48 protein-coding genes, 1 tRNA gene and 1 pseudogene (1 of these 50 only partly in view) are annotated in these 57,671 nt (G+C 43.5%); 14 read left to right on the top strand and 36 right to left on the bottom strand.

All coding sequences use genetic code 11. The features are described 5' to 3' along the window. A protein-coding gene (locus tag G400_RS0113925) for a flippase (protein WP_017262747.1) crosses the window boundary here: on the bottom strand, positions 1-1,041 show its 5' portion. Its footprint begins 396 nt before the window's first position; the window shows 1,041 of its 1,437 coding nt (coding positions 1-1,041); its start codon is at positions 1,039-1,041; its stop codon lies off the left edge, out of view. Positions 1,042-1,416: 375 nt separating this feature from the next. Between G400_RS0113925 and G400_RS0113920 the strand changes: the two genes are divergently transcribed. Together G400_RS0113920 and G400_RS0113915 are read left to right on the top strand one after the other, a co-directional pair. Beyond that, positions 1,417-1,863 (top strand): flavodoxin, encoded by a 447-nt coding sequence (locus G400_RS0113920; RefSeq protein WP_017262746.1) that lies wholly within the window; start codon positions 1,417-1,419, stop codon positions 1,861-1,863. Between the two features lie 62 nt (positions 1,864-1,925). Further along, positions 1,926-2,333 (top strand): GtrA family protein, encoded by a 408-nt coding sequence (locus tag G400_RS0113915; protein ID WP_017262745.1) that lies wholly within the window; start codon positions 1,926-1,928, stop codon positions 2,331-2,333. 73 nt (positions 2,334-2,406) lie between these two features. Here the strand turns inward: G400_RS0113915 and G400_RS0113910 are convergent, their stop codons facing one another. From G400_RS0113910 to G400_RS0113900, 3 genes are all read right to left on the bottom strand, one after another. After that, positions 2,407-3,273 (bottom strand): YihY/virulence factor BrkB family protein, encoded by an 867-nt coding sequence (locus G400_RS0113910; RefSeq protein WP_017262744.1) that lies wholly within the window; start codon positions 3,271-3,273, stop codon positions 2,407-2,409. 117 nt (positions 3,274-3,390) lie between these two features. Further along, the gene (locus G400_RS0113905) at positions 3,391-3,810 is read right to left on the bottom strand and encodes a GtrA family protein (RefSeq protein WP_017262743.1); all 420 of its coding nucleotides are present in this window, start codon (positions 3,808-3,810) and stop codon (positions 3,391-3,393) included. A 126-nt stretch (positions 3,811-3,936) separates the two neighbouring features. Further along, entirely contained in the window at positions 3,937-4,569 is a 633-nt protein-coding gene (locus tag G400_RS0113900) for a DNA-3-methyladenine glycosylase (RefSeq protein ID WP_017262742.1), read from the bottom strand. 151 nt (positions 4,570-4,720) lie between these two features. Between G400_RS0113900 and G400_RS0113895 the strand changes: the two genes are divergently transcribed. Next, complete coding sequence (locus tag G400_RS0113895) at positions 4,721-4,921, top strand: hypothetical protein (RefSeq protein ID WP_017262741.1); 201 nt, start codon at positions 4,721-4,723, stop codon at positions 4,919-4,921. Between the two features lie 75 nt (positions 4,922-4,996). On the opposite strand, the gene G400_RS15530 is transcribed toward G400_RS0113895, so the two are convergent. Next, positions 4,997-5,611, bottom strand: coding sequence for a MarR family winged helix-turn-helix transcriptional regulator (locus G400_RS15530; protein WP_017262740.1), 615 nt, complete (start codon positions 5,609-5,611; stop codon positions 4,997-4,999). A 213-nt stretch (positions 5,612-5,824) separates the two neighbouring features. Between G400_RS15530 and thiD the strand changes: the two genes are divergently transcribed. Continuing rightward, on the top strand, positions 5,825-6,631 hold the full coding sequence (thiD, locus tag G400_RS0113885; RefSeq protein WP_017262739.1) for a bifunctional hydroxymethylpyrimidine kinase/phosphomethylpyrimidine kinase: 807 nt from the start codon (positions 5,825-5,827) through the stop codon (positions 6,629-6,631). Positions 6,632-6,703: 72 nt separating this feature from the next. Here the strand turns inward: thiD and G400_RS0113880 are convergent, their stop codons facing one another. The 5 genes from G400_RS0113880 to G400_RS0113860 form a co-directional block, all read right to left on the bottom strand. Then, positions 6,704-6,994, bottom strand: a complete 291-nt coding sequence (locus tag G400_RS0113880; RefSeq protein ID WP_017262738.1) for a hypothetical protein — start codon at positions 6,992-6,994, stop codon at positions 6,704-6,706. A 30-nt stretch (positions 6,995-7,024) separates the two neighbouring features. After that, positions 7,025-7,097, bottom strand: a tRNA-Arg gene (locus G400_RS0113875). Positions 7,098-7,143: 46 nt separating this feature from the next. After that, the gene (locus tag G400_RS0113870; RefSeq protein ID WP_017262737.1) at positions 7,144-7,527 is read right to left on the bottom strand and encodes a tautomerase family protein; all 384 of its coding nucleotides are present in this window, start codon (positions 7,525-7,527) and stop codon (positions 7,144-7,146) included. A 4-nt stretch (positions 7,528-7,531) separates the two neighbouring features. After that, positions 7,532-8,923, bottom strand: coding sequence for a DEAD/DEAH box helicase (locus tag G400_RS0113865; protein ID WP_017262736.1), 1,392 nt, complete (start codon positions 8,921-8,923; stop codon positions 7,532-7,534). Between the two features lie 15 nt (positions 8,924-8,938). Further along, positions 8,939-9,937, bottom strand: a complete 999-nt coding sequence (locus G400_RS0113860) for a Gfo/Idh/MocA family protein (protein ID WP_017262735.1) — start codon at positions 9,935-9,937, stop codon at positions 8,939-8,941. 246 nt (positions 9,938-10,183) lie between these two features. Between G400_RS0113860 and G400_RS0113855 the strand changes: the two genes are divergently transcribed. Further along, positions 10,184-10,588 (top strand): DUF4828 domain-containing protein, encoded by a 405-nt coding sequence (locus tag G400_RS0113855; protein WP_017262734.1) that lies wholly within the window; start codon positions 10,184-10,186, stop codon positions 10,586-10,588. Positions 10,589-10,807: 219 nt separating this feature from the next. On the opposite strand, the gene G400_RS0113850 is transcribed toward G400_RS0113855, so the two are convergent. From G400_RS0113850 to G400_RS0113840, 3 genes are all read right to left on the bottom strand, one after another. Further along, the gene (locus G400_RS0113850) at positions 10,808-12,328 is read right to left on the bottom strand and encodes an SIR2 family NAD-dependent protein deacylase (RefSeq protein ID WP_017262733.1); all 1,521 of its coding nucleotides are present in this window, start codon (positions 12,326-12,328) and stop codon (positions 10,808-10,810) included. A gap of 150 nt (positions 12,329-12,478) precedes the next feature. Continuing rightward, positions 12,479-14,206, bottom strand: coding sequence for a CotH kinase family protein (locus tag G400_RS0113845; RefSeq protein WP_017262732.1), 1,728 nt, complete (start codon positions 14,204-14,206; stop codon positions 12,479-12,481). Positions 14,207-14,347: 141 nt separating this feature from the next. Then, positions 14,348-14,719 (bottom strand): hypothetical protein, encoded by a 372-nt coding sequence (locus G400_RS0113840; protein ID WP_017262731.1) that lies wholly within the window; start codon positions 14,717-14,719, stop codon positions 14,348-14,350. Positions 14,720-14,873: 154 nt separating this feature from the next. On the opposite strand from G400_RS0113840, the gene G400_RS0113835 reads away from it, so the two are divergent. Further along, on the top strand, positions 14,874-15,212 hold the full coding sequence (locus tag G400_RS0113835; RefSeq protein WP_017262730.1) for a helix-turn-helix domain-containing protein: 339 nt from the start codon (positions 14,874-14,876) through the stop codon (positions 15,210-15,212). Beyond that, entirely contained in the window at positions 15,196-15,624 is a 429-nt protein-coding gene (locus G400_RS15525) for a M48 family metalloprotease (RefSeq protein ID WP_017262729.1), read from the top strand. The genes G400_RS0113835 and G400_RS15525 overlap by 17 nt, the downstream gene beginning before the upstream one ends. Before the next feature lie 121 nt (positions 15,625-15,745). Here G400_RS15525 and G400_RS0113825 read toward each other — a convergent pair whose 3' ends face one another. The 3 genes from G400_RS0113825 to G400_RS0113815 all read right to left on the bottom strand — a co-directional run bounded on the left by G400_RS0113825 (position 15,746) and on the right by G400_RS0113815 (position 17,945). Continuing rightward, a complete protein-coding gene (locus G400_RS0113825; protein WP_017262728.1) occupies positions 15,746-16,192 on the bottom strand; it encodes a hypothetical protein in 447 nt (148 codons plus the stop codon). Between the two features lie 2 nt (positions 16,193-16,194). Then, complete coding sequence (locus G400_RS15950; protein WP_017262727.1) at positions 16,195-16,974, bottom strand: GH25 family lysozyme; 780 nt, start codon at positions 16,972-16,974, stop codon at positions 16,195-16,197. Positions 16,975-17,087: 113 nt separating this feature from the next. Next, complete coding sequence (locus tag G400_RS0113815; protein WP_017262726.1) at positions 17,088-17,945, bottom strand: MurR/RpiR family transcriptional regulator; 858 nt, start codon at positions 17,943-17,945, stop codon at positions 17,088-17,090. A 187-nt stretch (positions 17,946-18,132) separates the two neighbouring features. On the opposite strand from G400_RS0113815, the gene gntK reads away from it, so the two are divergent. The 3 genes from gntK to G400_RS0113795 all read left to right on the top strand — a co-directional run bounded on the left by gntK (position 18,133) and on the right by G400_RS0113795 (position 23,431). Next, entirely contained in the window at positions 18,133-19,686 is a 1,554-nt protein-coding gene (gntK, locus tag G400_RS0113810) for a gluconokinase (RefSeq protein ID WP_017262725.1), read from the top strand. A 271-nt stretch (positions 19,687-19,957) separates the two neighbouring features. Further along, positions 19,958-21,325, top strand: coding sequence for a gluconate:H+ symporter (locus tag G400_RS0113800; RefSeq protein ID WP_017262723.1), 1,368 nt, complete (start codon positions 19,958-19,960; stop codon positions 21,323-21,325). A gap of 747 nt (positions 21,326-22,072) precedes the next feature. Next, on the top strand, positions 22,073-23,431 hold the full coding sequence (locus G400_RS0113795; protein ID WP_017262722.1) for a gluconate:H+ symporter: 1,359 nt from the start codon (positions 22,073-22,075) through the stop codon (positions 23,429-23,431). Positions 23,432-23,560: 129 nt separating this feature from the next. Here G400_RS0113795 and G400_RS16510 read toward each other — a convergent pair. Next, positions 23,561-25,294 (bottom strand): annotated as a pseudogene (locus G400_RS16510) (DUF2207 domain-containing protein). Positions 25,295-25,718: 424 nt separating this feature from the next. Between G400_RS16510 and G400_RS0113785 the strand changes: the two are divergent. Next, positions 25,719-25,946 carry a helix-turn-helix transcriptional regulator gene (locus G400_RS0113785; RefSeq protein WP_225351503.1) on the top strand — a complete coding sequence of 76 codons (228 nt, stop codon included), beginning with the start codon at positions 25,719-25,721 and terminating at the stop codon, positions 25,944-25,946. Position 25,947: 1 nt separating this feature from the next. Further along, positions 25,948-26,301, top strand: a complete 354-nt coding sequence (locus tag G400_RS0113780) for a hypothetical protein (RefSeq protein ID WP_017262718.1) — start codon at positions 25,948-25,950, stop codon at positions 26,299-26,301. A 102-nt stretch (positions 26,302-26,403) separates the two neighbouring features. On the opposite strand, the gene G400_RS15510 is transcribed toward G400_RS0113780, so the two are convergent. The 14 genes from G400_RS15510 to G400_RS0113710 all read right to left on the bottom strand — a co-directional run bounded on the left by G400_RS15510 (position 26,404) and on the right by G400_RS0113710 (position 47,457). Next, the gene (locus G400_RS15510) at positions 26,404-27,393 is read right to left on the bottom strand and encodes a methylenetetrahydrofolate reductase (RefSeq protein WP_017262717.1); all 990 of its coding nucleotides are present in this window, start codon (positions 27,391-27,393) and stop codon (positions 26,404-26,406) included. A 15-nt stretch (positions 27,394-27,408) separates the two neighbouring features. Next, positions 27,409-29,715 (bottom strand): 5-methyltetrahydropteroyltriglutamate--homocysteine S-methyltransferase, encoded by a 2,307-nt coding sequence (gene metE / locus G400_RS0113770; protein ID WP_017262716.1) that lies wholly within the window; start codon positions 29,713-29,715, stop codon positions 27,409-27,411. A 525-nt stretch (positions 29,716-30,240) separates the two neighbouring features. Then, a complete protein-coding gene (rlmD, locus tag G400_RS0113765; RefSeq protein WP_017262715.1) occupies positions 30,241-31,608 on the bottom strand; it encodes a 23S rRNA (uracil(1939)-C(5))-methyltransferase RlmD in 1,368 nt (455 codons plus the stop codon). Positions 31,609-31,779: 171 nt separating this feature from the next. Further along, positions 31,780-32,799 (bottom strand): diacylglycerol kinase, encoded by a 1,020-nt coding sequence (locus G400_RS0113760; protein ID WP_017262714.1) that lies wholly within the window; start codon positions 32,797-32,799, stop codon positions 31,780-31,782. A 128-nt stretch (positions 32,800-32,927) separates the two neighbouring features. Next, complete coding sequence (gatB, locus tag G400_RS0113755; protein ID WP_017262713.1) at positions 32,928-34,355, bottom strand: Asp-tRNA(Asn)/Glu-tRNA(Gln) amidotransferase subunit GatB; 1,428 nt, start codon at positions 34,353-34,355, stop codon at positions 32,928-32,930. Beyond that, positions 34,355-35,824 (bottom strand): Asp-tRNA(Asn)/Glu-tRNA(Gln) amidotransferase subunit GatA, encoded by a 1,470-nt coding sequence (gene gatA / locus G400_RS0113750; RefSeq protein ID WP_017262712.1) that lies wholly within the window; start codon positions 35,822-35,824, stop codon positions 34,355-34,357. The genes gatB and gatA overlap by 1 nt, the downstream gene beginning before the upstream one ends. Next, the gene (gatC, locus tag G400_RS0113745; protein ID WP_017262711.1) at positions 35,824-36,135 is read right to left on the bottom strand and encodes an Asp-tRNA(Asn)/Glu-tRNA(Gln) amidotransferase subunit GatC; all 312 of its coding nucleotides are present in this window, start codon (positions 36,133-36,135) and stop codon (positions 35,824-35,826) included. The genes gatA and gatC overlap by 1 nt, the downstream gene beginning before the upstream one ends. A 160-nt stretch (positions 36,136-36,295) precedes the next feature. Then, on the bottom strand, positions 36,296-38,323 hold the full coding sequence (locus G400_RS0113740; RefSeq protein ID WP_017262710.1) for a KUP/HAK/KT family potassium transporter: 2,028 nt from the start codon (positions 38,321-38,323) through the stop codon (positions 36,296-36,298). 174 nt (positions 38,324-38,497) lie between these two features. Continuing rightward, positions 38,498-39,640 (bottom strand): CamS family sex pheromone protein, encoded by a 1,143-nt coding sequence (locus tag G400_RS0113735; RefSeq protein ID WP_017262709.1) that lies wholly within the window; start codon positions 39,638-39,640, stop codon positions 38,498-38,500. Between the two features lie 58 nt (positions 39,641-39,698). Beyond that, positions 39,699-41,735 (bottom strand): NAD-dependent DNA ligase LigA, encoded by a 2,037-nt coding sequence (gene ligA, locus G400_RS0113730; protein ID WP_017262708.1) that lies wholly within the window; start codon positions 41,733-41,735, stop codon positions 39,699-39,701. A 92-nt stretch (positions 41,736-41,827) separates the two neighbouring features. Next, positions 41,828-44,131, bottom strand: a complete 2,304-nt coding sequence (gene pcrA, locus G400_RS0113725) for a DNA helicase PcrA (RefSeq protein ID WP_017262707.1) — start codon at positions 44,129-44,131, stop codon at positions 41,828-41,830. 150 nt (positions 44,132-44,281) lie between these two features. Then, positions 44,282-45,472: an ATP-grasp domain-containing protein gene (locus G400_RS15505; protein WP_017262706.1), complete on the bottom strand. Its 1,191-nt coding sequence runs from the start codon at positions 45,470-45,472 to the stop codon at positions 44,282-44,284. A 103-nt stretch (positions 45,473-45,575) separates the two neighbouring features. Beyond that, the gene (locus G400_RS0113715; protein WP_017262705.1) at positions 45,576-46,259 is read right to left on the bottom strand and encodes a glycoside hydrolase family 73 protein; all 684 of its coding nucleotides are present in this window, start codon (positions 46,257-46,259) and stop codon (positions 45,576-45,578) included. A 277-nt stretch (positions 46,260-46,536) separates the two neighbouring features. Beyond that, entirely contained in the window at positions 46,537-47,457 is a 921-nt protein-coding gene (locus G400_RS0113710; protein ID WP_017262704.1) for a prenyltransferase, read from the bottom strand. Positions 47,458-47,663: 206 nt separating this feature from the next. On the opposite strand from G400_RS0113710, the gene G400_RS0113705 reads away from it, so the two are divergent. Together G400_RS0113705 and G400_RS0113700 are read left to right on the top strand one after the other, a co-directional pair. Further along, positions 47,664-48,638 (top strand): polyprenyl synthetase family protein, encoded by a 975-nt coding sequence (locus tag G400_RS0113705; protein WP_017262703.1) that lies wholly within the window; start codon positions 47,664-47,666, stop codon positions 48,636-48,638. Between the two features lie 185 nt (positions 48,639-48,823). Then, on the top strand, positions 48,824-50,914 hold the full coding sequence (locus G400_RS0113700; RefSeq protein ID WP_017262702.1) for a glycosyltransferase family 39 protein: 2,091 nt from the start codon (positions 48,824-48,826) through the stop codon (positions 50,912-50,914). Positions 50,915-51,000: 86 nt separating this feature from the next. On the opposite strand, the gene G400_RS0113695 is transcribed toward G400_RS0113700, so the two are convergent. The 5 genes from G400_RS0113695 to cydD all read right to left on the bottom strand — a co-directional run bounded on the left by G400_RS0113695 (position 51,001) and on the right by cydD (position 57,645). Continuing rightward, on the bottom strand, positions 51,001-51,300 hold the full coding sequence (locus G400_RS0113695) for a hypothetical protein (RefSeq protein ID WP_017262701.1): 300 nt from the start codon (positions 51,298-51,300) through the stop codon (positions 51,001-51,003). A gap of 13 nt (positions 51,301-51,313) precedes the next feature. Beyond that, positions 51,314-52,711 (bottom strand): vWA domain-containing protein, encoded by a 1,398-nt coding sequence (locus G400_RS0113690; RefSeq protein ID WP_017262700.1) that lies wholly within the window; start codon positions 52,709-52,711, stop codon positions 51,314-51,316. Further along, positions 52,708-53,880, bottom strand: a complete 1,173-nt coding sequence (locus G400_RS0113685) for an AAA family ATPase (RefSeq protein ID WP_017262699.1) — start codon at positions 53,878-53,880, stop codon at positions 52,708-52,710. Before G400_RS0113685 ends, G400_RS0113690 begins: the two co-directional genes overlap by 4 nt. Positions 53,881-54,163: 283 nt before the next feature. Then, positions 54,164-55,906 carry a thiol reductant ABC exporter subunit CydC gene (gene cydC / locus G400_RS0113680; protein WP_017262698.1) on the bottom strand — a complete coding sequence of 581 codons (1,743 nt, stop codon included), beginning with the start codon at positions 55,904-55,906 and terminating at the stop codon, positions 54,164-54,166. Then, a complete protein-coding gene (gene cydD / locus G400_RS0113675) occupies positions 55,903-57,645 on the bottom strand; it encodes a thiol reductant ABC exporter subunit CydD (RefSeq protein WP_017262697.1) in 1,743 nt (580 codons plus the stop codon). Before cydD ends, cydC begins: the two co-directional genes overlap by 4 nt. Between the last annotated feature and the right edge of the window lie 26 nt (positions 57,646-57,671).

Raw genomic sequence — 57,671 nt, 5'->3', positions numbered from 1 at the left:
CTGAACTGGCATTAAATATTGCTTGCCTGTAACGGTACTCCAAGCAATCAAAAGTATTATTGGAGCTTCCGTGACGATAACTGGACCACTTGCAACATAACGACTCCCAAAGAACCAAGGCGCAAACTTGCCACCCACTGCCATTAATCCAAACATTAATGGAACGGAAATAGAAGTCACAAAGTTCATATTGCGATACAAACTGTTATGAACTCCTTTAATATCCCCCTTAGCAAACTTCGCAGCAACGTGGGGCAACATAACTGTCCCAGTAGCTGTTACCACCGCAAGAACGGTATGCACGATGTTATCGGCAAATGTAAAGTACGACGTGGCCTTCACAGAATCAAACTGAGTCAGCATCGTTCGGTTAACTACCGCATATATTTGAACTGCAATGTTGGGTAAAAACAAAACAAGCGACGGTTTAAAATGCTTCCATACCTGCAATGATTTTAGAGATACCCGTTCCACTGAATGTCTCAAATATGGCCACAGTGTTAACCCTCCTAATAATTGAGAAGCGCCTTGAATAATAGTGTAAATTGCTAAATCGCTAGGTTTTTTAACAAAAATAAAAATCAAAATAATACAAACAACTTTAACCAAGGTGTTCCTAAAAACAGTTTTTCCGAAATCTTCCAGGCCCATAAAATACCAAGAAATATCAATGCCACTAGCAATCAGCCATAAGATTTGCAACAACTGGATAGTTAAATACTGTCGGTCAAAAGCAGTAAACGCAAAAAAAACTATTAGAGCCGAAGTAGTAGTAATTAATTGGAGAATTTCGATTTCCCAAAAAATTCGTGAACGAGCTTGTTTGTCGTCCTTGTGATACGCTATTTCTCGATTTCCATACAATGTAATGCCAAGGTCACCGATTAAGACAAAATATTGAATAATGGAATAAGTGTAGTTATAAACACCGTTTCCATACGGCTGTAACACACGTGATACATATGGTTGAGTAATAAGTGGGATAAGCAACAAGAGCACTTGATATGAGGCGTTATACAATAAATTTCTAATAGTTCTCAATTGTTCTTGCCTCCCTTTTTACGTTTAACCCGTTAATGCTATCATGAAATGACAGAAAAAAAAACAACTCTCTTAATTTCACACCATCAAGCTAAGGACTTATTAAACATTCCATCCTAATTTGTTATAAATAAATGTGCCAAGTGCTTAATCACTTTCATGTTTTTCAGTGCTCAACACAATTTTATTAATTTAAAGTTATATCGAATCTCCTATTGTCTTATTTCAATTCCAGAAAAATTCGATCATTTGTGACATCATTTCTTAAAGATGATCAAACAAGCATAAATCACAATCTTTGCAAAAGTTTTTCTCTATGTTAGTTCATGTTATAATCCCATAAAAGCAATTTTTACTTCGGAGGAAATTTTCAAAATGAATGCACATGTTGTATACGCAACCATTACAGGCAATAACGAAGATGTAGCCGACATCATAACCGAGGCATTTGAAGAATTAAATATCCCAGCTAAAGAATCAGAAATTTCGCAAACAGATGTCGATGACTTCGCCAAAGCTGATATCTTGGTCATCGTTCCTTATACCTACGATGAGGGTGCACTTCCAGAAGAAGGACTTGACTTTTTTGATGATCTTTCAGACACAAACCTTCGGGGAAAGGTTTTCGGAGTTGCTGGGTCTGGGGACGTTTTTTATGGCGATGATTATGGTGTCGCCGTTGATCGATTTAATGACCAAATGTTAAAAGCTGGGGCAAAGATGGGAGCAAATCCGTTAAAAATAAACCTAAGTCCAGATGCTGATGATATCAAGAAACTTGATCAGTTTGTAAAAGAAATAGTTACCACAGCCAAGGTTTAGTGCAAAAAGTAAAACTCTATTGACCACCTCAACAAAGTCTATAAAGGGATTGAATTATTTATATGGTTAGATGGATTAATAATCACCATGCATTAATTGAATACGCCGTGTGGGGGACCTGCGCTTTTTTAATTAATTTATCTGTCTTTACTGTGTTCGATGTCTGGACTCCTATGAATTATCAATTGGCAAATGCAATTGGCTGGTTTTTAGCAACTACTTTTGCTTTTTTTACAAACAAAATGTGGGTGTTCGCCACTCATGCAAATGGCTTTAAAGCATTGTTTCATGAGATGTGGTCGTTTTATTTTTTTAGGGCTGTCACATTATTAATGGATATAGTCATTCTTTTTGTTGGGATTACTCTGTTTAAAGGCAACGACATTCTCGTTAAGCTCGTTGACCAATGTATCACCAATGTGGCAAACTATTTTTTCTCTCGTTGGTATATTTTTAAAACTGTTAAATAATATTACTTCCATACTAATTAAGCCTCTGAAATCGGACAACGTCCAAGTTCAGAGGCTTATTTTGCAACGAAGCTCATTTCTTTTGCCACACTTTTGCAATCCAGTGCAATGATTGACGACTTTCAACTATGGATCCACTAAAATACTCCTGAAGAGTTGCATTAAGAACCGACCCTGTTAAAATGACAATTCCTGAAAAATCAAGCCACATCATAATTACGATAACTGACCCAACTGTTTTATAAGTGGTAACGGACTTGGCAAAATAATCAACATACAATGAAAAAAGTTGTGACAATAACAACCACACAATGGTTGATATCAAGGCCCCCACCCATACGTACCGCCACTTTAAATGTGCGTTAGGCAAAAAATAGTACAGCAGCAAAAGTAAAACAAACAACAATCCCAACGTGACTGGCCACTTTAAGGAGCCAACTACACCGGTAATATTACGACTTAGATGAAGTAAAGGTGTCAGTTGTTTAATCACAACCTGTCCCAAAGTAAAGAAAAGAATAATGATTGCCATAATGATGATAACCAATATCATCCACATAAACGAAAACAGACGATTAGCAATTGCATTTTGGTTTTCACCAACGCCGTAAGCCTGATTGACCGTTCGCTGAAAAGCGGCTACCACTTGACTTGTAGACCACAAAGCAACAACCGCCCCAATTGACAGTAAACTGCCACTGCCACGTTGAAGAAAAGATAAAATTGCTGGGGCCAAAGTCCTATATACATCTGCTGGGACAGCAGTCTGTAAATAATCCAAAACTGTTCGCGCATTGATACCAAAAATAGGCAATAAATTCCCAATTACAATCACTGCAGGAAAGATTGACAACAGTGAATACCACGCCAATATTACCGCTGAGTTGCTAACTTCAGCATTGCTAAATCGGCGTATAAAAATTTCAAAAAAACGTTTCATTGTTAACCCCTGTTCACACTTTAAGTCAATTTATTCTTGTCTAATTAAACCATATTGGCGTTCAAAACAAAAAAAGCATGTCCGAAAAAGACGGATATGCTTTGTAATGAACTCAAACTAGATATCATTTGTTTTAAAAATATACCATTTACTGAAAAAGTAATTTGAAACAACCACAATAATTTGATCAATAACTTTTACGAGCATTGCATTTCCGTGAAGAACAGTAATTCCGACGAACATAATTATCATTTCAAAAAACAAAGTCAGAATTCGAAAACCAAAGAAAGAGATCATTTCTTTAATGATTGCAACTGCACCCGTTGCTTTAGAAGAAAATACCCACAACTTGTTTGTTATGTAAGCAACTAAAACAGCAATTATCCAAGCTAAAACTGTCGCAACCTGGTAGTTCCAGTGCCACCAATAATTTGCAACCGCAAAAGTCGCTAAATTAATTATTGTTGTAACGCCACCAAAAAAAAGATAGGCAATCTGAGACTGATACTTTTTAAATAACTTTACTAAAGTTGCCATTTAGAGAATTCCAACTTCCTTATTTAATCAACTAACATAACAATTTACGACTTTGACAGCAACGTGTCGACCCTTCATAAGTAAAACTTAGGTATTTATTATTTTAGATGTCGTTATCGCAACCAACTAGTCCTTCGTCCAACCGTGATTATCCCAATTCATTTCTCTCTTCTTCATCCCCGAGACAAAAGGATTTTCCTCGACATAAAACCGAAGCTGTCGGTCGTGCCATTCCCCTTCACTGACACCAACCCGAGCAGCACTCACAATTTGCTGTGGTTGATACTGGCCACTAATGCTCAAGCTAAAGGGAGACTGACTCAGTAACATGTCATTGTACTGCAACGTGTCTATCCCCATCGCCGCTGTTAACTTAGCAGGACCGTTGGCAACATCAATGCCCGTTCTATGACGATTTTGTTCCATCAATCTTGTACCAACGGTTGGTTCGAGCGCCCGCAGTAAAACTCCTTGTGGTGTACCCGACGGCTGACAGATAAGATTCATAAGGATTAGCCCACGCATTGTATAAAAATACAGCGCACCAGGCTCTGAAAACAAGGCTGCGTTGGCCTTGCTCTTTCGATGGCCGAAAGCATGCGCAGCTGTATCTTGATCGCCCAAATAAGCCTCGGTCTCGACGATAACACCACCAACTACACCATCGTCCATTTTTCGCGTCAATGTGACACCCAGTAAATCCTTGGCAATTTGTTCTGTTGGCCGTCCTGAAAAGAAATCCGCTGTTAATTCTTTCATTAAATTGTTTGCTCCATTATAAAATCATTTATTCTCTAAGAAATGAAACCGTTTTTTCTTAGAATTCCGTTTTCTATTCATTAATATGATACAACATAGGTGGGTTCAGTGTATGTCACACTATGTCATCATTATACAAGGGGGATTTATCATGCAACGCGATGATTCACTTATTGTTTGGATTTCTGGCAGTGTTTTACCACTTATCATTTTGATTGGCCTACTGTATGGACTGATTGCTGGGCAAGTCGTCACGGGGTTGGTTGTTGGCATTATTGCCGGTCTTCTCTTGGCGGGCGTCTCATTCATTTCATTTGCAATGCTGGAGGACGTTTTTGTGCCGAAAGCATAGGATCTGCAATTATATATGTAAAAAGAGTGGTTACTGAAAAATAATATCAGTAACCACTCTTTTGCGTTTATTAAACTAACGCCAGAAACCGTTCATCATGCCCATGTCTGAGTTATCGTGATGTTGACGATTGAACCCCTGACCACGAGGATCAAAACCATTGCGGCCATTAAATGAACGACGGCCAAAGTGGCCTGCAGGACCAGCGAATGAGCCAAATTCAGGCTCTGGTGCGTCATCCATATCTGCCAGCTTATCTTTTAGCGAACCGTCAAGTTTGGCCAACAACTGTTGTAACTGTTGTGTCTCCTCATCAGTCAAACCATCGAACAAGCCTGTCAGATACTCATCCGTTGTTTGCTTGCGTTCCGCTAAGCGTTTACGTCCTGCCTCAGTGAGAACGACGTGCGTAATTCGTTTGTCGTTTTCGTCAGCATGCCGTTCAATCAATCCCCCATCAGAAAGCTTACTCAACATTTCTGATAAAGAAGATGGACGAATGTCCAGCAACTCAGCTAGTTCACTCTGTGTGACATTATCATGATCTGCAATCAATTGTAACAACCGGCCACGACCAAATCCATGGTGACGGCCGTGCAGTTGGCCACGAGTCGCAAACCCATACCGCTGCATCTGTTTTGTTAAATCCATAAATGTTCTAAACAATTCATCGTTTTTTTCAGTATTCATAATTTTCCTCCAAAAATTGTTAGTTAGGTGCCTAACATCGACTATTATATAGGCACCTAAATGTTTGTCAACACTTTCGATCTAATTAGGCAAACATAGACAAAAATGAAAATTTGTCCACCTCACACAAAAACTGATTAAAAAGACTGTCGCAGTTGATTTGGATTGTGCTACGCTATCACCAACACCAATTGAAAAGCGAGGTTTTATGAAATGGCAAATGAATTTCCACAAGTTGTCACCATTGCCGGTTCTGATTCCGATGGCAGTGCTGGTTTACAGGCAGACTTAAACACATTCTTCACCCGCAACGTTTACGGCATGTCCATCGTCACAGCATGTGTCGCTGGCAACTCGTATGGCATTCAGGCATCCACATCAATGCCGACCGACTTCATTAACCAACAATTTACATCCTTAGCAGATGACTTTGATTTAAAGGCCGCCAAAACAGGCATGTTGGCCGATGCCGAATTGATTAATAACGTTGTGACCAATTACAAACGTGTCGATTTTGGACCGCTAGTCGTGGATCCCGTTATCGTCACTAAACACGGCGCAATGTTGCTAGAAACGGCTGCGTTTGAAACGTTACGCGAACAGCTAGTTCCCTTAGCAACAGTGATTACACCAAACTTTTTTGAGGCGCAAAAGTTGGTTGATATGGTCATTGAAACAGATGAGGACATGTTAACCGCGGCTAAAAAATTGCACACGATGGGTGCTAACAACGTCATGATCAAGGGACAACATAGTGATGCTGATCAAACAGAAGTCCGTGATCTAGTCCTTCTGGAGAATGGCGAACACTTCTGGCTCAGCGCACCTTACATTCATACAGACCGTGTTAACGGCACGGGTGACTCGTTATCCGCATGCATTACTGCCGAATTGGCTAAGGGTAAATCCGTTAAGGAAGCCATTACGATTGCCAAACAATATGTTAATGTCTCGATTGCTAACCAAATTGAAGTTGGTCACAAATATGGCCCAATCAACCACTGGGCTTACACGAATTAATGTTTGAGTCCTAGTAGTCAAAAGACGAGCATCCTGAAATCTTCAATGATTTCAGGATGCTCGTCTTTTATGTCATAAAAGCTTGGTGAACGCGTCTTTGGCCTTTGAACTAGCCATTAATAATACAGGGAAATCCGTCTCATTCCACTCGAAGCGGGGCTCTGACCGGACAAATTCGATGATGCCAGCCTGCATCCCCTTCAGCATTAAGCTTACTAACTCTTTGCTGCTGAAGTTCGGCTCGCCCATTTTTGCCACATAGGCGATGGATCGTGCTTTATCGTTCTTAAGCACCTTTTTGGCCTTACCGTTGCGCTCAATTGCATCAACTAAATAGTCCACGATCGTGTCGTTATCTGCCATTTCTGCATTACTCCAATAAGATAAGATGAATGTCCCCACCCAGACTCGAACTGGGAGCAGCCGCTTAGGAGGCGGCGGTTTTATCCAGTTAAACTATAGGGACAGATGAAACGATTCACCTTAGTGGATGAACCGTTTTTTAGTATACACTAATTTAAAAACTGTGCGGCACCATTTCCGAATGACCAGTCAGGACTGCCATTTTCTGAGATGACCACCATTACATCGTTCGGCTCGATACCAGCACTGGTTTGAAGCTCTTTAACGAGGTCTTCATAGAATGTTCGTTTCTGTGTTTCAGTCCGACCACCACGCATGGTGATTTGAATCATCACGAACTTGTCTGTTCTGTCGATGCCAAACCCGGTATCCTCAATTTCCATTTCTTCTGGATCATGTTGCGTCACAATTTGGTAACGATCCCTCGCAGGCACACCAAAATCTTGGACTAAGATTTTATGTTCTGCATCTAAAATGGCCTTCAATTCTGATTTACTACGGCCTCGTTGGAGGTCAACTCGTACTAATGGCATAACGTTATTTTCCTTCCTGATTCTTCAGTTGATGTTTGTGCCGCATTCCCTTGTTCTTCGAATGCTTTTTATGCGTATGTGGTTTCTTCGAAGCTGCCTGTACTTTAGCAGAATCATTCTTCTTAGATGAATGGCTCGTAGCCGCCTTGGCGCGTTGAGGCTTTGGCTTTGCCGTAGCACTACCAGTACCGCTAGTGTTACCAGGCTTTTCACCACTACGCACTTTAGCTTTACTGCCTTGCTCAGGACGGGCTGTCTTTTTTGCAACACTACCAACAGATTCTACACGTTGTGGTCGTTCATCGACAAACGCATTATGAGCAAAGTACAGTGGCTGAAGTTGGTAATCACTCCCCCGCAACACTTGCTTTAGGCTACGAATATCATGATCATTCCCAAAGTTAATGACAAGGCCACTAGCACCCATTCGCCCAGTCCGGCCAACACGGTGCGTATACGTTACCAATGAGCCGGGCAGATCGTAATTGATGACTGCTGGCAAATTGGGAATATCCAATCCCCTAGCCGCAACATCAGTCGTCAACAGAAACTTAACTTTGCCATTACGGAAATCACGCATCGCATCAGCACGTTGCACTTGCCGTTGCTTACCGGCTAAAGAAACCGCCGCCACATGTTCATGCCGCATTGACGCAGCTGCCCGTTCCAATTCACCTAACTGATTGAAAAACACCAATGCTTGAAATCCTGGAATGCGGGAAAAACGGCGTAACATCACCGCCCGTTGGTTAGCGGGTAAAGTCATCAAACCGTGCTTAACTTGTCCCTGAGTTTCATCAATATCACGCACATCAACGGTGGTCACTTCAATGCCGAATTCGCTGGTTAGCTGATCGAGTGCTTCTGATTTCGTTGCAGAGAAGAAACTCAGTTGAACATCGCCAGGCGCTTCACGAATAATGTCCTCTACGTCAGTCCGAGTTTCGCCAGCTAACAACTCATCAGCCTCATCAATGACGATACTTGTCAGCAAGTGCGCCTTCAAACGATGATCGTCGAGTAAGTTGAGCACCCGACCAGGCGTACCAACAACGACCTCCGGATTCTTTTTCAAACGTTCAATCTGCCGTTTGACATTGGCACCACCAGTCAACGCAGCAACGTTCACACCAATAATAGCAGCCCAATCACGCATCACACGCGTTGTTTGCTGCGCCAGTTCTTGACTTGGCGCGAGAATTAGCAATTGTGTGCCATCCCCAGGCAAAATCTTAGCCAATAACGGCAACGCAAAGGCAACTGTTTTACCAGAGCCGGTAGGTGCTAACCCAACAACGTTTTCACCGTTTGTAAGCGGTGCTTCAACGCCCGTTTGAATTGCAGTGGGTTGAGTATAGCCCAGCTCACTAAAATGTGCTTCAAATTCTTTGTTCATCTATAATACTCGTTTCTATTTATTGTCGGCTGGAAAGACGATGCTAGCCTTGCGACGCAGGTCAAACAGCACGCTGTTAACAATTTCACTCAAGTGAAGCCATGTCTGATAATGACGGACATTGTCTGGATTCTTAGGATCGTTAATCACGGTCGCAAAATCTTTTGCTTCAGCGATCATTGGATTATCGTCAGGTTCTTCAGAAATCCGCTTCGTCGAACCATCAGCCGCATGGTAAATAACAGAAGTTAACTCGGCCGCATTATCCATCACAATCGTGTCTTTAACGCCATAAATCTCTGATGGTAGGTACGAATTCGTATTCTTACCAATGTTCAGGGTGACGTCAAAACCATCATAACCTAATACAGCGACCCCTTTACCATCTGCACCAGTTCGTAATGGCGTGGCATAGTAGTGAACCCGATTAGGCTTGCCAAACCAAGTAACAGCATCATACACAACGTAGACGCCGAGGTCCTGTAGGGCACCACCACTAAATGTTGTCGTGAAGACATTTGGATCCTTGCCCGCCAGATATTCATCGTAACGTGATGAATACTTCATATAGGTCAAGGTTGCCCCACTAATAGTCTCCATGCTAGCTAACTGTTTGCGAATTGCACGGAAATTGTGTTCATGAATGTGACGTGCTGCTTCAAACACGTGAATTTCAGGATGCTCGGCTAAAGCAGCCTTCATCTGTGCAAATTCATCTGGGTTGGAAACAATCGGTTTTTCTACAATAATCTGTTTGCCCGCATCAATTGCCTTCAACGTTTGGGCAAAATGCAAACTGTTCGGTGACGCAATGTAAACAACGTCAAAATCACCATCGTTAAAAAACTTGTCTAAATCTGTGTAGACTTGACCACCGTTCTTGTCGGCAAACGCCTTACCGCTTTCTTCGTGGCGTGAGTAAACACTTGTCAGTTCATATTCTTTGCTGGCCGCAGCGGCCTCAACAAATTGCTGCGTAATCCAGTTCGTGCCAATGATTCCTAGTTTTAACATGCTATAGAACCTCCGTCGAAATGAATTTTTTAATCCGTTACCAGACGATTCAAGAAAATTTTCCATCACCTGTTAATACATCTAGTTTACCAATTTTATGACGAAGTTTCAGTAATCAAGTCAGATTGGTTGCAGGAATATTTTAATTCCGTTACGCCAATGGTTTGGATAAGGAAACAGCGTAAAATCGTGCTATATTAATACTTGTAAGTTAACTGGCAAAAGAGAGAAAGCGAGGATGCATTTGTGTCGTTAAAGCGGAATATTTTATTATTTGGCGTGTCACTGGCCGCCGGATTATCAAGCACATTTACCCGTTCAGGTAAAAAGCATACTGATAATCAATCATCATTACCAATGTTGTTTTCTGGTACCTGGAAATATTCCGACCATAACGACCATCGCATCCACAGAATTCAAATCAATCCAGATTTAACACTGCATATCGATGGCCGTAAGGAAAATGCGACGGTTGAAAGTATTACGGCACAAGAGTTGGTCTATCTTGATGGCTTTGGCTATCATTTAAGAATTCATGCCAATGAACAACAACCTGTTTCTTTGTATGACGAGGCCGATAACGCTACCTATACATTGGTTAGCGTACATACGACGAAACCTGCCACTACTGAAAAAACGATAGCGGAATAATGAAATTAACAAACCAACTCAAAAGCGAAGTTGATCACAGTAAGAGAATGCAAACTGTGATCAACCTCGCTTTGTTTGGCTAGTAGTTAGTTAACAATGACTTAACCACCCGATTCTAACGTGACATTAACTAAAAAAACTCTGCTGAAATTTTTAACTTCCAGGTTTGCTACTCAGTACAATTTCAATCACTTCTTAACTTCAAGGTAAGTAATGAAATTAATCTTTTACTGAATCACCATCAATTTCATCAAACTTTTCTTTCAAAGGAACCAGCATATCCCCTTCACCAGTTGCAATTCCAATACTGGCCTGTAAATATATTTCATGCCAAAAATCTGGATGTTCTCTCTTAAAACCTGGAGCTTCGTTTTGCCAAGTTTTATTAGCTGACCAGGAGTTACCAAATGCAGGCTTGGAATAATCTAGCACAAAGTTTAAATTTCTTGTAATGGTCTTCATCACTAAAGGTGTAAACCAAGATTCATCAAAATTACCGATAAGTGTGAAAATAAATTTCAAAAGAGTGTTGTAGTCCTCAAAATGAGACTTGAGACTTGCTGAACCTCTTAAAAATTGCATTAATATCATCACAGATTTATTAAACGCCATAAACTCAATTGGCCTGATTGAGCCTTTATTATCGTCGGCAGTCGATTCAAGTTTCTTTATACTTTCCGCCGGATTTCTTAATATATCTTTAGATTTAGCATTATTTAAATCAGAAATTAAAGATTTAGCATTATTTTGAACATACTCATAGTAGGTTACATTTTTTTGAACGTTCAATTCTTCTACTTCTTCAATTAGAGCGTCAAAATCTCTATATAATTGCTTTTCTTCTTCATGCAATTTAGCTTTCGCTTCTATTTTTTTCGAAACAAGAACACCTAAATCAGTTAAAAACTGTTCAATCGAATTAGTTTCAATTTTGTCACACCCAAATTCTTTTTCTTGAAGCACATCATAATCTTTAGTTATTTTTGAATTGTACGTTACTAAGGCTTTTGAAAAGCTTTGTGAATCAAACGCATTGTTACTTTGATCCAATCCAGCCAATAAATTCAAATCTGACAAGCTATAACCGAGAATCATTACCGGCGTTTCGGCCATAATAGTAACTAACTTATTTTCTCTGTAATTTCCAGGTCGAAAAAGCTGTACGTAATCCTCATGCGTGACTATCATGCTCTGATAAGAGTTTCGACTGCCATGAATGTGGTAAATAGGGATCATATCTTTGGGAGCCACAAAGGGCTCTTGAGGATTAATTGGATATCCATATTCATTAAATATGGCTTCTAAAACTTCGTCATAATTAGTCGTAATAACCCATTTCACATTGATCCCTTTGAGCAAGGATTCATATTTTTTTGCTTGTTCCGTAGTTGGTACCCAGTTTACTAAAGACCGGATAACTTGTTTTATTTCATTTTTACTATCATCATAAGGTTTTCCTGACAGCACTGAGACTTTGTTACACATTTTTGTTGCAATTTGAGGTAAAGTGCTGCCTTGTTCAAGTTCGCTCACTACATCGACACCGAAGTCGTCCGAGTATTTATTATTAAAGTATTTTTCAACGGATATAAACAACTGTTTCCAGTTTTTTGCTGTTTTTTCTTTCGAGTCTCCGATAACAGCCATCGATAATCCTGCACCTGCAATGATTCCAACGCCCCACTTAGAGATTTCTTCGGCTAAATTGTCTAAACAGTCATTTGTTTCTTCCAAACACATTCCGATCACCCCTTTTTTTGATTATACATTTATAGGATATAAATTAAAAATACAAGAAGTGTAGATTATTATGACCATCATAAATCCCCAAAAATAGAGTTTATCTACACATCTTTCATGCAGATAAACTCTATTTTCGAGAACATTTAGTTAATCACCACTAACATATTCACCCAAAGTTGGTGTGAAGTTTATTTGTGGCCGTGTCAAAATTGCATGTCCATTTTTATTAAAGGCAAATTCCATATGCACGTTGACAGTACCTTTCGGAATCTGAATACCCTCTGCTTTTAGAAATTGTTGACAGTTGAGTTGAGAATGATCGGCCACAAGAGTAACACCATCATTAACTCTTCGTTCATTGGCATCTAGAAAATGCAAAGAAATAAGGATTGTGTCATCTTCCGCCAAAGGAACATCGTCAGGAATCATTATCTTGCCTCCAAAAGACACTACTGGTGGATTATCAGGATTACTAATTGGAATTGGAGTGCTCACAATTAAATTCCACACTCCTTCATCAATCCCTGTACGTGAATAACCAGCACCCATGCTGCCATTGTTAACCGATGTTGAGAAGGTAGTCCGATAAAAGTTACCATAAACTTTCCAGTCACTCAGATCATATTTAAAATCGGAGTTTTTGACGAAATTAGGCGTTGCCAGTTTCTGCCCGCCCCCAAAGTGTCGTTCGATTTGATCATCAATCAGGGCCAGTCGTTTGGAGATGTCATACTGCAACTGTGACATCCCCGTCAGCTTTTCACTTGGCAAATCAGGCCATGTCTTCAAATCATTCTCATAATTTGGTTCGCCAACAGATTGCATAAACTGCTTAATGTGGTTAATAACATTATCTCCACGCAATACCGTTTGACGCAACTCACGATAACGTTTGTACACAAGGTCTTGGTTAGCCGCAAACGCCTTATATAACAGCTGATTGCCTTGGAAGTCGAATAGATCTTGATCGATCGGTTGCAATGACTTACCATCCCACTGTAATTGCCAACTCGTGTCCAAATCATATGGAACCATGGTCCAGTGAGTGCCGTCGTAAGTGACGTACATCGCATTCTTAACTTCCATATCCGTGTCGTCGATGACATTGGCAAAGATACCGAAGTCAATAACCGATTCAATGTTAATATACTCATCCTGATGGGCACGGAAATCAAAAATTGAAGAATTATGGGCAAATTTCATCAGGTTTTCAAAACTCGTTTTCAATGGATCAGATAGCGCGTCAGGAAATTCTACACTGAAATCACTATTATCAAACTTGGCAGTATCAGCTTTAAAGGCTGTTGTGTCGTTAAATTGAGCCGCTTCCACGGCCGCATGATTCTTATTGTCTTTTGACATGTTTAACAGGGTACCATTTTTCCCCGTGTTAAATGTATATACGCCATTAAATTTGTCATTGATCCACAACCGAATTGGGAATCCCTGAATCTCGCCAAAGTTAATCGCCTGTGCTAGTTCATCATTAACATGCTGACGTGTCGCAGTCATGTCCGCAAACAATGCAGCATTCGTAATGTTACGAGCATGCGTGATGTCCATATAATTGGCCTTCAGGTTAAAGTCGCTGTTTTCGGCCCAATCTGCTAACGGTTTAAACTTAAGTTTTGTCTTGCATGCCTCATCCTCGTATGCCTTAAACTTGTAACTCTTTTTGTCCCACCGTAACGAACCATCCCCTTGCCACTTAATCTTGGCAAAGCCACTAATATCACGACCATCGTTCAATTTAAAATCAAACGACAAGTTCTTGTATACGTCGTGACTCATTCCGGTCAAATCACCGGTAAGATGTAATTCAGGTAACGTCTTCACTGACGTTGCCAACTGACTTGTATCAACTGTGTTATCCATAAGATAATCACTCCTTCATTTATTTTTTGGTACAAGTCTATTCAAACATACGTTCGTATTTTGGGAGTCCGGAGCTTTTATCATTTAAATCCCAGTTTGCTCTCGCAAAAGTCGCATGCAAAAAATCCTCCATTAGTTCAGCTAGTGCGCCAATACACCAAGCAGATAAGCGAACTCGTACTCGGCTGTGCGTTTAACACGGAAGTATTGCGAACGACTATAGTATGTGTTTAGTTCAGCGTAAACATCCGTTTTCTGCGATAAATAACGATAATAAATAATCCGCCGTTCCATTACCGTTAATTGATTAAACATCTGCGCATAGTAGTCCCAATGGGAAGCTTCTGGCGACGTTGCCGTTAAACTTACTCCTACGATCGAATACTGTTCGTCAACGTTAATTCTCCGTGTTCCGGAGCGTTTAATATTCTCAAGAATAAACTGCTCACTTTGTTGTTTAATTCGTTGTCGTGTCAAACTAAAATCGACATTTATTTCAATAAGACGTTTCATTTCATCAACCCTTCTTACTCAATAGAATAAAATAATTACGCTTTAATTACACGATTGTATAATTATTCAACAACATTTTAATTCAATCGGATAATTTTTACAACATCGTTTATTTTTTAGTGTAAAATGAAAGTTAAGGAAAAGAGGATGTATCATGTCAATCTACGAACAAGTGAAGACCCTCGCCCAGGAACGGGGACTTAGCCTCCAAACATTGGCTATCAAGGCGGGTATGGGTATCAACAGTATTTACAGCTGGCAAAAAAAAGATCCAAGTATTTCTCGATTAACGAAAGTTGCGGAAATTCTTAATGTATCCGTTGATTCATTAATCGGCGGTGACACGGCCGCTGCAACAAAAAAATCACAACAAGTTGATCTTAACGACGATGATGTCATCATGACCTTTGAAGGCCGCCCCATTCCGCCGGAAGACCTTGCCTATATTAAACGAATTCTTGGAAGCAGTGATGATAATGCAAAATCTAATTGATTGCTTACTCGCGTTTGCAAAGCAACATCAAATCAACGTTATTTTATCGACCACCATGTCGCCTAATACACCGCCCGCCGCAAATCCGGCTTTGAATAAAGTCCTCATTAACTTGAACTGGCCCAATCAAAATCAAATTGCATTTCAGTTGGCACATGAGCTCGGCCATGTCTTAAATAACGACGCTGGCATTCTATACGGCTGTACGCAGGCATCCCACAACAGCATTGAATTTGCAGCTAGCAAACGTGGCATTCAATTACTGATCGATTTATACTTTGCTGACATCGCTGTTAGTGATGCAAATTCTGCCCGGTTTATTCACCAGTTATGTATTCCGAGTTACCTTGTCAACTTTACTGAAACCCAAATCAGGCAACATTATGAGACGCAACTTAAACAAGTTGATTAATACAACCGTTATTGTAACTAATATCAACTGATCACTAATTTTGCTTCGCTAAATTCAAAACACCACAACTCATTTTTGCTGAGTTGTGGTGTTTTTATATCAAACATGAACTTTATTAACTCTAGTCTTGCGTCAAACCAAATTTGGCGCGTTGTTCTGGCGTTAAGCGCCAGGCTAGATAATGCTGTAACAATTTTAAATCAGCGCGCAAATTTTCTGGCGTGTATTGTCGTTTGTACTGACTGCGTAAATCCGTCTCCAAAAGGTCGTACAACGAGACAAAACGCGGACCAACGGCGACCAAACATTTCAAACGTTTCTGATCGCGAGGATTTTCTGGAGTGACCCCCACTTTGATTTGAATATCAAAACTGCGGAAGGCAATAAAATCAGCACTAGCCCACCCTGCAACAACTGAGAAATCTGGCAATGCTGTTTGTGAATCGCCAAATTGACTGGTGACGGCGTCAAGAATACCGGTTTGCGCCTGATCGATTGTCAAGCGTGGTGCACCTTGCTTTGCATCGTCACTTTCTTTTTTACTGAAAAAAGCCATTTTATCACCCATCTTTACTCGTTGCTTAATGCATCAAACGATTGCTTACTGCCATTGTATACCATTAGGGACATAGATTGTCGCTCACCAGCCACAATTAGCGAACCATTATCGTCATAACTGATAAATTGAACGTCCTGAGGGCTCCGTTTGGTCAATTTGCTATCATCAAGTGAAAACATTGTATGACTCAATTTGCCTTTTAACGCTTGATAGCCATCAGTCGACGTCCACAACAACACCGGCTGCTGATAATCCGTTCTTAATGTCGCTATCATCGCGGTCAAGCGTGCTACAGTTCGTTCAATGGCCTTGGCAGACCCAAAACTAGACCCGGTGTCTGGAACAGAAATCATAATTGGCAACGTTCCCGTATCTGACCCAACCTGCTTTTCAAAATAAGTCGTTTGACTGAGTACGGGACTATTGGGGCTGTACACCATGTACACCCCAACTTTCAGTGTATTGCCACTACCGCCACTGCGACTGTAATTACCTGCAAAATCGTCATCCGTATAACGATTGCCGACCGTCGTTTTCAAGTAGACAAATTTAACACCTGTTTTGGACAATGCCTGGAAGTCTAAAAACCCCGCATCCTGATCAATGGCGGCTCCAGTGACAGGATACTTGGCCATCATTGTCTGATGTCGTAATTGCCACCAGTGAAATACACCATAACTGGCACCGCCAACCAAGCCAACGATAATCAGCACCAATAGCCAACGCCATCGCCGCATACGTCGCTGTTTTAACCGTTGATAAATTGAGGCCGACTGCCGCCGACTTTGCACAAATCCCACCACCCTCGTGACAAAAGATTAAGCCTTATTCTAGCACGTTTACGGGTGGGCGACATTACGAGTTGACTATGATTCACTTTTATTCTTCTATATAACTTCTATAATTACTCGCGAGTCGTTGCCATTGCGTGACGCACATCTTTTAATAAGCCTTCCCCAGACTGAGTACGCGCGCCTTGAGCACCAACCAAAGTAAACAAACTGTCCATAATCGTCAACTGGGCAATCAAAGAACTCATTGACTCACTCCGGTAGTTAACTTCCTCCGCAACGGATTGGAACACAATGTCACATTTTTTTGCCAGTGGCGAAGCCGGATAACTGGTGATGGCAATCATTGGCACGTGATTAGCGCGCAATTGATCCGCAATCATCAGTGTGTCATGGTTACGCCCTGAGTGAGACACGATAATTGCGACATCGTCTTTGGTCATCTTAACGGCTTGCATCAATTGAATGTCGACATCAGGGTGAAACTGCGGCTGAACCGTTGTCCGTAAGAACTTATGATACCCATCTAGCGCAACAATTGAGGAACCACCAAAGCCAAAAAATGACAAAGTATGTGCATTTTTGATCAATTTAATAGCATCGGCTAAATCTTGATCTTTCAATAACGCACGGGTTGCATCTAACGCGTTATCAGCCCCCTGAAACACCTTATCGACGACGACTGACGGTGCATCGTCTTCTTCAATTTCACTGAAAAAACTGTCCGTTTGTGCTGCAATGCCGCCAAAGCCTAGACTAAACTCACGAAATGAGCGCCACCCAATTCGTTTGACAAACCGACTAACCGTTGCCGTCGATACTTTGACGTTTTCCGCTAAATCTTGAATCGTCATTTCACTGGCGGCGGCTGGATTGCCAAGAATAAATGAAGCAATCTTCTTATCAGCTCCCGTTAAGTGTTGATAGTTTGCTTTAATCGTACTTACACTAGTTCGTGCGATGATAAACACCGTCCTTTATGAAAATATTCATCCACTTTTATGTAAAAAGTTTTCTAAGAACATTATGCCGCAAACGCTTTCAGATTGCATCAACTTTCACAAATTAAGTGTTCGAAACAGTTGTGAACGCTGCCAATTTCGCCTATACTAGCAGGCGTAGATTTAACTAAAAAAGTTTACAAAGGAGTTTATTCATATGGACTATATGGTCGGAATGGACATTGGTACCACGAGTACCAAAGCCGTATTATACGACTTGGACGGTAACGTCTTAGCTTACACGAACAAGCTTTACCCGTTATATCGTGACGCAACGGGGATGGCTGAAGAAGATCCAGAAGAAATTCTTGAAGCTGTTGTGAATGGTTTACAAGAAATTCTGCGCAAGGCCGACCTTAAGAATGGCAAGCTTCATGGTGTTTCTTTCTCAAGTGCCAACCAAAGTTTGATTGCACTGGATAAAAACCATAAGCCACTGACGCGTGTCATCACTTGGGCTGATACCCGAGCAACCAAGTACGCTGATCAATTGAAAGCAGATGGCACTGGTAAAACCCTGTATGAGCATACAGGAACACCAATTCACCCAATGTCATTATTATGTAAATTGTTGTGGTTGAAGAACGACCATGCCGACATTTACAAGAAAGCAGCTTACTACTGTGGCATTAAGGAATATATCTTCTATCGTCTGTTAGATGTTTGGCAAATGGATATTTCTGTTGCCAGTGGAACCGGTATTTTCAACATCTTTGACCTCGACTGGGATAAAGATGCTCTGGCATTAACTGGTGTCACCACTGATCAATTACCTAAAATCGTTGATGGCTATGCTCAATCAACGGGCATGCGTGACGAATATGCAAAAGTCATTGGCTACCCTAAGGATGTTCCATTTATCCAAGGTGCCTTTGACGGCGCATTATCCAACTTAGGTGTTAACGCAATTGACGAAGGTGTCGTTGCGGTTACGATTGGTACTTCCGGTGCCGTTCGTGTCGTTACGGACCACCCTGTTATCGATCCCAAGGGTCGTGTCTTCTGTTACGCTTTGACCAAAGACCTATGGGTTGTCGGCGGACCAGTTAACAATGGTGGGGTCGTCTTCCGTTGGGCGCGGGACAATCTGTTTGATGCTGAAAAGAGTACTGCTGCCCTTTTACAAGAAGACTCTTATGACTTGTTAACAGAAATTGCCAAACGTGTGCCAGCTGGCTCAGATGGCCTGTTGTTCCACCCATTCCTTGGTGGTGAACGTGCACCAATCTGGGATGCTGACGCCCGTGGTTCCTTCTTCGGTTTGACACAAATGCACACTCGAGCTCACATGATTCGTGCCGTTTTGGAAGGTATCGTTTACAACCTGTACACGGTGCTGTTGGCCCTTGAAGAAGTTGTCGGTGAGCCTAAGTCCATCATGGCAACTGGTGGTTTCGCCCGTTCTGAACTGTGGCGTCAAATGTTGTCCGATATCTTCGAACAGCCTGTCACCATCCCAGAATCATTTGAATCTTCATGTTTAGGTGCTGCTGTCATCGGCATGAAATCACTGGGCTTAATTGACAACTTAAGCGATGTTAAGAAATTCGTTGGTGAAACCAACACTTACCAACCAAACCCAGAAAACTTCGACGTTTACCGTGAATTAGTCCCAATTTACATTCGCCTTAGCCGTCAGCTTCAAACTGAATACACCAACATTGCCAACTTCCAAAAGAAGCATGCGCAACATGGTGAAACACAAGAATAATTGTGTCAGCAGAGCAACCTCATTTTGGGGTTGCTTTTTTTGATGAACTTTTCTTTTTCTGAGTTTTTCTTAATAGCATGAAAATTTTTATCATCAAATTAATATACTAATATCAAGGTTCACTTGTACTTCAAAAAGGTCATTTTTATTGGTTTTAGGCAAGTATTGTAAAAAAATTGCTAAAATCAAATGTAATCGCTTTCCTATTTGGTGATTATCTGGTATTGTTTCCTCAGTTCTTATTTTTTCACTTTGAAAGGAGACATTAATCATGTCTGCAGCTTTACCTTTTATAGTGTTGTTCTTGGGAATTGCCCTTTTATTAGTTCTCATTATTCGCTTTAAGATCAACACTTTCTTAGCTTTAGTTATCACTGCTGTACTGGTTGCACTTGGTTTGGGGATGCCAATGGATAAAATTGCTACCTCCATTCAAACCGGGATTGGTAGCCAGTTAGGTGAACTTTCCATCGTCTTCGGTTTTGGGGCCATGCTTGGCCGCTTAGTTGCCGATGCCGGTGGTGCTTACCGGATTGCAACGACGTTGATTAAACGCTTTGGTAAAAAACGTTTGCAACTCGCCGTTGTGTTAGCTTCCTTCATCATCGGGATTGCCCTCTTCTTTGAAGTTGGTTTGGTTCTGTTAATCCCAATCGTCTTCGCCATTGCGGTTGAAGCCGAAGTGCCAATTCTTTACTTAGGGATTTCCATGGCAACAGCATTGTCTGTTACCCACGGATTCTTACCACCTCACCCAGCGCCAGTTGCCATCTCTGCGGCATTACACGCAAACGTTGGCCGGGTTCTGTTATTCGGGATTATTTTAGCGATTCCGACTGTTTACATTGCTGGTCCATTATTCACTAAGTTGGCCCAGCGTTACGCACCCTCTGCGTTTGAACAAAAAGGTAACCTTTCCTCACTTGGTGAAATCAAAGAATTCAAGTTGGAAGAAACCCCTAGTTTTGGTTTAGCCGTATTGACCTCCCTGTTCCCAGTTATCTTCATGGCCATCACCACGCTGTACCAATTGATCTTCACTGGTGGTGAGTTGCCAAAGAACCCAAATGCAATGGACCAGTTCATTGCATTCATTGGTAGCCCAAGTATCGCCATGATTTTGTCACTATGTTTCGCAATGTGGTCCATGGGTTGGCATCGTAACCGTGCTACCAAAGACATCATGACTTCCATGGAAAACGCCGTTAAGTCCATCGCTATGTTGCTGTTAGTTATTGGTGGTGGTGGTGCCTTCAAGCAAGTGTTGATCGACGGTGGTGTTGGTAAAGCCGTTGCCACAATGTTCCTTCACACAAACTTCAGTCCACTGTTACTTGGTTGGTTAGTGGCCGTTATCTTACGTATCGCTTTAGGTTCAGCTACGGTTGCTGCTTTGACTGCCGCCGGAATTGTTGCCCCATTGATGGCACAATCCGGTGTGGACCCTGCCCTGATGGTTATCGCCATTGGTTCTGGTTCATTAGCTGCATCTCATGTTAACGATGCTGGTTTCTGGATGTTCCGTGAATACTTCGACTTAACTGTTAAGCAAACGTTGAGTATATGGACGGTACTGGAGTCAATCATTGCTGTCTGTGGGATTATCGGGGTTATGATTCTAAACGTCATTTTCCACTAGATCATCGTTTAAAAATTTATTAGTCATTATTTCAAACGACACTCATCAAACTTGAGTGTCGTTTTTTTGCGTGAAAGAAAGATAGAATAGACATTTCGTTACACCAGTCAGGAACGCCGTTTCATGGGACCGGCCCAAGCCCAAGAATCGGTCTTGAGTCTCGATTCTGAGCCCAAAATTCGGTCTCAGAAGTCGTCCTGTATTACTAAGTGGCCCAACACCGCCCACTAAGTAATACCTTCACGAAACTCTGTTCCTAACTGGCTTCACTAACTGTTGATGTTAAAAAAGTGACTACCTAATTTAAATCGAACACTCGTGATTGAAGAATTGATTTAAAATTCATTACTAATCTTTCGTCTATTAGATGTCTCAATGTAGCTGAAGAGCGTCAGCATAGAAACCAAGTCGTGAAAATGTTGTTAATCAGGCGTTTTCTGCCGGATTTACAACATGGACGGACAACAAGACTCGGGTTCTCACGAGGCTTGTTGGCGAGGTGAAAGACTGTGATTTTCAGGCTTGAACCGGTCCCACGATGAGCGTCTCTATGCTGACAACCGTAAGCGGCAGAAAACTATAAACCATCAGTTAAATTTCACAATGAAATAATCGTTTGATAACTCTGAAAACTATTTACATTTTTTGCCATTATCCTGTTTAAGAATGAGTTTCGGACGAGTACAATGGTTGGAGTTGGTTTTTTAGTTACCAAAAGTCTTTACATTTGAGAGGAAAGTTTTGATTATGACGCCATTTATTGTTCTAATTCTTGGTATCGCCTTGTTACTGGTATTGATTATCCAGTTCAAGCTCAACACGTTCGTTTCCTTGATTGTGACGTCAATTTTGGTGGCCCTGGGTCTTGGCATGAACCCAGCAGCCATCGCGACGTCCATCAAGAACGGGATTGGTAGCTCACTTGGTGAGTTAGCCATCGTGTTCGGGTTTGGGGCGATGATTGGTCGGCTTGTGTCCGACTCCGGTGGTTCTTACCGAATTGCCAAAACACTGATTAACGCGTTTGGTAAAAAACGGTTGCAACTCGCAATCGTGGTTGCCTCCTTCATTATCGGGATGTCCCTATTCTTTGAAGTTGGCCTTGTCCTACTAACACCAATCGTGTTCGCTGTTGCGCTAGAAGCCGAAGTCCCATTCGTTTACTTGGGTATTTCAATGGCTGCTGCTTTGTCAGCAACGCAAGGTTTCTTGCCGCCACAACCTGCTCCAACTGCTGTTTCGACTGCCCTAGGTGCTAATACTGGTAATGTGTTGTTACTCGGTATTATTGTTGCCATTCCCTGTGTGATCATTGCCGGTCCTGTATTTACGCGGATCATGCAACGTTTGGAACCAGGCGTATTCGTTATTAAAAAGGAATTACCAGCCTTTGGTGAAGTTAAGGAATACAACTTGGATGAAACACCTAGTTTCGGCTTGGCTGCCCTTACCTCATTGTTCCCCGTTATTTTCATGGCTATTTCGACCATTTACACGATGACTGCTTTGCATGGTATTAAACCCGCTCATCCGCATGGTCTTGCTTCGATCATGATTATGCTCGGTGACCCCGTCATTGCGATGGTCATCTCGCTATTATTCGCAATCTGGTCAATGGGTTTCTCCCGTGGTCGGACAATGAAACAGATTAGTGGCACGATTGAAGATGCCATCAAGTCGATTGCCATGTTGTTAATGGTTATCGGTGGTGGTGCCGCCTTCAAGCAAGTTTTGATTGATGGTGGTGTTGGTAAAGCCGTTCAACAAATGATGTCACATTCTAGCCTATCACCGCTAATTCTTGGTTGGCTGATTGCGGTCATTCTGCGTGTTGCCCTTGGCTCAGCCACGGTTGCCGGTATGACGGCCGCTGGTTTAGTTGTTCCATTGATGCATGCATCTGGTGCTAACCCTGCATTAATGGCATTAGCTATTGGTGCTGGTTCACTAGCTGCCTCACACGTCAACGATGCTGGCTTCTGGATGTTCTCTGAGTACTTCGATTTGACGGTTAAGCAAACGTTGAGTATTTGGACCGTGTTGGAAACCATCATCTCTGTGGTCGGTTTACTGATGGTTCTCTTACTCAGTGTGTTTGTTCACTAAATTAATTCCATTTGTTAATACCAAAAGATCCACAGTATCATGGTCATGTGACCGCGATACTGTGGATCTTTTTTCACCAAGCTATTTAAAAATGTCATCTAGTCAAACGTAAATTCACCAGCAGATGCTTTAGAAGGCACCGCCACCGGAGCCGCCACCAAAGCCGCCCGAACTCCCACCAGAGAATCCGCCCGAGCCACCAGACAGGCTAGACGCTTGCGTATTGCTGGCCGAAATTGATGACGACAAGCCATTACTAAAACCAGTATCAAAACTACTGTCAAAACCGCCGAAACCGTAATACAGAGGGAAAATTAAACCCGTCTTCATCAGTGCATCACTACCGAACTCAAGGGATAGGGCTTTCGTTACTTTTTCAGCTAAGCCAAGTGCTGCCGCATATGGCAATATTTGTTCCCAGATTACAATGTCACCAACCTTAGCCGTGTCAAAGTGTCCTATATCGTTTAACATTCGTTTGAAACCTAACAATTCATTGTGCAGTTGATCCCCTTCAAGCGTGTAACGACTGATGACGGCTCGTTGCCACAGCGCACACCCCCAGACTAAAGCACTTAAACCAACTGCCGCAATCCACATGCCTAACCGAATCGTTGGCAGGTTTGTCACAATAAGCGCTGCTAACGCTGATAGTGCACTCGTCACAATAGCGACAGTCAGCCACCATCTTCTTAACGCGACATTATGATCGTCGTAATACTTTCTTGCCTCATCCTCTACCCGATCCTGCCACGAAGTAAACCGTCCACTCAGACGCCCACTTTGATCGCGTTAACCAAAGGTTTTTAAATCTTTCAATGAAACATATTCACCGTCGCCTACTTCTGTGATCAGAAAATCGGTCAGTGGCTCAGAAATATCTTTTTGTTTCGTAATGATATAGGTCTTGTCTTCCGGCTTAATAGTAATTTCACCATTGCCAGCTTCGGTCATTAAGGTTCCCGTATACGCCTTAGTCGTCGGCGCTTTGTCTGTAATTAACCGGGCCGCCACGGCTGGCGATACCGTTGGCACTTCATACCAATGATTAACTGGAATTGGAACGGGATGACGATTTACCGGCCGGCGAGTGAAGTAAATCAACGAACCACCGAGCAATACAACTAGCATCGCTCCCACAGCACTCAACATCCCGGCATTCACCCGTTGCGACTGTTGTCGTTTGCGATTGGTTGCCGCAGCCAGAACACGCTCATGCTTGCGAGCTTGTTCTTTCATTGGTTGATTGACAGTGTTGCTATTTGTGGCCGTCACTGAGGTCGGGAATAACAGGTCCATTTCAACGAATTGATTAGCTGGAATACTAGGCACTGTGATGTTCACTCTACCAGCCGCCTTCTTAACCGTGGTTTTACCATTCAATGGTCCATGAACCCAGGCTTGTAAGTCGTTCACAGGTTGCGCCGGCAATTTAATCGTAATGTGCACGTTATTTAACGCCACGTCCCATCCCTGACCAATAACTTTCCAGTTTAAGCGAGCGGTGTCGGCATAATTTGTAACTACGCCATGTAAACGGTAGCGATAGGTAAACGTGGCGCTTTTGTCACTGATTTTGTGAAAGACCTTAAGTTGCAAATCGTTGGAATTCTGTGTCCGCTGAAACGAATTATCGCGCCCATCAGCCTGCTCACTCAACGTTTGCTCAGAACCACCCTGATTCTTAACTGTCACTTGAGGTGTATCAACACCCTTCAATCCCTTTAGATCCTGTTTTACAAATACGCCATTGAAATGACCGTCAAAGTTGTAAGTAATGCGTTGTGTAAAATCTGCATCCCCGTTCTCTAAAACATTAACGTTCGCAACGTACTTATCGATTGTATATGACCCGTCGGCCATACCAGTGATTGGTAATAAAAAGACCCAACCAATTACAATCATTAAACTAAGCCACCAGTGCTTTGCTGTCATGATGCACCCTCCTGCTTTGCTGTTACGCTTAGTTTACCATGAAGCCATTATTGAATACCGATGAACTGCTTAAATTCATGTTCGCGGTTGCTCTCGTTTATCGGTCATTCTAATAGTGATCGGGTATATTGACCCTGGAACCAAAATGATGGTTCTAGATAGCTTTACATCGAAATCAATTACCAAAAGTAGGCATATTGTATTACACATTTCCGTCAGTTGTAAATGACACAATGCTGACTTAAAAGCATTTATAGTCAAAGCTCCGATGGTTAACTTAATGTTAGTTTTTCCAAAACAATACTTTACTTTTGGTAAAGTATTGTTTACCATAATTATTGAGGTGATCACTATCGCTAGCAAACAAAATTCAGGTCTCACCATCACCAACAAGGTTTACGAATACCGCGTGTTAAATCATCTATCCCAAACCGCTTTGGCCAAAGCAGTTGGTGTTAGCAAACAGACAATCTTGGTGATGGAAAAAGGTAATTACTCACCGACATTGAAACTAGCCTTTGAAATTGCAATTTTTTTCAAGGTGGATATTACCGACATTTTTGGTTATAAGGAGAATTAATATGCAAATTAAATCATTATCTGATATTCCTGATGCCCTGTTTTGGCCGCTAAAGCAGTGGGCCGAACAAAGTAACTTGAATTTTAACATCTTGGTTGGTACCGGCACACTTCTGCTAATCTTTATTATGCTTGCCGGTTATTTTATGATGCGCAAAATTGGTAAAATTCAAGATGAACGTACAGCAACTATCTATTTGACAGCTGCTTCAATCATGCTTTCGACAAGCTTTATTTGCGACATTATTTTTCCAAATGACTATCTCATTAATCAATTTCGCATGATCAAATACATTGTTATGATGTTATCAGGGCTCATCTATCTTGTTGTGACTTACAGAAAAGAAATGCGGTAATACATCAGTTACATAATGCCAGCTTCTATCTATACTAAAAGAACTCCCTACCAAAGTGATTCGTTCGCAACCACTTCGGTAGGGAGTTCTTTACTATTCTACTTACCTGCTTACAACCACATTCTCACGCTGTCTAATATGCGTCACCAGTTTTGCCGCAATCTTATACCGATTAAACGGTGTGACCACGTGAACGCCACCAAATCGATCACAGATTGCATCCGCAATTTCTTCAGCAATTTGCAGGCCAACTTCATGTTCATTGCCGTCGATCTCGGCCTGGGCCATTCGATCCAGTATAGACTGAGGCAAACTCATCCCCGACACATGCTCGTTTAAGAACTCAGCATTCCGTTTGGACATTAGTGGCTGAACGCCAACAAACACGGGAATCTGTAACCCACATTGTGAGAAAGCATCTGCCAATTCATTAACCCTGGCGATATCAAACACCGGCTGTGTGATGAGATAATCGGCCCCACAGTCGATTTTTCGTTTGATTCCGCGAGTTGCCAAAACACCATTGGTAATTTTAGGACTAAAGGCTGCCGCTACACAGAAATTAGGGCGGTCATCTAAGTCCTTCCCGCTTGGACTAACACCAGTGTTATATTGCTTAATCAGTTTAATGAGGCCTAACGCATTAACGTCTCTCACTGAAGTAGCACCCGGGAAATCGCCTTCCCTAGCAGGATCTCCAGCAATTGCCAGAATATCGTCAATTTCCAAACTGTGTAACCCCATAATTTCAGACTGAATGCCAATTAGATTATGATCGCGGGTCGTCAGGTGCACAATCGGATGAATACCGTATTCCAATTTCAACTTAGCAGCAACGGCCACATTACTCACCCGAACAGCTGCCAACGAATTATCCGCCAGCGTAATTGCGTCCACTCCTGCATCACGTAAACGCTCAGCTCCACGATAAAAGCTTGCCGTTTTAAACGTCGTCGGTGGATCCATTTCCACAAGAATACTCTTATGACCAACAGACGGATGAAGGAAATGATGTTCCGTTTGTGCTTCATCTGTATGTGTCAATCGTTGCCCATCATCCGTTAACTTTTGGTGCTCTGCGTCAGCCACCATGGCAACGCCCTCCTATTACTTTGTCGGTTCCGCTAAACTAGCACGAACATTATCACGTGCTGCAATCATGTTCTTTAAGGCTGCCAGCGTTTCCGGTTCCTGACGCGTCTTCAAACCACAGTCGGGGTTGATCCAGAATTGATGAACGTCGATAACACGTAACGCCCGCTCAATGTTTGCCTGAATTTCTTCAACAGAAGGTACCCGCGGACTGTGAATGTCGTAAACGCCAAGTCCGATTTCTTTATCATAGTGTGTTTTTTCAAACGAACTAATGATTTCACCGTGACTCCGGGACGTTTCAATCGAAATCACATCCGCGTCAAGTGCACTAATCGTGTCGATGATGTCTTCAAAGTCTGAGTAACACATGTGTGTGTGAATCTGGGTGTCATCACGAACACCAGTCGTCGTAATCTTGAAGGAGTAAACCGCTTCATCCAGATATGGCTTCCAGTTACGTTTCTTTAGTGGCAGACCTTCACGTAACGCAGGTTCGTCAACTTGAATAATCTTGATGCCAGCCTTTTCCAAGTTAATCACTTCTTGACGCAGCGCTAATGAGATTTGCTTTTGAACCTGTGCCTTACTGATATCGTCACGGACAAAGCTCCAGTTAATAATCGTTAAAGGTGCCGTGAGCATTCCTTTAACAGGTTTGTCCGTCAAACTTTGTGCGTAGACGCTTTCTTTAACCGTAATTGGTTTCGTGTAAGCGACATCACCGAAAATTACTGGTGGCCGGACTCCACGTGAACCATATGATTGAACCCAACCATTTTGCGTCGCATAGAAGCCAGTTAGTTTCTGACCAAAGTATTCAACCATGTCAGTCCGTTCAAACTCACCATGAACCAATACGTCCAGTCCGAGGTCCTCTTGAATGCCAATCCAACGCTTGATTTCAGACTTGATGAAGTCTTCATATTCGGCATCCGTAATGTTGCCCTTCCGCCAAGCAGCCCGTTTGGAACGAACCAATTTACTTTGTGGAAAACTACCAATACTTGTCGTTGGCAATAATGGTAATTGCAACTTCTTGTGTTGTAGTGCAATCCGCGTTGGGAATGCGCTGTGCCGTTCAAACGTTTCGTTGGCCAAGTTGGCCTCCGCAGCACGGACCTCAGCGTTGTTCCGGTGTTCAGATTCATTCAACGCCTTGAGTGCGGCAGCATTCTTGGTGAATTCTTCTGAAACCGCCTGTTGGCCTTCATTAGCGGCCTTAGTTAAAACCGTCAGTTCATGTAGCTTTTCATCAGCAAAGGCTAAACCACCTAATAAAACAGGATCGATCTTCGTTTCATTCTTTGTCGTGATTGGTACATGAAGTAATGAGTTAGCAGGTTGCAACCACAAATGATCGTTGTCAACGACACCCTGCAATCTCTTAATTAAGGCCAGTTTGTCAGCAAAATTGCTTGTCCAAATATTGTGACCATCGATAATACCGGCAGCTAATACCTTGTCGCTTGGGAAACCATCGTTCAACACGTGCTGCAAATTTTCACCGTTGTCGTGCACAAAATCGAGTCCGATTGCCTGCACGGGTAATTTGGTAGCAGCTTTATAGGGATCAATGCTGTCAAAGTACGTTTGCAGTTCAATATTGATCGATGGTGCCGCTTGTCGAAGTGCATTCAAAGCCGCTTCGTAAGGTTTAACTTCAGCATCTGTCGCAACCTTAACCAGCGTTGGTTCGTCCACCTGAACCCACTTAACACCAGCCTGAGCCAATTCAGTAAAGACCTGTTTATAAAGTGGCAACAATTGTGGCAGTAGTTCATCAACAGCGGCCGCGTCCAGGTAATCACCATTCCGTTTGCCCAGTTTTAACAACGAAATTGGACCAAGGATAACTGGTTTTCCGTCAATTCCTAATTCAGTTTTGGCTTCCTTGTAGAACCGTAACCAGCGATTATCTAATAACTCAAAATGAGGCTGATCATATTCTGGCACGATGTAGTGGTAGTTGATGTTGAACCATTTCGTCATTTCTGAGGCCACGGCGTCCTTTGTCCCACGAGCAATCGCGTAGTATTCGTCCAACGTTAACCGTTTGTGAAATCTACCATAGCGTTCTGGCACGATGCCAAAAGCCGCAATCGTGTCCAGCACATGATCATAGTCTGAATTATCAGCAACCGGAATTAAATCCAACCCTGCTGCCTGTTCCTTTTTCAAATTGGCCAAACGCAATGCTTTTGTTTCGGCATGAAATTCCGGTTCATCAATCTTGCCTGCCCAATAGTGTTCCAACGTCTTTTTCCATTCACGTTTTTCCCCTAACCGCGGGTAACCAAGATTGCTGCTAATAACTGTCATGTACGACACTCCTTCTCTTTTAAATGCTTTTGATAATCGACAAAAAAACGGTAGCTCCATCCTACAAAAAGGACGAAGCTACCGTTCGCGGTACCACCTTATCTTTGTCACAAGCTCACACTTGTAACCTTATCCCGTACATTTTCATACGGTAGCAGGATAACGACTGCTGGTCGTTGTCACTTTGCCATTAAGGTTCAGCGGCACCGTTTAGAGGCCATTGTTCATCTTTCACCGCGTGACTTGTTCCCACCCTGCAAGCTCTCTATCTCGTTGGTTAAAGATTACTTTTCTCATCGATACGTTTTCAATGACTTGAATTTACACTCGATTTTCATTAAAGTCAAGGCATTTTCTAATGATAAATTAATTAATGGGATATGTTCTCTATGATCTCAAGGAGATTGATTGCGTGTTATTCACAGTAAGCAAGATTCTAATCGTCTATAATTATCTTAATACAAATGAAAAATGGCAGTGCTCAACAAATTGTTGAACTGCCATTTTTCATTTGCCAGTATTCAATTAATCTTTCACCAGACTGACAACACATTCAATGCTAGTCGTCTGTGGGAACTGGTCCACCGGCTGAATGTCACCATCAACATGATAGCCGTGATCCATGAACACTTGGATATCACGAACCAACGTTGCTGGATTACAGCTGACGTAGACAACGCGACTCGGTTTAACCGCTGTTGCAGCTTCGATGAATTCTGGTGCCAGACCCTTACGTGGCGGATCAACCATGATAACATCCGCCTTCAAGCCAGCTTCTTGCCACCGTGCCATTTGGTTTTCAGCCTTGCCAACAACAAAGTCAACGTTATCGATGTGATTCAAATTAGCATTGGTCTTGGCGTCACTGATGGCCGTTTTAACCATTTCAACACCATACACATGTTTAGCATGCTTGGCCACCGCCAAAGAGATTGTGCCGATACCACAGTAAGCGTCAATGACAGTCTCTTCACCCGTTAACTGTGCCTTGTCGATAGCAAACTGATACAGTTTTTCCGTTTGCTGTGGGTTAACTTGGTAGAATGAGTGAGCCGAAATTTCAAACGTCAACCCCATCAATTGGTCATGAATCACAGGACTACCGAAGTGAACTCGATCCGTGTCACCTAACAATACGTTTGTTTGTTGTGGATTAACATTTTGAATGATGCTCTTCACTTCTGGCAAAGCCTTCGTGATTTCAGCAACTAATTCATTCACCATCGACAATTTATGTGTCCGCGTAACAATGACAATCATCATTTCGTGACTGTAATAGCCTCGACGCACCATGATGGTTTTAATCACACCGGTGTTGTTAGTTTCATCATACGCGTCCAGATGGAAACGACGTAAGAGATCGCGTACCACGATAATGGCTTCATCAATTTTAGGGTCCTGAATATAGAAATCCTCAATTGGCACAACCGTGTGAGAGCCACGTTTGTAAAAACCAGTTTCGATTTGACCATTGATCTCACGAACTGGTACTTGAGCCTTATTACGATAATGGTAGGGTGTCTCCATCCCCACCGTCTTGGCAACATCAATATCCAGGTGTGACTTCTTTAACAATTCAACCACTTGGTGTTGTTTGAAGGCCAATTGACCTTCATAACTCAAGTGTTGCAAGGGCGCAATACCAGTTTGGGTGTAGGTCACATTGACACTATCAACCCGTTGCGGGCTTTTTTCGATAAACTTAACGACACGACCAAAAGCGTATGTTTTCGCCACTTTGGTTACGGCAAATACAACTTTTTCATTAGGCAATGCGTTCGTAATAAAGATTGGAAAATCTTCTATCTTAGCGACACCCATGCCTTGATAGGTTAGGTCGATAATATCGCCTGTATACTCTTGGTTTTTAGCAACTGGTGCTTTGAATTTCATTAATTATTTCCTTTCGACTTTTGCGACGGTCACTCAACGGAATTTTTCAAACGAACAAAAACAGTCCGCTGTAAAATTTTCGAACCAAACAAGTATAGCATGCCGACTCACTTAAAAGAAGTACAAAACAGCGGATCCGCATTTAAGCGAACCCGCTGCTGAGATACATCACTATTTTTTGTTGTCGTCTGTCTGACCCTCTGGCAGCTTGTCAACTTCTTCAACAAACTTACGGGCATCTTCTTCGATGGCACGGTCCTCACCAGTCAACTGTTCATCGGGAATCGCATCCAAATCAGCAAACATTTCAATGTGCTGCTTGTGATCAATGAACGTCATCGGCGCATCACCACCGTATTCCCCGTCCAAATTAATCATCATCCGGTCGGAGTTAAGTGGCTTAGCAATCACTTTGCTGGTCTTCTTGTAAATAACCAACGGATCATTAATGTGTCGACCACCGTTTAAGACTAATGTCATCAGCCGCAACAGTTGAGGCATGCTAGCCGTTTTGACAATGAGCAAACTGAATTTACCATCGTCCAACGATGCATCGGGCACAATTTGTTCGAACCCACCGATTGAATTCGTCAGTCCCAATAAGAACATCGAAGCTTCACCTTCGAACTTACCATCGTCGTACTCAATCGACATTTGAATCGGTTTAATTTGCGGCAATAATTCAGCACCCTTAACCAAGTACGCAAGGTAACCAAAAATTGTTTTCATGTCGGAAGGAACATCATACGTCAATTCAGTCAGCAAACCGCCACCAGCGATATTGATAAAGTACGTTTCGCCAGCCTGACCGATGTCCATCTTCACAGTTTGATTCTTAAGCACAACCTTAGCAGCGTTCAATGGCTCATCACGTGGAATCCGCAATGCGCGAGCGTAGTCATTAGTAGTACCAGCCGGAATAATCGCCATTTTAGGACGCTTCTCAAGTCCAGCAATCCCGTTGACGACTTCGTTAATCGTCCCATCACCACCGGCTGCCACCACTAGGTCAAAGCCTTCAAGGGCAGCACGATGCGCCTCATTTTTAGCCGAATCAGGCTCTGGCGTGGTCGCATACGCACTAGTCTCGTAACCGGCCTGTTCGAAGACGTTCAGTATATCGATTAAATCTCTTTTAAGTGCTTCGCGTCCTGACGTTGGGTTGTAGATGACCCGTGCGCGTTGTCCCATGTTTCATTGCCTCCACTGCAAACTGTCTTAGTCATTCCGTTTAATAATTTTAATGCTATGTACAAACCCCGTTGTAAGGTTCACAACGAGGTTTAATTTTAACCGCTTCTGATTAAAATAACAATCGTTTAACGCGTATTCAATGAAGTCATTAACAACTTGTTAACAATCTTCGGATTAGCTTGCCCGTGTGTTTGCTTCATAATCTGACCGACTAAGAAGCCAACAGCACGATCTTTACCATTCTTAAAGTCTTCAATCGATTGAGCATTAGCGTCCAACACACCATCGATAATCGGCTGCAATTGAGCTGGATCTGACAATTGAACCAGTTTATGTGCTTTGACATAATCATTTGGTTCTTCACCATCCATGATCGCCTTAAAGACCTTCTTAGCCATCTTGGATGAAATCGTACCATCCATTTGTAACTTGATCATGCCGGCCAAGTGGTCTGGCGTCAATTTCGTATCTTGCAGATCCAAATGGTTATCGTTCAGATAGGCGTTAACGTCCCCCTGCAAATAGTTTGACGTCAATTTAGCGTCTGCACCTTGTGCCACAGCCGCCTCAAAGAAGTCAGACATTTCCTTGGTCTGTGTCAGCACCATGGCGTCATAGTCAGTCAAACCAAGGTCATCAACATAGCGTTGACGACGACGTTCTGGCATTTCTGGCATCGTTTCTTCGATCTGTTTGATCCAGTCATCCGCAATCTCAACGTTAGGAATATCTGGTTCTGGGAAGTAACGGTAATCATCCGCACCTTCCTTAACACGCATCAGGATGGTTTCGTTAGAAGCTTCATCGTAACGACGTGTTTCCTGTTGAATTTGACCGCCAGACAATAAGACACGTTGCTGACGTTGTTCTTCAAACTGAAGACCCTTCTTCACATAGTTGAAGGAGTTCAAGTTTTTCAGTTCTGTCTTCGTCCCAAACTTGTCCGTTCCATAAGGGCGAATCGAAATGTTGACGTCGACACGCATAGAACCTTCTTCCATCTTCACGTCAGAAACACCGGTAAACTGAATCCGTTGACGCAAAGTTTCAAGGTAAGCGTAGGCTTCATCAGGCGAAGCAATGTCAGGCTTCGACACAATTTCAATCAATGGTGTCCCCTGACGGTTTAAATCGACGTAGGAATACCCATTAGGATTATGCGTGTTTTTACCGGCATCTTCCTCAATGTGCATCTCTTCGATTCCGATTTTCTTTTTCTTACCGTCCACGTCAATTTCAATCCAACCATTTTGTGCTAACGGCACATCTGATTGTGAAATTTGGTAAGCCTTTGGGTTATCCGGATAGAAGTAGTTTTTCCGATCAAAGTGCGTATGCTGATTGATCTTGGCATGAAGGGCCAAAGCCGCGCGCATACCGTATTCCACTACCCCTTTGTTGGGCGTTGGTAAAACACCAGGATATCCCCAGTCAATCACATTAGTATTGGCATTAGGGTTGTCACCAAACTCAACGGGTGACGGACTAAAAATCTTTGAATTCGTTTTAAGTTCAACGTGGACTTCTAGTCCAATCGTCGTTTGAAAATTCATTAAGCACGCCCTCCTTTGCTCATTGATGGCTTCAATTCGTGGAATGTCGTGTTCTGTTCAAAAGCAAAAGCTGTGTTCAAAACGCGACTTTCATCAAATGGACGGCCAATGACTTGTAAGCCAACCGGTAAACCATCTACCAAGCCAGCAGGCACTGAAACGGCAGGCAGACCAGCCAAGTTAGCAGGAACCGTCAACATGTCATTCATGTACATCGTCATCGGATCTTTAGTTTCGGCACCGATACCAAAGGCCGGTGTTGGTGCAGTTGGTCCGACAATAACATCGTAATCAGCGAACACTTTCTTAAAGTCTTCAATGATTAGTGTCCGAATCTTAGCAGCCTTCATAAAGAACGCATCGAATGAACCGGCAGATAATGCAAAGGTTCCTAACATAATCCGACGTTTAACTTCGTCACCAAATCCTTCGGAACGGGTCTTAACGTACAGTTCTTCCAAATTCTTAGCATTTGGTGTGCGGTATCCATAACGAATTCCGTCAAACCGTTGTAAGTTTGAAGACGCTTCAGACGGTCCAAGAATGTAGTAAGCCTGAATCCCGTGGGTACTGTGTGGCAAACTGACTTCATCCACCGTTGCACCCAATGCTTCAAGTTTCTTGATTGCAGTCTTAATCTGATCACGAACGCCTTCATCGATGCCTTCACCAAGGAATTCCTTAGGCACACCAATTTTTAAGCCCTTGATGTCGCCAGACAAACCAGCCACATAATCCGGCACTTCTTTGCTGGATGAAGTGGCATCACGTTCATCACGACCGGCAATCACATTCATCATGGCAGCGGCATCCGTCACGTTCTGGGTCATTGGACCAATTTGGTCTAATGATGACGCAAACGCGATCAATCCCCAACGGCTAACGCGGCCATACGTTGGCTTTAAACCAACGATTCCGTTGAAAGCGGCCGGTTGGCGAATTGAACCACCAGTGTCAGAACCCAGGGCAGCCAGCACATCGCCAGCTGCGACTGTAGCCGCAGAGCCACCCGAAGAACCGCCAGGCACCTTAGTTGTATCCCAAGGATTATGAACAGTCCCGAAGTAAGATGTTTCAGTCGAGCCACCCATGGCAAATTCGTCCAGGTTGGTTTTCCCAATTGTAACGGCGCCGGCAGCGCGTAAACGCGTCACAACATCTGCGTCATATACAGGTTTAAAGTTGTACAAAATTTTAGAAGCGGCTGTTGTCAGCAAGCCCTTAGTCGTTAAGTTATCTTTGTATGCAACTGGCACACCAGAAAAGACGTTATCTGCATCAATTCCGCTTTCATCAGCCTGTTTAGCCTGTGCCAATGCTTCATCATCGTTCACCGTCACATAAGCGTTTAAGGCGTCTTCATGATCATGAATATTAGTTAGCGTTTGTTGCGTTAATTCAGTGGCGGATAAATCTTTATTAACGAGCGCTTGATGAAGCTCAGTTAAATTATCAAACTGTTGTGTCATTAGGCGTCCTCACTTTCGTCAATAATTGCGGGCACCTTAATAAAACCATCTTCGGTTTCAGGAGCTTCGTTAATTAACGCATCTTTTTGGTGGGCGTTCACTGCAATGTCTTCACGTAAAAATGCAGTCGCGTCGGCCATGTTGGTTGTCGGCTTCACATCATCTGTGTTGACCTCGTTCAAACCATCAATCATGGTAATAATTTCGTCCAGTTGACTAGTAAACTTGCTGGCCTGTTCATCGGTCAATGAAAGTTTTGCCAGTTCGGCAACGTGCTCAACTTCAGCACGTGAAATTGGTTCTTCTGCCATGCCCATCCCTCTTTCTGTAAAAAGTTGTCACTATCTTTAACATTATACGACAAAGCACGGTAAGTTTGTGTTCTTCTCTAAATAATCGCGACAAAAATAATGGCATATCCAGCCCCTTAATTGTCGTAATTAATTTTTCAACAAACACATCTCGATTTGCTTACTGTCGGTCTGTGCCATCCGTATGTTGTTGTTTGATGCGCCGTAAAAATGGCCGGCGCCGGCGTCCGAGAATCAGTGGCACGTGCTCGACAACAACATCCGAAAATTCCAGACCAAACCATGTTGCAGGCGTGCTCGTCCAATTTTGAAGGGTCACCCGCGCTTGGATAATAAAGCGATCAAATGGTTTGACTCGTGTTTCCGGTGACAGCTCTTCTTGAATGACAACAAAGCTGAAGTCCCCAACATTGCGGCCCTTTTGCATCGTATAGGTTTGCGGTTGAGCCGGCAAATCACCGCTCTCAATTAGCTCGTGAACAATCGCCCGCAGATAAACATTTACCCGTTGTTCACGACGAAAACCAAGATAAAGTTGAACGTTAATAACATTGTTCGTGCCCATCATATCGACATCATATTTAGCCGTATACGGTTCATCTGTAACGTTAACTGTCACAAACCAATATGCCTGTGCACGTTTCGGACGTTTGTCCAAAATTGAATAGAGCATTTCTTTTTTAATCATATGACCCGGTTTTACCTTAGCCATATAGACTAAATTGGTTGCAAACGTTGGGTAGTTTTCATCTTTGCTCAGCGCAACTAACTGGTCTTTATAATCATCTAAATCGACATAGCCGGACTCAAACTCATCGCGATCACGAATTTTATTGCCGTAATACCAAATAAACATCACACACAAAATTAAGCCAGCCAGAATAGCCGTCACATAGCCACCATGAACAAATTTAACCATCGATGACAGGAAGAACATGGTTTCCAAACTGCCAAAGAATAGGACCATTAACCAAGTCAACACAACGTTTACATGCCGTAACCGCAAATACTGGAACAGCAAGAGTGTCGTCATCAACATTGTCACAGTAATGGCTAATCCATATGCGGCCTCCATATGAGCAGAAGTTCTGAAAAAGAAAACTATTCCGACACAAGCAATCCACAAAATGCCGTTCACAGCCGGTACGTATATTTGCCCGTGCTGAAGCGTTGGGTAATTAATCTTCAATCGTGGCAATAATTTTAACCGGACTGCTTCTGCAACTAATGTGTACGAACCAGTAATCAGCGCTTGCGATGCGATAATGGCAGCCAAGGTTGCCAGCACAATGCCGACAAAACGCCAGTCGCCAGGTAAAAGTTCAAAAAAGGGATTAAAGTCCACCGCTTGTCCCAAGTTGGCCTCGTGAGCGTGTTGAATCACCCAAACACCCTGCCCAAAATAGTTAAGCATCAAACACACAAAAACATATGGCCAACTTGCATCAATGTTTGCCTTACCAACATGACCAACATCTGAATACAGTGCTTCAGCCCCAGTAGTCGCTAAAAAGACGCTACCCAGAATAAAAATGCCAACCTTGTTATCTGGGCTTGCCAGCACACTGATGGCATAGTAAGGATTTAACGCCTTTAAAATGGCAAGGTCTGGCAGCAAATTCACTAAACCAACAATGCCAATAAATGTAAACCAAAGAGTCATAATTGGACCGAACGCATGACCAATCGTTTTGGTCCCAAAGCGCTGAATCACAAATAAAATCGATAAAATTACGACTGTGATAAAAATGACATCAGCCTGATTTTGGACTGGTTCCCAATGATGAAAAACAATCCCCTTTAGTCCTTCAATTGAGGTTGTTACTGTCACAGCTGGTGTCAACATCCCGTCGGCAAGCAATGCAGCACCACCAATCAATGCCGGATAAAGTAACCACTTAGCTTGACGTCTTACCAGTGTATAAAGTGCAAAAATACCACCTTCACCATGGTTGGTGGCATTAAGTGCGATAAGCACATACTTCACAGTTGTGAGCAACATCACTGTCCAAAAAATAAGTGAAATACTCCCAATCACTAATTCCGGTGTCGTGGTAGACAGTCCACCATTATCACCAAGAATCGTTTTCATAACATACAATGGCGAAGTACCAATATCTCCGTAGACGATCCCCAACGTAATAAAAATGCCTGCCCGACTGACCTTAGCTCTTGTGTTCGCATTCATCGTACAACTACCTCGACTTTTATAATCTGGAACCACCAACTCATTTTAGCCATTTTGATCGAAAATAAAATAGCCTAACGCAAACTTAATGATCTTTCTGTCGCTTCAATACAAAAACCGCCATAACACAGGCTTTGTCCTGTGTTGTGGCGGTTAGTCAATTATTCATTTTTGTTAATAGGATCCAAAAACATGTGTTGAAAATTTAGTTTGGCCCGAATCACGACTCAGGAACGACTGAACGCCATCCGTTGACTGAACCGTGATATCAATTGGCACCCCTGACGGTAAGTATTTCGGCGCTACTTGGGCCAGGTACTGGGTAAAGCTAATAATCTCTGTTTGACTATAAAATTGCGTTGTAATCGTGACATTCATACCAGCTAAATTATCATCCTGGTATTGTGCCTGAGCGGTCACACCACTGAGATTCGGGAAGAAGTTTTGAATCTGAGTCTTAAAGTTTTCGAAGTTGCTCTCATCATTACTGGTGCCTGACGTACTGGAACCACCTGCAGACGGAAAGACTACGTTACGTTGGTTGATGTTCTGCCAAGAACTGATGTTGTTTCCGTCATTGACACTATACGAGAAGAACGTACCGCCAACCAAACTGTCATCAGAAGCCTGCTTATACAAAGCAATCACAATTGGCACATCTTTGCCAACGCCCTTAGTCGCACGCACACGTTTTAATACTTCTGCTGCAATTGCACGGCCTTGGGTTGTCATTTGCTCATCGGAAATATTTGTCGAATACTGAGCACCATATTTTTCCTTGGTGTAGTAGTCAACCGAATTTAAACCGATTCCGATAGTCATTCCAGACAAGGATAAATTGTCGCCATCCTGCGTCATGTAGTCTTGTTCTTCAATAGTTTGTAAATACAGCGGATTCCGTTTGTTGGCATCCTTTTGACCATTATCAACAGGGTTTAATCCCGTAGGATTATCGTTTGACTTACGCTCAACCCACTTTTGAACAGTTGACGTAGACAAATACTGACCTTCCTGAAAGATATACTTGCTCGGCTTAAATTCCTTTTTAGAGACATTTAATAAGCCACTTTCAAAACTCTTCAGGTTCATGGTGTTATTGTCTTGATCATTGGTGACACCACGGGCGGCACTCGTTAAATAATGCCCGTTCTTGATGACACCTTGATAATTATTGCTGTTGGTTTGACCAGTTGTTTGAACCTTCTTTTTACTGGTAGTCGGTGTTGTCGAACTACTTGATGTGCTGTCGAGGTTACCACAGGCTGCCAATAACATCATGGTAGATAACAATGCGGCCACAATACGAAACTTTTTCACCTTAATCCAAATCCTCCCTGCTGGAATTAGTACAAACAGGTCAAGCTAGTCTGTACTGTTAATTATCCTCAGCCATCGTTTGTGCGAATCGATCTTCGTTCCAAATCTCAATTTCCAGCTGTGTTGCCTTCGCCAACTTACTCCCCGCATCCTCACCGGCGATAAGTAAGTCCGTATTCTTAGAAACACTGTTAGAAACTTTGGCGCCATGAGCGGTTAACCACGCAGTCGCATCAGCACGGGTCATCTGTGTTAGCTTACCAGTCAATACTACCCGTTTACCACCGAAGAATGGATCATCCGCCGCAGCCACAGTATCAGGGCCATCGTACGTCATGTTAACGCCGGCAGCAACCAACTCATTGACTAATTCTTGGGCCGCCTCAGTGCTGAAATATTGTGCTACGGCATCGCCGATAGTCAGCCCCATGCCATCAATCTCCGCAATGTCATCTGCGGATGCCGTCATGACTGCCGTCATCGTCTTAAAGTGCTCAGCAACTTGCCGAGCAGCCTTAGCGCCAAGATGCCGAATGCCTAGACCAAACAATAACCGCTCCAAAGAATTATTGCGGCTGTTGTCAATCGCTGTCAATAAGTTTGTGGCTGATTTATCACCAAATTTATCTAAAGTTAACAATTCATCATGCTTCAGATGGTAAAGACCAGCCACGTCACTGAGCATTTCACGATTGTACAATTGGGCAACTAAAGAAGGTCCTAAGCCATCAATATTCATCGCGTCTCGAGAAGCAAAATGAGTCAACCCTTCTGTGACCTGAGCTGGACACTTAGGATTGATACAACGTAGTGCTACCTCTTCATCAATATGAACGAGGTCTTTACCACAGGATGGACATTGCGTTGGAATCGCGTATGGTGCACTATCTGCAGGCCGTTTGTCCATGATGACTTCACCGACTTCGGGGATAATGTCACCGGCCTTATGCAACGTAACGGTATCGCCGACTCGGACCCCTTTTTCGTTTAAATAATCAGGATTGTGCAACGACGCGCGGGCAACTGTTGTCCCAGCCAACTGAACGGGATCCATTACTGCCGTGGGCGTGACAATGCCCGTTCGACCAACTGTCCATTCAATATCACGTACCACCGTTTGTTGTTCATCTGGCGGGAATTTGTAGGCAATTTCCCACCGTGGCACTTTGACGGTATTTCCCAGCTCATCTTGTTGAGAAACAGGGTTAACCTTAATAACAATGCCATCAATACCGTAGCTTAATGATTCACGTTGACCAGTGTATTCGTCAATATAAGCCTTAATCTCATCCATATTGTGGCACACGCGAGAATGTGGATTGATAGTGAAACCAAGTTCCTGATAACGCTGCAACGCTTCACTTTGAGTAGACGCACCAAGAGCTTCAAAGCTTGAGGTGTAATAGATAAACGTGTCTAAATTACGATCTGCCGTCACCTTTCGATCCAGTTGTCTTAGTGAACCAGCGGCCGCATTTCGCGGATTGGCAAATGGCGTTTTCCCTTCAGCTTCCTGACGTTCATTTAGTTTTGCAAACGACGCTTTAGGCATGTAGCATTCGCCCCGAACCTCAATGGAGAGAGGCTCGGTCAATGTCATCGGAATTGACTTAATGGTCTTCAAGTTAGCTGTAATATCCTCGCCAATATTACCATCACCACGCGTGGAACCCTGAACAAACTTGCCGTTTTCATAAACTAACGAAATCGCCAACCCATCAATTTTAAGTTCGCAATTATATTCCAGTTCATCTTGCCCTAAATTTTGCTTTGTACGGGCATCAAATTCGGCCAGTTCTTCAATCGAGAACACGTCCCCCATCGACAGCATTGGTACCGTGTGCGTCACCTTACTAAAGCCAGGCAGTGTCACATCGCCAACCTGCTGCGTTGGTGAGTCAGGCGTTACAATTTCAGGAAATGCCGCTTCCAAATCCAACAATCGTTGATAATGCATATCATATGTGTGATCCTCAACCGTTGGCGCATCCTGCACATAGTACTCTTTTCGCCACGAATCCAACTGTTCACGCAGTTGCGTAGCTTCTTGATTAGCCTGTGTGGTTGTTAGTTCCGATACTGGTTGATCTGCCATACTCTAACACTCCTCACTCGATTTGCATGTGCATCTAGACACAGATGCCAAACTCACCAAAACCTTTGATTAACTACCAATTAAACAGAGAATTAAGCCTTTGTAATTGGTGCAAAAGCTGCCAGTAACCGTTTAATGCCTTGCTCTGGGAAAGCAATGTCTAATTCAGCATCCTCACCTTGGCCGTTAACCTTCACAACGGTGCCTTCTCCCCACTTCTTATGGGTCACCTTATCGCCGGCAGCCCAACTAACTTGGTCAGCTCCCGTTCCCTGTGACCGCTCAACCTTTGTCGACTTGGTGCCAATTGGTTTACGTTTATAAGTGGTGGACAAAGCGGATTCTGTGCGTCTATCAAACGGTGTTTTCGGTCCTCCGGCTGTTAAACTGCCGGCACTGTGGTTTTCACTCTGAATCAAATCCGGATTAATTTCTTCTACAAAGCGTGACGCTGGGTTATTTTGCACGCGACCATACAATAGGCGTGAAAATGCATTCGTCATGTACAGTTTTTGTTTAGCACGCGTAATCCCAACATAAGCTAACCGCCGTTCTTCTTCCAATTCATCCTCATCCATGACAGAACGAGAAAGTGGGAAGATACCTTCTTCGAGTCCCATCAAAAAGACAACCGGAAATTCAAGCCCTTTAGCGGCATGTAGCGTCATTAACGTGACGTTTTGATCATTTTCTTCATCGACGTCGTCCAAGTCCGAAACAAGGGCCAAGTCAGCCAGAAAATCAACAAACTTGTCACCACTACCTTCGGGTACAGGTTGATCAGCCGCTTCAACGTCAGTTGGCGCAGCGGTTGTTGGTTCATAGGAATCATCAAACTGTTTTGTAACTGACAGAAATTCCTGCAAGTTTTCAACACGGGCCTCATCCTCTAGTGAATGGGTCGCTTTAAGTGCTGGTAAATAACCAGTTTTATCTAGCAATTGTTCCGTCAAGTCCGTAACTGAGACAAATTCACGCATTTTGGTCAGTTCAGCCATCATCTGGCCAAATTCATCAAAACTGTTCCGTGCACGACTCGGAACATTGTTCGCCATCGTAACGTTCTGTGCGGCTTCCAATAAGCTCCAACTGTTGAAGTTTGCAAATTCACGCAATTTTTCAACTGAGCCGCTGCCGAGACCACGTTTTGGTTCATTGATAATGCGTTCAAAACTCATGTCATCTTGTGGATTGACAATCAGTGTCAAATAAGCCAATACATCGCGAATTTCCTTCCGGTCGTAGAATTTATGTCCACCGACCATATTATAAGGGATATTGCTTTTAACCAACGCGTCTTCAATAGTCCGCGATTGGGCATTAGTCCGATACAGAATAGCAAAGTCACCGTAGTCCCGGTGATTTTCTCGCATTTGTGTCTCGATTTGAGCCACCACAAAATGCGCTTCATCACGTTCGCTTTGTGCGCGGTAATAAGAAATCTTTTCCCCACTACCATTATCCGTCCACAAATTCTTTTTCCGACGAATAACATTATTTTCAATCACTTCATTGGCGGCGTTTAAAATGGTTTGTGTTGAGCGGTAATTTTGTTCCAACATAACGGTTTGCGCCTCTGGATAATCCTTTTCAAAATCCAGAATGTTATTCATGTTGGCACCACGCCAGCCATAAATACTCTGATCAGCATCCCCGACAACACAGAGATTGTGAGATTTAGCCGCTAACATGCTGACCAACTTATACTGGGCATTATTGGTGTCCTGATACTCATCCACATGAATGTATTCAAATCGGCGTTGATAGCCTTCCAGCACATCAGGCGCCTTATCAAATAACTCGATCGTAAGCATAATCAAATCGTCAAAATCGAGGGCCTGATTGGCCTTGAGTTCACGTTGATAATCTTCGTAAACCGTTGCTGTAATTTGTTCAAACGGCGTATTTGCAGTCTTTACATAATCAGCTGGCGTCTGCAAATCATTTTTGGCATTTGAAATTGCGGCCAACAGTGAACGCGGATCATACTTCTTAGGATCGATATTCTGTTCTCGCAAAATTCGTTTAACCAACGTCCGCTGCTCACTAGTGTCAGTGATGGTAAATGCCCGGTTAAACCCAATCCGGTCAATGTCTCGACGCAATACCCGGACACACAGGGCGTGGAATGTGGAAACCCAAACATCTTCTCCACTTTCGCCTAAAAGCTTAGCCACTCGTTCACGCATTTCGCGAGCAGCTTTATTGGTAAACGTAATCGCCAGCACATGCCACGGCTTAACGTCTTTTTCTTCGATCAAATAAGCAACACGATGTGTCAGCACTCGGGTTTTCCCTGATCCGGCACCAGCCATGATCAATAATGGCCCCTCTGTTGTCTGAACAGCTTCCTGCTGCTTGTCGTTTAGTCCTGCTAATAATGTGGTTGCGCTCACGAAAATGTGCCTTCCTCTCGTAAAAATTCAGTAGTTCAAGTATACCAAAATCGACAGCGTCACACCATCGTATCGAACATATGTTTTGAAAATAAAAACGACCACTTGCAAGATTTTCCTACTCACAAACAGTCACTCTATCAAAAATATTTATTTATTTTTGTCTAATCGACTCGGTGCCGGTGCCACTGGCCGTGCAGGATCCCAAATCGTCGTTGCCGACAACTGATTCAAAGCATCTTGAACCGTTGAGGCTTGAATCAACACATGCCCCGCGGCAGGAGAAATCAACCGACCACTTTTATGGTAGAACACAAATTCCCAATTAGATTTGATAATCCACTGTGTGCGAATGGCATTGAGTTGTTCATCGTCAAAGGATGCCAGAACCGTTGCCATGTACTGCTTTGGAATGGCCAATGGTAAGCCAGCAATCGCATGCAAATGTGCTTCAAACATCGTGATGTTAGCCGCCTTGTCAAACACCAAGCCAGATCGATCCATCGCCGGTGTTAAATCACGGAGAAAGAGATTGCCTGTGTCCGTGATCATGAAGCTTAACTGAAACACACCATAATAATCGACATTGTGGGCGACCGTTTGTGTAATCCGTTTAATCTCATCATTAACGTCATCTGAAATCCGGGCGGGTGCAATTGCGCGCATCAAACGTCCCTGTTGATAATTGGTTTCAATGATTGGAAACAGCCGGATTTGATCAGCCAATTCATTTTCTTGTGGATAACCCTTGACCACCAGCACGGAAATTTCCTGAGCATTGGGGATTGTAGCCTCCAAAATGTGTGGGCCACGTTGCAGCATATCTGCTGCCAATGGCACATCGGCCTGTGAACGAATGGTTAACTGCTGTTCTTGTTCAATTCCCTTTTGCATTGGCTTCAACACAGCTGGATAGCCGATTGAAGCCGCCGAAGCGTAAATGTCATCCAGTTCAATAATCGTGGCATATGGTGGGATGTTGATATTGAGTCCTTCAAAAAAGGCCCGCTCTAATGATCGATCCTGCATCATCGCCAAGGTGTCGAACCCCTGTGGGACCTTTGTGAACTGAGCGATAAACGAAATCACCTCACTAGGCACATGTTCAGACTCGTAGGTGACCACATCACAATTTTCAGCAAACGCCTGTAAACGTTGTTTGTTATCAAACGCGCCGGTGAACACTGCGTCGGCTAGACTTGCAATTTCACTGTTGGTTTCTGAGGTGTAAGCGGCCACATTGAGCCCCACACGGCGGGCTGCATTTACTAATAACGGTCCGTTTGAACTATTTCCAATAATGCCCAGCGTATCACCAGGGTATAAAACATTTCCCGTCACGGCACAGTCTCCTCTGTATCTAATTCAAATTTTTGATTATTAATGCACTTAGTGTAGGTGAACCGGTCCAGAATGACAAGTTGTTCGCCTGATAAGTGCATAATCAATTAGATTGATCGAAACGATTTAAATGATATTTTTCAATAATTGCAACTATTTTATTAGTGTATCCTGGATCCGTTGCGTACCCGTCCTTTTGCAAGGCTGCGGCACCTGAACGATAATCCGTAGCGGCAAGAACGTCGCTATACTTGTTTGGATTCCAATCGACACCATTAACAAACAGTTGCGCGTGCGCTGCAAATGAAGCTTGCCAGTTGGGATACGTTCTAAACCGGGCATTAACTGTTTCATAGTGGTCGTTAACATACTCCAATGTACTTAAGACAACCCCCGGTTCATCCTGTCCTGCTTTAACACCAAAATAATTATGGTATTGGCTGGCTAACGTCGATTCGCCCCAATCAGATTCAAGGATTGCTTGGGCAATTTGTAAACTGGCCAGCACACGTGTCCGTTGTTGCAGTTGTTGTGCGTATGGTGCCACTTGGTTAATGAATTGCCGATGCTGTTTTGCCGTTCCGTCAATCTGTGAAGATTGTCCAGCAGGCACTAACACCCGTTTGCCAACACCGCCAAACGCTAGCGCGATAATCAAAATCGTCAGTGCCGTTAGCAGTGTGTTGAACCAACGCAAATGACCGCGATAGACAAAAAAGCCCTTTAGTGCTCGCCTAAAGCGCTTCATTCGACGACGCCAATTAATTTTTCGTCGCTTTTTTGCCACACCAACCGTCCTTTACTCTGTTAATTGCGTTCGATTTTCATTAAATCACAAAGTTGATGGTCCGTGCTAACTTTAGCAACGTGGCTAAGAAAAAATTAATGACTTTTAGTTTCAACAAAAGGCTGTCCGTACCGTCATGTTGACATCACTAATGCGTCTACCAAGGCAGTTGTGACAAGCATTATGAATCAAAAACTAGAGCACATTCAGATCATGTTGCTGATAAATCACCACCTACGCGGTTATTTGTCTCAATGCTAAAGTTTCAATCATTCAGTTATAGACGAAAGATAATACCAATCCCCATCGCTAAAGCAAACGAAATGGTGATGAGAATACAATTCTTAACCGCTAATACAAAACTTTTTGATTTAACCATCACAGCGCCAAACTGCCGATTGTTTTTAATGACGACTGGCACAATTAATAACGCTAATAATGTCAGTTTAGGCAGCGAACCGACTAACACTGCAGCAATCATGCAAACATATCCCAACGCATAGCCAATATTCCAGGCCCATAACATAATGCGTTGACCCAGCAAAACCACGATCGTCCGACGCTCATTTAGCTTATCTTCTTCGTAATCACACAGATTGTTGGCCAACATCAAATTACCGATGGCAAACACAGCCAATCCTGATGCTAATAAAACGTTACCAGCAAGGGACCATGACAATTGCTGGGCGGGTGCTAAATTGACATAAACAGCTGCCAACATGATCACGTATCCCATGGTGACGCCAGAAAAAAGCTCGCCAAACGGCGTATTTGAAATTGGCAGCGGTCCACCAGCGTAAAAATAGCCAACAAGGAAGCCAATGATCCCCATGCTCAAGAAAATCCAACTACTTGAGCCCCACGTCAATTTCAGCAAACCAAAACCAATAATCGCGGCGCCAGCAGACAAGCTCACAATAACCGTGATCGCCAGCCGAAGTGAAATGTGATAGTGGCCCACGACGTTTGTTAGCTGTTTAAACGTTTTCTCGTCCTTCGCGTGCACGAAATCTTGAGTATTGTCATTGGCATTTACGGCCATGTGCATCAGCTCGATCACAATAAAAAAGAGCACACTATGTAAGAGATTAAAGGCGTGGTAATTGTACCAAACGTACAGTAGCCCTAACGTAAATGGCAACACGCTGGCAACTAATGACTGAAATTCAACAAATTCAAGAAATACTTTTGGTTTCATTTTGACCCCTCAAAACATTTTAGTATGGCGCAAAGCCTTTCGTTGACAAGCTTTCATCGATTCTGTAGCATAAAAAATAGTTAGTTCGATACTTTCATTATGCCCACGTCAGGGCATGTTGCCAAGTTCATTTCACCAATTCTAACTAAACTAATTTACATAATGCGGTTCAATGACCGTTTTACACAGAGAGGATGTTCACCAATATGGTGCACGCACTTTGGCAACAATTTCCAGCTATTAATAGAAAACTAAACGACCTCACACAATACCTCACAACAACGGTCCACTCTGGAAATACCGAAATTGATCAGCAAGTCACTGGCTTACTCACCAATGGTGGCAAACTGTTGCGACCTGGATTATTTTACATGTTCGCACAGTTGGGGCCTGTTCAGGATGAAAAGCGACAGCGAGCAGCGGCGGCAGCCATCGAACTGTTACACGTAGCAACTTTGATTCACGATGACGTGCTGGATGATGCTGAGCTACGTCATGGTCAGCCAACTTTACAAGTTCGCCATGGAAATAAAACCGCCATCTACACAGGTGATTTTCTGTTTACCAGTTACTTCGATGAAATTTTGAAAGCCACGGATAGTCATGCTGAAATTCAGTCAGCCAATGATATTATGCGGTTTATTTTAGCCGGTGAACTCAACCAGCTCGCTTTAAACTTTGATCCGCAAACAACAGTGACTGATTATTTAACAGAAATCGAGGGTAAAACGGCCCGTTTATTCGGTTTTGCGATGCAATTTGGCGTTGTTATCAGCAAAGGAACGTCAAGTGAGGCCAAAGTCGCTCAGCAAATTGGAATCGCGTTGGGGATGGCCTATCAAATCAGGGATGACATTTTAGATTATGTCGCTAATCCGTCAACAGCTACAAAACCGGTTCGCCATGATTTACGGGAGGGTGCGTTCACCCTTCCCCTCATTCTCGCAAGTCAAAACGACCCTGATTGGTTTGCCCAACATCTTCAAGACCAGCAACACCTCAATGACGAGGCTATCCAAGCAATCACTCAACACGTCATCGACTTAGACGGACCGACGCATGCTGAAGAATTAGCGCAACAATACACCGAAAAAGCGCAATCACTAATTACCACACTGCCAGAACCACTGGCAACTGAATTGGGTGCTCTTGTCTCACAACTGTTAGTTCGGCACGCTTAAAAAATAACAAGAATGTCATAAACACCGCCTAATAGCACTGTTTAGTGTTATTAGGCGGTGTTTTAATAAATAAATGCTCACATTTGACTGACCTTTGTATAGCATTCATTTGTCAGGATGGGTAGAATATATTTAACTGGAATCATTGGGAGGTTACCATCATTCAAATTGCATTACGCCGCGCAGTGGCCGCCATCACCGCCATCATTTTTGGCGTTATTTTTTTCACGGCCCTAGCTCGTCAATCAGGCGACTTTGGTCAGGCCCTGTGGCTTCAACCTTCAAGTTTATTTTTCATGTCACTCACCATCGGGGTATTCATGGTCGTGATTAATATGTGGCTGGGTCGTGCATCCGCAAAAGTGGCCAATTGGGTCAGCACGGTGGTGCTTGTCATTGCTATGGCTGTTCAGGTGTATTTAGCCTTTCACTTCGTCGGCATCGGCAATACAGACCCTGCCTTAATGCGTTTGCAAGCGTTAAATTTAGCCAATGGGTCACATCATTGGTTTAGCTATTTCGCTTGGTATCCACACAATGTTAACCTGACCATTTTTCTCACCTGGATCATTGAGTTGTTTCATGTTCATTCAGCCGTCGCCACCGGTTATGTGCTGAACGTTCTTAATTTCATCTTGATCGACTTTACTTTGATCATGAGTTGGCGCTTAATTCGTCGTTATGTGGCGGCCAGTTCAGCAGCGATGTTTGCCATTCTTGCTGCCAGTTTTGCACCTTTTTACTGGTTCGCGCTCAACTTTTATGTTGACTCGGTTGCGGTTGTTATTCCGCTAATGATGGTGGTCTTTCTTAATCGTTACTTTTCACGGCAACAACCGTTGTCTAAGGCTGGGTATGCTGCATTACTGGGTGTCACATTCACCATTGGTTATTTAATCAAGCCTAACCTATTGATTGTGCCAATTGCCATTTTGATTTATTGGCTATTAGCCGCTCGGATTAATCGGACATCTGTTGTTCGTGGTTTGATTGGCCTAGTTGTGTTTGCCGCAATTTGGTTAGCTGGTGTTGGTGTGAGTCATGCTGTTCAGTCACATTATGGTTACCACGTCAACCAAAGCAAAACCTTACCGACATCCGCTTGGACAGCCATGGGATTGAATCAAGACAGTGAAGGCCGCTTCAACGAACATGATGCTCAAGCAATGAGTGGCCACGGTCGCAAAGAAAACATTAAAGCGACGCACAAAATCCTGTCTGACCGTCTTCAGGATGCTGGCATTTGGGGAATCATCAAACAAAGTTATCAAAAGACCATGACGATGTGGTCGACCGGTAACTTAGGGATGTTCCAATCACCAAATCAGTTCTTCAAACAGCCAAGTTTCTATCAGGAACACAAAAACAAATTACAATTTTTACTAGTCAATTTAACACAGATCGTTTACATCACTGTTTTAGGGGCCATGCTGATCGGGTCTGTGTTTGAAATGTTATCTCCTCGTCGCAACCAAGTCTTGTTCTATGAATTGATCGTCCTAGGAATTTATGGGATGCATATGCTGTTCTGGACAGTTGATGCTCATTACGCATACGTTACTTTTCCCTTCCTGTTCATGATGGCTGCCACCGGATTGCATGATATCAGCGATCTGTTACAGCAGTTCTTCGCCCATCCAGCGTATGGTGAGCGTGGCCGGACATGGACCGGGATTGTTACTCTGCTTATTTTTGCCATCGGTTTAGGTTATGCGGATCACCACAATCGCCAGCCACTGGTCGCCACCCCTGTTGTCCAAACACAAACGGTTTCCTCACAGATGGTGTCCAACTACGCACAGCATGACGCGATTAAACTAACGCCACATCACTCGCTTTCTGAGAAGATCGTTGCGAAACGACCATTTAGTCAGTTGAATTTGCCTGACGTGGCTAGTCAATCGGAAAACTTCTCGGTTGGATTGCGCATGAATCGGCAAACCGTTTACCAGTGGTCATCCTTGGACGTCGACGCCGGCACGGCAAACACGCTGCAAGATCCTGGCACGTATACATTACGGATTACGAATAGGACCAACCAACCGTTGTACATTCCGGCTACTGCTAGTCCGTACTTGCCATTATCAACTCATGCAATCAGCGGGCATCCCCACCGGTACCTGCTTTACCACGTTTTAAATGTGTTTAATACGCCGATTATTTCTAGCAAACAATATCAACTATTATTCATTAGTTTTGCGATTCTAGCCATCATCAGCTCGCTTGGTCTCGAATACTGGCCAAACCCTGACTGGAAAGAGCCTAAACTGGACTAACTTAATGAATGCTCTAAAACCAAAATAACCGCCAACGATTTTCACAACTCGTTGACGGTTATTTTGGTTCAAATCCTGCTTAACCCTTAATCTTCCCGCTTCAGCCACGTATTACTATCAGGCGTCAAATAACGGGCGTAGTGCCGCCGAAACTGCTGGCGATGCGCGTACGTGTCAAGTGGCCATTCAACGTTTGGTTGCACCTCATTAACAGCAAGTCGATTAGCATAGACCAAATCAGCAACGCTTATCATGGAAATGAACAGTGGATTGTCGACCAATACCGATTGCCATTGATCCGTCAACAAACTCGCTGCGCGGATGGCGCGCGGGGTCTTGTTTAAGTAATCTTGCCAATCTGCATCTGTCATTGTAACTGCGGCCATGAACTTGTTCTCCTTACTCGTTAATATTTGCCACCCAACCTGGCGGCGTTTGCACACTCAATTCTTGTGGACCAACTAATACCCATAAAACGCGATGATAACCGTGTGCATCAATAGTTGTTTCACCCTCACCGTCCGTCAGTATGACAATGAGTGACGTCGGTGTCTGCGAACAATCAGCCTTCAAATAATCGAAAACACTTTGGAAGCTTGTGCCGCCGCCAACGTGGCGTGCACGTAGTTTTTCAGCAACCTGTGAGGACGATGACAATGTGATGGGATCGTGAACCGCGGCATCAAACGGAATGACCGTGAGCGCCAGTTCATATGCACGCGTTAGACCAGTCAGTTCATTGATAAACCGAACGGTCATCTGCGTTGAAATCGATGCTGATTCGTCAATAAAGGCCGTAACGGCGACCCGTCTTCTCGCTATTTGACCAGGCAGTGCCATGCGCTGTGGTTGACGACGATTGAATCGTGCTCGGCTATCCCGTTTGCCATGCGACACAGTGCCGATTAATTTGCTTAATATTGCGGTCCACGGCAAGTGTGCGCGTTGCTGTGAAAAGCTAGCCAACTTTGCCTGAACAGCACTCGGTAGCTTACCCCGTTGAGTAAGTGTGGTTCGCTCTAACGCCTGATTAATTCGTTGACGCAAGTTAGCACGAGCTAACTCATCGTTTACCGACGAACTGGTCCAGCCGTCGTGACTATCAGCAAGATGAGGTTCATTACGCTTTGATTCATTAAAAAATTCATCTTGCTGTTGCCCCGCCCCATCTGTGTGGCGAACTGCGGATAATTTTTTATCTATTACTGACCCTTGTGACGATCCCGTCAGTTCTTCACTGGTCGTGTGATTATGATCTGTGGAATCCACAGTAACTTGATTCAAAGCGGCTAAATAAACGGCGGAATCAGCGTTACTCGGTAATTGGCGTTGTAGACGTTGATTCAACCACCCAAGTGTCCATGCACCAGGGATCTGTGTGGTCATTACTTGATTGATTGCGACATCAGTAGCGATATCGACGTTTTGTCCTGATTCATGTAAGTAACGCAACGGATGCTGCCACAACAGATGTAAGGCCTCATGAACTAACAACGCCAGCAACAGCCCTTCGTTTTGAGCTTGTTGCCAGTGACAATCATTGACACGCAATATGAGCGTCGATTGTGACCACACTAAGCCGAATAATGGCGCAAACGCACGCTGTCCATCCTTTAATCCTTCTGAAGGCGTCGTTACATGTTGCCGCGGTAACTGAGCAATTAGCTGCCCGTAAACCGGTTGCTGCTGTAGCAAACGCATAATAGCCGCCTGTATGACACGCTCACTATTATCTCGATCTACTTTCGTTTGTTGATGAAATCGTTGCAATGCTTGGTTGATGTTAATGCCACTCATGCATTAAAGGCCTGGCCGTTCATAATATTCAACACCGTTTTACCTAGTGCTTTTGAAGCTTCGTCAGTAGCTCGTTGCAGTGCAATCAACCAACCATCTTGCTGGCCCAACGAATTGACCACTGCAAACTGTCCGTCAACGGGAAGTTGTCGTAGCAAAGTCAGCCACCTAGCAGCATAAATACCTGTCGTTAATGGCATCTCAGTCAATTTCCCGGCCGCAATCAACAACGACTGCCGTTCGCCTATCGATAAAGCACTGAAGGCATCAGCAATCGGTTCATCAAGAATAGCACCAGTATCTGCATGTTTAAACAGATCAGTGACGGTGATCCCCCGAGTCAAAAATTGATTGAACTTAGCCCCTACCGTTTCGCCTAAATCACCTGTGATGATGTCAAACTGAAGGGCTTGTTGAACTGCCTTGGGTGCGTTGTCCAATTGCGATAAATTAGTTGATACACGTTGCCAGGCTCGTGGGGTCGGATAAACGTCATCGTCGTGCTGAAGTGGCCGCAAATCATTTGGCTGTTGCGTTAAATAATCGCGTACTGACCGAATAATATTGGGATGCCCTGTACCATCAGTTTGTCGCGCCCACGCTAACCAATCTGGTGTGCTGGCACTCATCACTAGCCGGGTAGTGCGGTCCTTAATGGCGTCATCTCCGGCCGTAACCCCGTACAGTGAATCAGCAAAACCTTGCATTTGTGAGTCTGGATTTTCAGCCAATACGAGTTTAACGTGCTGTGGTAGCACCAAATCATTAATCTGTCGTTGTAACACTAGGTTCATTAACTCGCTCTGAACGGCCTGGGTACCGCGATTAAACTCATCAAGAAACCAAATAATCGGCTGGTCTGGATGCTGTTCCGCATATTGAATGATGGCCACCAACGTATGCGCATAACCATACTGAACATCGGCCAAGCGTCCATACTGATTCGTTTGAATGAAACTATCTGCTGTTAATGGTGGCACTGGGATGGCTAAATCGCCCTTTTCAGACAGACTGACAACTGTCGTAAAGAGCTGCGCGTTCATTTTTTGCGCAACAGCTGCCACTAAAGCAGACTTACCAATCCCAGCCTCGCCAACAATATTAGGCACGTTGCCAGCCTTAATGACAACCGGTACTGCGTCCATCAATGCGTTAAATGAAAGAGCCACACAATCCCTCCTCTAACAAAACTCGTTATTTTATAAAAAAGCCGCTACGTTTAGGTCATATTATACGCGATTTATTTAAAATGAATCACCATCCATTATCTGTACACTTATTAACTGCTTGGTCGTTTGCTGCGAGTCTTAAGAATACTGCTCACGCTAAAGACACCTTATTCCGTCATCCAGAATAAGGTGTTTTTAACATGCAACTTAGTTTTAAAACAACTGTTTCTCATGACCTTTGCCGTTAACAACATTGTCTTAACACATTATTTTAGGCAGCGCTTTAGCGACCTTTGTCAAGATCATAAAGGCTTCTAAACCGGTCACTTGTCTGATACAAGTCATGTGGTTTACCAATCATTTCAAACTGACCATGTTCAAGAAAGCGAACCGAATCAACATGTGTGATGCCTTCCAAATGATGAGTGACCCAAATAATTGTTTTATCTCTCAATAAAGCAAAGATTGTATTTAACAACTCATGTTCAGTGATGGGATCTAATGAGACAGTTGGCTCGTCCAGAATAATAATCGGTGCATCCTGCAATAAAATCCTGGCAAGCGCAAAGCGCTGACGCTCCCCACCAGAGAATCGTGCACCGGCTTCTTCAACGAGCGTATTATAGCCGTTTGGCAGGCCTTCGACTAACTGATCCAACTCAACGGCTTTGATGGCCGCCTTAACCTGATCATCCGTAGCGGAAAGATTGCCCAAACGTACGTTGTTCATAATTGTTGTATTAAACAAGTATGGTTGTTGATCGAGCACACCAAACAGTTTGCCACGATCATTCTGTAGTTTATCAATTGTGATGCCATTCAGTTTGACTGCGCCCTTAGTCGGCTGTTCATCTCCCAGCATTAACTTCAGCAAAGTCGACTTTCCTGTGCCTGAAGGTCCGAGTAATGCCACTTTGTCACCACAATTAATGGTCCAATCAATGTCGGACAACACGGCCTGCTGACCGTCTGCATACTTGAAATCAACGTGGTCGATGGCTAATGACTTAAAATCTTCGGCAGCAAGGTGTGTTTGAACAACTGGCGCCACAACGTTTTGATCCAGCTGATTAACCCGTTTGATTGAATCTTGATAAACCGGCCATTCTGAAACACCCTGAGGAATTGAAGCGAAGGCATCCGTGGCTGGAAAAATTGCCAACACAAATGCAGCGATCCAATTTAGTGCAAGATGGCTAGTTTGAAAGTAACTGCCAGCCCAGTAAATCATAACGACCGCAATGATACCAATCATTAACTGAACCACTAAATCCCGCCACCACTGAAACTTATTATCGGCGGTTTGCAAGTTGCGCATATCAGTCAGCGGACCCGTTTGACGATCCATAAAATCTTTTTCGCGGCCAGAAATCATCCAGTCACCGACTCCCAACACAGCATCCGTCATGGACGTATACAATCGTTGTTGTGTTTGCTTCTGATGAAACTCGCGAGCACCGTTTAAGGCGACGGACACCAACGGCATCAAAATCACGATCACGCCTAACAACAAGGCCATCAATGCAGCAAACGGCCAACTAAAGGTACCTAGTGCAATGACAACGAAAAGATACAGCAGCCAACCCACAATAAGTGGAAAGACCGTTCGTAAATACAAATTCTCAATATGGGCAATATCTTCAGCTAATAACCCAAGAATATCCCCCGTTTGATGACGTTGACGAATCGCTACTGCATCGCGTTCCACCGATTGATACAACTTCTTTCGAAAATCGGAAACAATCCGGAGTACCCAATTATGGCTAGTTAAACGCTCTGCATACTTAAAGGATGGTCGGGCAATTCCAAACGCCCGAACCAGCACGATTGTGGCATAAATCAACATGATATTGAAAGGATGTTGCGCTGCGCGACTGATTAGATACCCAGAGGTAAACATCAGCGCCGACCCTGTAAAAGTGGTCAAAAAGCCCAACAATAGCACCAGAACCAACAAGAAGCGATATTTGCGAAGGTAAGGCATTACCCATGAATCATGTTTAAAAGTGTCAAAGAATCCCTTCACAATGCATCACCTCCCATTTCACGACGAAGCGCTGTATAAGCCCCATTCTGCTTAGCCAGTGCTTCAGGAGTGCCCTGTTCCACAATCCGGCCGTGCTCAATCACCAGCAAATAATCCATTTCATTGAGCCAGTGTAAACGGTGAGTGGCAAAGAAGACTAAATGATTAGCAAACACTGGTTTGATCGTTTCTTTGAGGCCAACTTCCGTTTCAATATCCAAGTGGGCAGTTGGTTCATCAAACAATAAAATGCGGCGGCTCTGATCCAAAAAGGCTCGTGCTAAAGCGATTCTTTGTGCCTGCCCGCCAGAAACACCACGGGCACCTTCACCAATTTCCGTTTGTAGACCATCCGGCAGCGTGGCGACCCAGTCCGTCAACCCAGCACTCGCAATTGCTTGCGAAACCGCTGCATCGTCGGCGTCTGGAGTATAAAACTTAATGTTATCCGCTAACGTCGCATGGAATAAATATGGCGCCTGAGGAATGTATAAGAATTGTCGCTGCCATGCCTGCTGGCTTAGATGCGGGACTGTGACACCATTTACTGAAATGTGACCCGCATCTTGATTATTCGGCGTTAGAAAACCACCAAGCAAATTAATCAAGGTTGATTTTCCGGATCCAGAAGGTCCGATAATACCAATCTTTTGATAGCCGTTCGCTGTAAAACTAATGTCAGTTAAGGCTGTCTCATCCGGAGTATCATAGCCAAAGTTAACATGTTCCAAACGTAATTGACTGTCGGGTGTCCATGCTGCCTGCGGATCAGTCAACAAATTACGATCTGTTGGCACTGGCGTATTCAGCACTTCAAGAACAGCAGTCAACGCATTTTTTCCGTTTAGCGTCGCGTGATAATCATTGGCAAAGTTCCGAATTGGCAAGAAATACTCTGGTGCCAAAATGAGAATGGTCAATGCCGGAAACAACGCGATGTGCCCCGCTACTAAGCCAAGGCCTAGAAAAACAGCAACAACGGCAATCGACAACGTCGTGAAAAAGTCGAGCGCAAACGTTGACAGAATGGCAATTGTTAACGTCCCCATCACTCGCTTACGGTGGTCCTCAGACACCGCGTAAATATTGTCAGCATAGGCCTCACTCAAGCCCAATTGCTTTAATGTCGGCAACCCTCGTAAGGCATCCACGAAATTATTCGATAGCTGTGTATAACTGGCAAATTCACGGTTAGCTTTATCACGGGCTGCATAGCCCAAGATAATCATGAATAAAATAATAACTGGAAAAATTACTAACAAGAACAGTGCTTCCTGCCAACGTAAAAAGAATAAGTAAACCAACAATACTGTTGGAATAATAAGCATGTCAAAAATCTTAATGACCACCAACATCAAGTAAGTGTTGACTTGGTTCATACCATCCAGTGCCATGGTCACGACTTTCCCAGTTCCCTGTTTGGCAACAATGCTGGGACCAATGGCCACAAGCTTCTGTAGCAACTGTTGACGTAGATCAAACACAGTTTGGTCCGCCCACGGCTGCATTACCCGATTCTTCAGCATCACTAAGATCTGTCTTAACGCAAAAAAGCCCGCAAACAATAATACGGGCCATAAAATGCGCGTTTCAGCTTCCCGATTCCATAAATCTGTCAGGGTCCGCGATAAGAACACACCTTGAAAGAGAATGCTAAACGCTTGCAGTAACACTAAACCTGCCAGAACGATTAACATCTTCGTGATGCCGGGCAAGCGAAAGATACGTCGATCAATCATTCAATCCTACACTCCTAACTTTTCCC

Source organism: Furfurilactobacillus rossiae DSM 15814 (genome assembly GCF_000428925.1).
GTDB classification, from domain to species: Bacteria; Bacillota; Bacilli; order Lactobacillales; family Lactobacillaceae; genus Furfurilactobacillus; species Furfurilactobacillus rossiae.
Note: the sequence above shows the minus strand (reverse complement) of the source record. Positions and strands in the feature narration are given on the sequence as shown.

What these genes read in the sequence shown, in the direction of transcription:
- G400_RS0113835 (WP_017262730.1), top strand. Translation starts at nt 14,874, where the DNA reads ATGTCAATCTACGAACAAGTGAAGACCCTCGCCCAGGAACGGGGACTT.
- G400_RS0113850 (WP_017262733.1), bottom strand. Translation starts at nt 12,328, where the DNA reads ATGTGTTTGGAAGAAACAAATGACTGTTTAGACAATTTAGCCGAAGAA.
- gatA (WP_017262712.1), bottom strand. Translation starts at nt 35,824, where the DNA reads ATGACACAACAGTTTGATAATTTAACTGAGCTTCATCAAGCGCTCGTT.
- G400_RS0113860 (WP_017262735.1), bottom strand. Translation starts at nt 9,937, where the DNA reads ATGTTAAAACTAGGAATCATTGGCACGAACTGGATTACGCAGCAATTT.
- G400_RS0113780 (WP_017262718.1), top strand. Translation starts at nt 25,948, where the DNA reads ATGCAAATTAAATCATTATCTGATATTCCTGATGCCCTGTTTTGGCCG.
- rlmD (WP_017262715.1), bottom strand. Translation starts at nt 31,608, where the DNA reads ATGAAATTCAAAGCACCAGTTGCTAAAAACCAAGAGTATACAGGCGAT.
- G400_RS0113880 (WP_017262738.1), bottom strand. Translation starts at nt 6,994, where the DNA reads ATGGCAGATAACGACACGATCGTGGACTATTTAGTTGATGCAATTGAG.
- G400_RS0113710 (WP_017262704.1), bottom strand. Translation starts at nt 47,457, where the DNA reads ATGAAACCAAAAGTATTTCTTGAATTTGTTGAATTTCAGTCATTAGTT.
- gntK (WP_017262725.1), top strand. Translation starts at nt 18,133, where the DNA reads ATGGACTATATGGTCGGAATGGACATTGGTACCACGAGTACCAAAGCC.
- metE (WP_017262716.1), bottom strand. Translation starts at nt 29,715, where the DNA reads ATGACAGTTATTAGCAGCAATCTTGGTTACCCGCGGTTAGGGGAAAAA.
- G400_RS0113845 (WP_017262732.1), bottom strand. Translation starts at nt 14,206, where the DNA reads ATGGATAACACAGTTGATACAAGTCAGTTGGCAACGTCAGTGAAGACG.
- G400_RS0113900 (WP_017262742.1), bottom strand. Translation starts at nt 4,569, where the DNA reads ATGAAAGAATTAACAGCGGATTTCTTTTCAGGACGGCCAACAGAACAA.
- G400_RS0113705 (WP_017262703.1), top strand. Translation starts at nt 47,664, where the DNA reads ATGGTGCACGCACTTTGGCAACAATTTCCAGCTATTAATAGAAAACTA.
- G400_RS0113870 (WP_017262737.1), bottom strand. Translation starts at nt 7,527, where the DNA reads ATGCCATTAGTACGAGTTGACCTCCAACGAGGCCGTAGTAAATCAGAA.
- G400_RS0113695 (WP_017262701.1), bottom strand. Translation starts at nt 51,300, where the DNA reads ATGGCCGCAGTTACAATGACAGATGCAGATTGGCAAGATTACTTAAAC.
- ligA (WP_017262708.1), bottom strand. Translation starts at nt 41,735, where the DNA reads ATGGCAGATCAACCAGTATCGGAACTAACAACCACACAGGCTAATCAA.
- G400_RS0113920 (WP_017262746.1), top strand. Translation starts at nt 1,417, where the DNA reads ATGAATGCACATGTTGTATACGCAACCATTACAGGCAATAACGAAGAT.
- G400_RS0113840 (WP_017262731.1), bottom strand. Translation starts at nt 14,719, where the DNA reads ATGAAACGTCTTATTGAAATAAATGTCGATTTTAGTTTGACACGACAA.
- G400_RS0113795 (WP_017262722.1), top strand. Translation starts at nt 22,073, where the DNA reads ATGACGCCATTTATTGTTCTAATTCTTGGTATCGCCTTGTTACTGGTA.
- G400_RS15510 (WP_017262717.1), bottom strand. Translation starts at nt 27,393, where the DNA reads ATGGTGGCTGACGCAGAGCACCAAAAGTTAACGGATGATGGGCAACGA.
- gatC (WP_017262711.1), bottom strand. Translation starts at nt 36,135, where the DNA reads ATGGCAGAAGAACCAATTTCACGTGCTGAAGTTGAGCACGTTGCCGAA.
- cydD (WP_017262697.1), bottom strand. Translation starts at nt 57,645, where the DNA reads ATGATTGATCGACGTATCTTTCGCTTGCCCGGCATCACGAAGATGTTA.
- gatB (WP_017262713.1), bottom strand. Translation starts at nt 34,355, where the DNA reads ATGAATTTTCAAACGACGATTGGACTAGAAGTCCACGTTGAACTTAAA.
- G400_RS0113760 (WP_017262714.1), bottom strand. Translation starts at nt 32,799, where the DNA reads ATGGGACAACGCGCACGGGTCATCTACAACCCAACGTCAGGACGCGAA.
- G400_RS0113690 (WP_017262700.1), bottom strand. Translation starts at nt 52,711, where the DNA reads ATGAGTGGCATTAACATCAACCAAGCATTGCAACGATTTCATCAACAA.
- G400_RS0113825 (WP_017262728.1), bottom strand. Translation starts at nt 16,192, where the DNA reads ATGGGTGATAAAATGGCTTTTTTCAGTAAAAAAGAAAGTGACGATGCA.
- G400_RS0113865 (WP_017262736.1), bottom strand. Translation starts at nt 8,923, where the DNA reads ATGAACAAAGAATTTGAAGCACATTTTAGTGAGCTGGGCTATACTCAA.
- G400_RS0113740 (WP_017262710.1), bottom strand. Translation starts at nt 38,323, where the DNA reads ATGAATGCGAACACAAGAGCTAAGGTCAGTCGGGCAGGCATTTTTATT.
- G400_RS0113910 (WP_017262744.1), bottom strand. Translation starts at nt 3,273, where the DNA reads ATGAAACGTTTTTTTGAAATTTTTATACGCCGATTTAGCAATGCTGAA.
- G400_RS0113800 (WP_017262723.1), top strand. Translation starts at nt 19,958, where the DNA reads ATGTCTGCAGCTTTACCTTTTATAGTGTTGTTCTTGGGAATTGCCCTT.
- thiD (WP_017262739.1), top strand. Translation starts at nt 5,825, where the DNA reads ATGGCAAATGAATTTCCACAAGTTGTCACCATTGCCGGTTCTGATTCC.
- G400_RS15530 (WP_017262740.1), bottom strand. Translation starts at nt 5,611, where the DNA reads ATGAATACTGAAAAAAACGATGAATTGTTTAGAACATTTATGGATTTA.
- G400_RS0113915 (WP_017262745.1), top strand. Translation starts at nt 1,926, where the DNA reads ATGGTTAGATGGATTAATAATCACCATGCATTAATTGAATACGCCGTG.
- G400_RS15525 (WP_017262729.1), top strand. Translation starts at nt 15,196, where the DNA reads ATGCAAAATCTAATTGATTGCTTACTCGCGTTTGCAAAGCAACATCAA.
- G400_RS0113905 (WP_017262743.1), bottom strand. Translation starts at nt 3,810, where the DNA reads ATGGCAACTTTAGTAAAGTTATTTAAAAAGTATCAGTCTCAGATTGCC.
- G400_RS0113895 (WP_017262741.1), top strand. Translation starts at nt 4,721, where the DNA reads ATGCAACGCGATGATTCACTTATTGTTTGGATTTCTGGCAGTGTTTTA.